This window comes from Bifidobacterium sp., assembly GCF_022640935.1.
In the GTDB taxonomy this organism is placed as follows: Bacteria; Actinomycetota; Actinomycetes; order Actinomycetales; family Bifidobacteriaceae; genus Bifidobacterium.
The window spans coordinates 1-57,671 of sequence record NZ_JALCCV010000008.1 but is presented as its reverse complement, the minus strand read 5'-3'; the positions used below and the strand labels follow the sequence as shown (position 1 = coordinate 57,671).

The following is a 57,671-nucleotide window of genomic DNA, read 5'->3' as shown; positions in this document are numbered from 1 at the left end:
GGCTCGCAGACAGCTATATATCGGCGCTATATCGTCGGCGCAAGCAGCCGAATGCAGATCGAAAACCCTGAAGGATCGTGACCGTGACAGTGACCGAGGAATTTGAAGCAGCTCCGGCAGCAGCCGGAGGGGCAGCTTCACCGGCTGAAACTTTGCGCGGTGCAGCCTCCCAGGGCGGCAATGCCCGTCTGAGCTTCGAGGAATGGGGCTATCGCCATGCTTCTCGCCGTCATTTCGCCGTGCGCGGCCTGAATCTGGATATCCCGCCCGGTCAGCGGGTGCTGCTGCTCGGAGCCTCAGGCATCGGCAAATCCACGATTCTGGCCGGTGCAGCCGGGTTGCTCGGCGCCGACGAATATGCAGACGGCGAATACGATGCCGAAGCTGGGGGCGGCGCCAACGAGAAAGCCGGCGCCGCCAATGCCGGGAATGCGTCCTTGCCTGTGCGCGTTCAGGCACCGGCCCGCGTCGATGCCGACGGCGGCATGAGCGAAGGGCGCATTCTGGTAGACGGCGTCCCCACCCAGCAGGCGCGGGGGCGCGTCGGCCTGGTGCTGCAGGATCCCGATGCACAGACGATCTTCGAGCGGCTCGGTGACAATGTCGCCTTCGGCCCGGAAAACATGAACGTCGCGCGCGGCGAGATCTGGCGGCGCGTCGAGCGCGCGTTGGCCGCCGTGGGTCTTGAAGGCCTGCAGTTGCACCGGTCCACGTTGCATCTGAGCGGCGGTCAGATGCAACGGCTCGCACTGGCCGGCGCCTTGGCAATGCGACCTGGAATTCTGCTGCTCGACGAGCCTACGGCCAATCTCGACCCCGATGGAGTGCAGCAGATCGTAAGGGCTGTCGGCGATGTTCTGGAGGCGCAACGCTGCACGATGGTGCTTGTGGAGCATCGCGCCGAGCCGTGGATCGATCTGATCGACCGCGTGATCGTGCTCGGGCTGGAGGGCGGCACGCCCGATGAAGGGACAGACGAGGATTCCGGCGAAGAAGTCCATGCCAGCACGGTTTCGCAGCCCGGCAGCAGCCCGGTATTCCGCCGAACGATGATCGTGGCCGATGGCACGCCGGATGAGGTGTTCCAGAACGATTCGATCGATTTCGCCGGGCTCGGCATCTGGGTACCGCAGCGATACCGCCGTGCGCAGGATGCGATTTCACGGATTCATAGCGTCGGCGAGCCTGCGTATCCGCCTGAAAAAGGGATCGGAGAACCGCTGCTTTCGACGGCGAGTCTTGCGATCGGGCGCGGGGGCAAGGCTATCGCCAGCGATATTGATCTTGTTTTCCGCCCTGGCCAGATCACCGCCCTTGTCGGTGCCAACGGTGCCGGCAAATCAACATTGTCCCTGACCTTGGCGGGGCTGCTCGCTCCTGTCGGCGGTCGGGTCGTGGCGTCGCCAGCCTTGCAGGGCGATGCCGGCGATGACGCGCCGAAGGATTGGCATTCGACTGAGCTCGCCTCACGGATCTCATATGTGTTCCAGAATCCCGAGCATCAGTTTGCTCGGGGGAGCGTGCTCGACGAAGTCATGCTCGGCCCGCTGCGTACCGGCGCGGACGAAACGGCGGCGAAGGCGATCGCGATCAGTCTGCTGGAGCGCTTCGGGCTGCGCCAATACGCTGGCGTGAACCCCTATACGCTTTCCGGCGGCGAGAAACGCCGTCTCACCGTCGCCGCGTCGCTTGCGGCGGCTCCACGCGTGCTGATTCTCGATGAGCCGACCTTCGGGCAGGACCGGCGCACGTGGATGCAGATCGTCACCCTGATCCACGGCCTGCGCGGCGACGGCGTCAGCATCATCGTGGTGACGCACGACCGCGAGCTGGTGACGGCCCTCGGGGCGCGCATCGTGGAATTGACGCCGCAAGGAGCCTACGGCGAGTGGGATCATGCGGCAGAGACGACGCCGTCTGATGCGCAATCGTCTGGTGGGCGTGAGCTCGCGTCGGCCAATCCGCCATCCACCGGCCCGCTGCCGAACGACTTTTTGGCCGCACAGGGCTTGGATGCGCATGCTTCCGATTGCGATGCCGCCCGCATCGCCGTCAGTCCGGTGAATACGCGTGACGAGGCGCCGCGACCATCCAGCAGTTCCCGGTTCTTGGCCTCACTGAATCCCTCATTCCGCCTGTTCGGGGGCTTCTTGGCATCCTTGCCGATGATGCTCTCGCTCGATTGGGTCTCGGCCACGACCGCGTTGGGTCTCGAACTGGTCGCGCTGATGGCCATCGGCTTCACCCCATGGAGAATCGTGCGTTCGACCTGGCCAATCTTTATCGGCGCGCCAGGATCGGCCTTGGCCGTGCTGCTGTATGGCAAAAGCGGCGGCGCAGTGTGGTGGCAGTGGGGCATGATCAGCGTGACTGATCGTTCGGCCGACCTAGCGCTCGCCACCGGCATCCGCATCCTCGCCGTGGGCATCCCGGCGATCATCGCGGTGCTGGGCATCGACGCGACGGATCTGGCCGATTCCTTCAGCGAGAACCTGCATCTGCCCGATCGTTTCGTCTACGGGGGATTGGCAGGCATGCGCCTCTTCTCGGTGCTGCGCGACGATTGGGAAGCGCTCAGCGCGTCACGCCGATCCCGGGGATTGGGCGATGAAAACAGGCTCAAGGCCTTCTTCCCCCAAGCTTTCGCACTGCTGGTACTTTCGATCCGCCGCTCCACGATGCTCGCCACGGCCATGCAGGCCCGTGGCTTCGGCGGCGCCGGGCCGCGCAGCCACGCCCGCGTCGCCGTGGTGCACATACGCGACTACGCGTTCCTTGCCGCATGCTTGGCAGTGCCGGTCATTGCTTTGGTGACTGCCGGTTTCGCCGGCTCGTTCGCGTTCTTTGGCGGCTGAACCGTTAAGCGCAGAACCCAGCGGGCTCTGCGTAGGCGAAGTGAAGCCCCGCTGAGGGGCCGAAGCGGACGGTTGGGAATTGGAATGTGGGTTTTCAATCGGATGTGGGAGTTTCTGCGCAGGTGCGTCGTGCTTTTGGGGCCACTTGGGTTTTTGAGCTGCCGCGATGGCGTTGCGAAGGCGATCTGACTGGCGCTGCATCGATATGGAGCAATCCCGGTCAGTGCTGTGCGGGCTGGCGGCGTGCTGATTGACGTTGTGCCGATCTATGCTGTGACGACCTGCGGCGCAATGGTGCCAGGGCGAAAACTTCATCGCAATCCCGTGCCACATCGGGGCTGTGGGTGACGATGATGACGCAACGGCCCTCGTCATGGGCCAGCGAGCGGAAGATATCCATGATGTCCGCCTGTGTGGCCATGTCGAGATTGCCGGTGGGTTCGTCCGCGACGAGGATCCGTGGGTCGTAGCTGAACGCCCGTGCGATGGCGACGCGCTGCTGCTCGCCGCCGGACAGATGCAGCACCCGCTCGTTCGCATACTCCTCGGGAAGATGGACTTGATCGAGCAACTCAAGCGCACGCTCGCGTTTGGGCATGTCGAAGCGTTTCCCCGAGGCGTCGATCGACAGCATGATATTCTCCGCGGCGCTCAGCGCGGGCAGCAGGTTGAAACTCTGGAAGACCACGCCGATATCATGGCTGCGATATCGATAGCGGTCCAGCTTCGCCAGATTCTTGGCCTTATACAGCACTTCGCCATGCGTAGGGTTGGCCAGACCGGAGATAAGCGAGAGCATGGTGGTTTTGCCGGCGCCCGAAGGTCCGGTGATCGCGTAGACATTTCCTGCCGTGAAGCGATGGCTGATATGTTCGAGCACGCGTTTGCCTCCTTTGGAGTAGGCATAGCTCACATCTTTCAGCTCGAGGACCGGATCGTTTGATGTCTCGCCGGGCTGCTTGGGATTGTCGTATTCATGAGTCTCGGCAGGGCCTGCAGCTTCGGCTGACTCGTTGATGTCATTGTTGTTCGTGGTCATGATGCTCCTTGCATTGCACATGAGAATTGCGTTTGAAATGGTTTGATGAATAAGGTAGGAATCGGTATGGGTGTGTGAAGCTGATTGCAGCCTCGCGATGCGCCTACGATCGATCCGCCAGTATTTGCAACGGCTCGTATCGCATGATGGCCACAATCGCGGCCAGCGACGAGACCAAGGTCAGCGCCAGACCGATCAGCATGAGCTTGCCGACGACCGGCAGACTGACTGTGGAGTTGATCGTGGAGATATAGCTGGTGGCCTTGGCGAAGGCCGAGCCGCTCCTCGACCCGAATCCAGCCGGTCCTTGCGCATTCGCAGCGCCCGCGGCTCCAGTGGCTGAACCGGAATCCGAGTTTCCTTGCGCATTCGCTGTGCCTCCGGGCTGCTCCTGCGAGCCGGACTGGCCTTCGCCGCCCTGCATGCCGCGGCCGAACTGCGCCAGTTGGCTGCTCTGCTGGCTTTGCTGCGATGCCACCTGACTGGCGAGCAGATGGTTGGAGACCGGCACGGACGCCGCCGAGCCTGCAAGGGCACCGATGGCCAGGCCGACCATGGTCACGATGAGCAGCTCGAACACGAACTGCGCGGCGACCTTCGCCTTGCGCACGCCGATGGCGGTGAGCACGCCCACCTCATATTTGCGCTCGCGGATGTTGAACACATTGAGCGCGATCAGCACCGCGCCGCCGACGCCGAGCACGACCAGCAACAAGGTCAATGCGAATTTCGCGAGATTGTCGAGCGGCACCAGGCTGGCCTCGTAATTCTCCACATCCGCGGACGATACCGTGTAGTCGGAAGACAGTCCCGCCTGTTTCGCATCCTTGGAGAACGCGTCGTATCCTGCTTTGTTCGCCACGACATAGGTGAAGCTCAGCTGCGTATCGCTGCCGCTGCCCAAGTCCAGCGACGCAAGCGTCGCACTTGACGTGTAGATCGCGTTGTCAGGATCGGAGGCATTGTCCCTGCCGCCGAATGCGCTGCCCTCGGAGCTCGTGTTCGCATAGATGCCGACGATTTTCAGCGTGTAGGTTTTCGTGGAATCCGAGGCATTCGCCACGCTCACCGTACTACCGACCTTGAGATCGTTGAAGTTTGCCAGTGCCTTCGAGATGATGATCTGGCCTGTGGAGGCCTTGCCATAGCCGAACACCTTGCCTGAGCTCATGGTGAATTTGCCGTTCTCCGCATTCGCCACGGCGGCATCGGAGGAGAATCCGGTGAGTTTGAAATCGCCTGACTGCATGTTTTCGTCCATCGGTTCGCCCGAGCCGAATCCTTGTGAATTTTGCGCGCCTTGCGAGTCGGATTGCCCTGAGCCGTTGGATCCCGACGCGGAATTCGAAGTGTCGGAATCCGAAGTGCTGGACACCGGCTGGAAACCAGTGGTGGCGGACAATGTAGCGATCTGCGAATAATACGTAGACTTCACCGCTGAAGATGCCTTCGCATACTTTTGATAATCCGCCAAGCTCAGTTCTTTGCCTGCCAGGCTTTTGCGCAGCGCTTGGAAGTCAGGCCGCGAACCGGTGCTACCGCTGGTGCTGCTGTTCTGCTTCTGGGCGGCTGCCAGCAGCGCGGTGCGATTGAGCGAGATCTGCGCACTCACGGTCGTATTCGCCAGTCCTGCCGAGCGGGCGTTCTGCGCGGATTGCCTGATGGAGAGCCCGATGGTGGCTGCTGCGGCGATCAAGGCGACGATGAGCAGCACAAGCAGATTGCGCCCTTTGTTTCTGATCACGTTTTTCCACGCGTTGGCGATAACGAACATATGCACCCTCTGTTTTTGAAATGCCTGTTTTTGAAATGCTTGCTTGTTGGAATGACGCGGCTGCCGCAAGCGCTGCAGCTCGCACCATTCATACAAGGACGGCTTGTTGGCAAAACGCTCGGCTTTATCTGAAATGTCTCGGCACTCATTCTGAGAAGATGCTGTGAACTCGGATGCGACGTCGATCGCGAGCGTAGGAGTGACCTGTAGCGCTTGCCGCGTAAGCTGAGGCCCATGCCCATGAATCCCGAACTGCTCGGCAATCCCAAGGCCGAGCGCATCCGCCGCGTCGCGGAGCTGGCCAACGCGAAGGCGCGCAGACGCGCAGGACGTTTTCTCGTGGAAGGCCCGCAGGCGGTGCGCGAGCTTGTGACTTGTCATCCTGACGCGGTGCGCGATCTGTATGTGCAGGTCGATGATGATGACCATGGCGATGACGCAGCAGCGACACGGCATCATGCGAATGCAGCCGCGACCGTGCGCTCGCAAATCGTCGAGTCGGCGGTGCATGCAGGAATCTATGTGCATCGTGCGACGTCTGACGTGATGCGGCATATCAGCTCCAATGCGCAAGGCATCGCCGCTGTGGCCGAGCTCGCGGTGCTGCAGGGCGATCCGAATGCCATCGAATGGCTTTCCGCGCCTACTGTCGCCGCATTCTGGCAGGTGCGCGATCCGGGCAACGCCGGAGCCGTAATTCGCGCTGCCGATGCCGCCGGCTGTGCCGCGGTCGTGCTCGTGGACGAATGCGTGGATGCGGCCAACCCCAAGGTCGTGCGTTCCACTGCAGGATCGCTGTTTCATGTGCCGGTGCTGACCATGGGCACCGGGGAGTTCTTCGCATGGTGCGCTTCCCACGGCTGCTCGGTGATTGCCGCTGATGTATACGGCACTCCTGGCCGGCCGCCGCAAAGCCTGCCTGATGCGCTGCATGCAGGAACATTGAATTGTTCTGCCAAGGCCGTGCTCTTCGGCAACGAGGCTCGCGGGCTGCCGGAATCGATTCTGGTGCAGTCCCAGCGGGTCGTTTCGATACCGATCTATGGCAGGGCAGAGTCGCTCAACCTGGCGACAAGCGCTGCAGTGATGCTCTTCAGCATGGCTATGTCGAGTCGTATGGGGACAATGTGAAGTCGGAAAAACGCTGATCGACGCGTGCTTGGAGCCGTGGTTCGGGCGTTTGGGCGAACATTTTCGAGCGAGAGAAAACAGAAAGGGCACTCGTGGCACAGAGTATGGCATTCGACGCTCAAGCGGTGAGCGACGCGGCCGCCGAAGGCATTTCGCGGATCGGCAAGGCCTCCACGCTGGAGGACCTCAGGGCGATCAGGACGCAGTTCGTCGGTTCGGGGTCGGTGATGACCCAAGCCAGCAAGGCCATTGGCTCGTTGCCTGCGGATCAGAAAAAGAACGCGGGCAAGCTCATGGGCAGGCTGCGCGCCGATTTCGGCCGTGCATTCGGGGCTAGGGAAGCGGATATCCGCGCCAGAGAAGAAGCCGAGACACTGGCCGCCCAGCGGGTCGACATGACCCTGCCGGTGAACCGCAAGCCGCTGGGGGCCCGCCATCCCATCGCCAAAATCATGGAGGACTTCGAGGACTTGTTCATCTCGATGGGATGGCAGGTGTCCCAAGGCCCCGAAGTGGAAACCGAGTGGTATGACTTCGACGCGTTGAACTTCGGGCCGGACCACCCAGCCCGCCAGATGCAGGACACATTCTACGTCAAGGGCAACCAGGCCAAGGATGCCGCCGGATTCGTCGGCTCCAACATGGTGCTGCGCACACAGACTTCGTCCGATCAGGTCCGGGCGCTGATTTCGCGCGGCGTGCCGCTGTACATCGTTTCGCCCGGCCGCGTGTTCCGCACCGACGAGCTCGACGCGACGCATACGCCCGTATTCCACCAGTGCGAGGCCCTGGCGGTCGACAGGCATCTGACCATGGCCGATCTCAAAGGCGTGCTCGACAAGGTCGCCGTCGCCATGTTCGGCCCGGAGGCCAAGAGCCGTCTGCGCCCGAGCTATTTCCCCTTTACCGAGCCCAGCGCCGAACTCGATCTGTGGTTCCCCGACAAGAAGGGCGGCCCGGGCTGGATCGAATGGGGCGGCTGCGGCATGGTGAACCCTAATGTGCTGCGCTCCGCGGGCATCGATCCGGATGTATACACCGGCTTCGCCTTCGGCGTGGGCATCGAGCGCACGCTGCTGCTGCGCCATGACATCAACGATATGCACGATCTGGTCGAAGGCGACGTGCGATTCAGCGAACAGTTTGTGATGGGGGAGTGAACCACCATGCCAATGGTAGATATTGACTGGCTTAAGGACCACGTCGAAGTTCCCGACGGCCTGACCTATGGGCAGCTCGCCAAGGATCTTGTGCGCGTCGGGCTCGAGGAAGAGGAGATCCACGCCTCGCAGGTGACCGGCCCGATCGTCGTGGGCTACGTGGTCGACGCGACCCCGGAGCCGCAGAGCAATGGCAAGACCATCAACTGGTGCCATGTGGACGTCGGCGAACAGTACAATGCGACCGACGAGCAAGGCAAGAAGGTGCCGCGCGGCATCGTGTGCGGTGCGCCGAACATGGCCGCCGGCGAGAAAGTCGTCGTCACGCTTCCTGGCGCCGTGCTGCCGGGCGATTTCCATATCGAACCACGCAAGACCTACGGCCATATCTCCGACGGCATGTGCGCCTCGGAGCGCGAGCTGGGCTTGGGCGACGATCACAACGGCATCATCCTGCTGCGACAGTATGGCTTCAGCACCAAGGAATACGAGGCTTTGCGGCCCGGGGACGACGCGATGCACCTGCTGCATCTCGACCAGCCGCTGCTCGAGATCAACATCACGCCTGACCGCGGTTATGCGTTCTCGTATCGCGGCATCGCGCGCGAATATCATCATTCCACCGGTGCACGCTACGTCGACCCGATCAAGAAGCTCAATGCTGCGGCGCCGGCGACAGCGGGGATCGACCTGGAGAACGTGGCCATTGATTTCGAAGTGAGCATCGAAGACGACAACCCGATCCATGGCGTTCCCGGCTGCGATCGGTACTATGCCCGGGCCGTCACCGGGTTCGATCCGCAGGCGCATACGCCCAACACGATGCGGCGGAGGCTGATCCGCGCCGGCATGCGGCCGATCTCGCTCGCCGTAGACATTACCAACTACGTCATGCTCGATCTCGGCCAGCCGATGCATGCCTACGATCTGGACAAGCTCGAGGCGCCGATCGTCGTGCGGCGTGCTCGGCAGGGCGAGCACTTGGTCACCTTGGACGGCAACGACCATAAGCTTGACCCCGAGGACCTGCTCATCACCGATTCGCCCGACGGCCAGCGTGGCTCGCGCATCCTTGGTCTGGCTGGCGTGATGGGCGGCCTGTACGGCGAGGTGACGGCGGACACGAAGAACGTGCTGTTGGAATCCGCGCATTTCGACCCGATCTCCATCGCCCGCAGCGCGCGGCGCCACAAAATCCCGTCCGAGGCTTCACGGCGTTTCGAACGCGGCGTGGACTGCAAGCTGCAGCCTGCCGCCGCTCAGATGGCCGCCGAGATGCTGGAACGCTTCGGCGATGGCGAGGCTTCGCAGCATCCCGTCGATGTAAACCATACTGGACGCAGCAAGGACATTGCCTTTAAGGCGAGCGAGGTGTCTCGTGTGGCTGGGCTGGACACCGCGACGAACGCGATCAGCGATATTCTGACCGATATCGGCTGCAGCGTGGCGGGCGGCGGCAACGGCGTCTTTTCGGTCACTCCGCCGACTTGGCGGCCGGACCTCACGGAGCCCTGCGATTTGGTAGAGGAAGTGGCGCGGCTGGTGGGCTACGACGAGATTCCCGTCATCGTGCCGCCTGCGCCGGTCGAAGGTGCCGTCGGGTTGTCGCTCGACCAGCGCCGTAAGCGCCGCGTCGCCGACGAACTGGCTGAATACGGTCTCGTAGAGACGCTGAGCTACCCATTCGTGGGTGACGAGGACTTCAAGAACTTCGCTTATGACCGCGACGAGATCGCGAAGGTCAGCGTGGAAGTCGCCAATCCGCTCGCCGGCGACCGGCCTTACCTGCGCCGCACCTTGCTGCCGACCTTGGCGCAGACTGTGCAGCGCAACCGCCGTCGCGGCATCGACGACGTGTCGCTCTACGAGATCGGCCACGTCTATCTGTGGGATCCCAACGCTCCTGCCATACCGGCCCTGCCCGGAGGCAGGCGCCCCAGCGAAGACGAACTCGCCGCGCTGGACGCCGGACTGCCCGAGCAGCCGCTGCACGCCGCTGGATTGCTCACCGGCATGGCGCAACAGGCCAGCTGGATGGGCTCCGGCCGCGCGGTGGACTGGAGCGATGCCGTGGAAGCGGTGCATCGCATCGCGGATCGCCTTGGCGCTACAATCGAGTTCAGGCAATTCTCGGCGCAAGACGCGCCTGCGCAATGGCATCCGGGGCGCGTGACGAATGTGGTTTCCGCCGGTGTGAACGTCGGCATCGCGGGCGAGCTGCATCCGCGTGTCATAGAGAATCTCGCGCTGCCGGGACAGAGCGCGGCTTTCGAGCTGGATCTGGACGCATTGTTCGCCACGCTGGATTCCAAACCGGTGCAGGCCAAGCCGATTTCGACCTTCCCGCCGGTGAAGCAGGATCTGGCTTTTACCGTGCCTGAACGGTTGGGCGCCGCGCAGTTGCGGGATGCCATCGTCCAAGCCGCTGGAGACGATCTTGAATCCATCGCGCTGTTCGATGTATTCACCGGGGATCAGCTCGGCGAAGGCAAGAAATCGCTGGCGTTCTCCGTGGTATTCCGCTCGCCGAATAAGACTTTGGATTCCGCTGACAGTGAGGCGCTGCGCAAGGCTATCATCGAGAGCACCACACCGTTGGGGGCGCAGCTGCGCGCCTAGCGGCATACGCTATCAATCAAGGAAGCCGTTGCAGGAAAGCTTGCTTAGGAAGCCGTTGGGTGAAGCCATTGCAGGAAGATCTATGAGCGAATCGGAACACCGGCCGCAGCTCGGCGGCGACGCCTCGCATCAGCGGCAGAGCACGCCAAACGAGCCCCGGTACGGGCAACGTGCGCAGCCCGAATACGGCGCCCTCGCCAGCCAGTTGCCCGAGGGTTATGACCCCTATATCTTCGGCCGTCCCGATCCTGCCGCCGGCGCTGCTGCTTCCGCCGCTTCTGCGCAAGGCGACGGCCGGCAAAACGGCGGGTATGGGCGGCGGCCCGTGCAGCCCAACGCCCAGGCGACGCTTGGCTCATCCGGGTCTTCGGCCCCGTATGGTGATAACTCTGGCGGACATGGGCCAAGGCAACCGGCCGACTGGTCCGGCAAACCACGCAATCAGTCTGGTCGCAGACCGCAGATGCTCAATGGCGTCAACCTTGACGATCCGGGCCAAAACCCGCTGTACGGTCACTGGGATTCCTATGCGGTCGTCGCTTTCGTGCTTTCGCTGTTCAACGTGCCCGTTCTTCCAGCGCTTATGGGTGGCGTGGCGATGTGGCGCACCAGGACCTTCCGCATGAAGGGTTTCGGGCTGGCGTTGGCCGCTGTGCTCATCAACGTGCTCATGACGCTGCTTGATATCTGGATGCTGTCCAAAGGCGTCTCCACCGAGGAACTCTATCAATGGATGATGCAACAGCTTTCCGGCGGCTCCGGGCAGGGCGGCAGCGGCTCCGTATCCGTCTAGCCGGCGCAAATACCGCATCAATGGAGATCGTTCCGGCAATCCGCTGCCAGTGCAAAACACGGCTCGGCATGCATAGTTATGCAAAGTAGCGCATAACGTGTATAGTGGCCCCTGTTGTTCGTGAAACGGCGCACATGGGCAAAAAGCCAAGGAAGAAGGGGCGGATATGGCCAAATATTCGGTGGTTGTGGCAGGTGCGACCGGGTATGCCGGTGGGGAGGCGGTGCGCATCCTCGCAGAACATCCTGATTTCGATGTCGCCGCGGTAGCTGGCCGCTCCTCGGTTTCCGAGCCGTTCGCCCGCCATATGCCGCATATTCCGCAGCTTGCTGACCTGACCATCGAGGCGACCACGCCCGAGACGCTCAACGGCCATGACGTAGCGATCCTGGCATTGCCGCATGGCGCTTCGGGGGCGCTGGCAGCCAAGCTCGATCCGGATATGATCGTCGTCGATCTCGGCGCCGACCACCGGCTGGAGGAGCGTGCGGCCTGGGACAAGTTCTATGGCGGTGATTTTTACGCGCATTGGACCTATGGCATGCCTGAGCTCATCATCGGCACGGAAGTAGGTGCCGATGCAGATGGCGGCTACCGTCGCCAGCGCAGCCAGCTGCCCGGGGTCAAACGGATAGCAGGGCCGGGCTGCAATGTCACTGCCGTCACCATGGCCATGCAGCCAGGCGTGGCGCAAGGGCTGATCGAGCCCCAAGGCATTGTGGCGGACTTGGCTGTGGGCTATTCGGGCGCCGGCAAGAACCTCAGGCGCACCGATCTGTTGGCCGCTGAAGCCTTCGGTTCCGCGCGTGCGTACGGCGTCGGCGGCGGTCATCGGCATATCCCCGAGATCCTGCAGAATCTCGCGCACGCCGCCGGGCTGGAGGCACGCAATGCCGAGGACTTCGCCATCGGGTTCACGCCGATGCTTGTGCCCATGGCCCGCGGGATCTTGGCTTGCGTTTCGGCGCCGTTGAGCGCGAAGGGCCATGATCTGAACGACGACGAGATCCGCGCTGTGTGGACAGGGGCGTATCAAGGACAGGAGTTCGTCACCGTGCTGCCGGCCGGCGAGCTTCCGGCGACCCAGAACGTGCTCGGCTCCAACGCCGTGCAGCTTCAGGTCGTCGTCGACCATGCGGCAGGTCGTCTGCTCGCCATCGCGGCGATCGACAATCTGAATCGTGGGACGGCGGGGCAGGCGGTGCAATCCCTCAATATCGCCCTGGGGTTGCCCGAAGATGCAGGGCTGAGGAAGATCGGAGTGGCGCCATGAGCGTGACCTATGCACAAGGATTCAGCGCGGCCGGGGTAAATGCGGGCATATCCGCGAAACCGGACAAGAAAGACCTGGCCCTCGTGGTCAACGACGGGCCGCTCGATGCGGTGGCCGGCGTGTTCACTCCGAACCGATTCCGCGCCGCGCCTGTGCGTTGGACCAGTGCGAGCGTGGCCGACGGCCACGCCAAGGCGGTCGTGCTCAACTCCGGCGGCGCGAACGCCTGCACCGGCCAGGCCGGGTACGAGCAGTCAAGCGCCACGGCAAAGGCTGCTGCGCAGCTGCTTGGCGCGGACGCGAATGATATCGCGGTATGCTCCACCGGCTTGATCGGCGAGCTGCTTCCGCTGAAGCAGATCCTCGCCGGAGTGCAGGCGGCCTACGGTACGCTTGCCGCAGAAGATCAGGCTGGTGTTGACGCCTCGTTGGCTATTATGACCACTGATACGACGCCGAAGACCTTCACCGCGCAGGGAACCGGATACCGCATCGGCGGCATGGTCAAAGGCTCGGGGATGATCGCTCCGCAGCTGGCGACGATGTTGTGCGTCATCACCACGGACGCAGTCGTCTCGCCCGGGCAGCTGCAGGCGGCGCTTGGCGTTGCGGCGGACCGCTCTTTCAATCGCATCGACGTCGACGGCTGCATGTCCACCAACGACACCGTGCTGCTCATGGCTTCTGGCGCCTCGCAGGTCGAGCCCGATCCGAAAGAGTTCAACGATCTGGTCGCCCAAGCCTGCGCAAGTTTGGCCCGGCAGATCATCGGCGACGCCGAGGGCGCGAGCCATGATGTGAGGATCACCGTGTTCGGCGCGAAAAGCGAAGACGAGGCGCTGACGTGCGCACGGGCGATCGCCGCGTCGAACCTGCTCAAATGCGCGATCTACGGCAACGACCCGAATTGGGGCCGCGTCGTCAGCTCGCTGGGCACTGTGCCGCCAGAACGTGCGGTCTACGATGCCGATGAAGTCGATGTCGCGATCAACGGAATCAAGGTATGCGATGGCGGCAAACCAGGTCGGGACCGTTCCGAAGTCGACATGACGCCACGGGAAGTGCATATCGACGTCGACCTGCATGCCGGTGGCGAGCAGGCCACGGTATGGACCGACGACCTGACGAACGACTACGTGCATATCAACGCCGACTATGAATCCTGAAGATGGAATTGGGAAACGGCAGGCTGCGGCGCAATGACTGAGGGGAAAGGCGCGATGGACAAGGTGCTCAAAGGTCCGGGCTTTCATTTTGACGTGCATACGGATCTGCGCGCGGATCAGAAAGCCGAAGTGCTCATCGAAGCGTTGCCGTGGCTGGAGGAATTCGCCGGGCAGCGCATCGTGATCAAATACGGCGGCAACGCGATGGTCGACGAGCATCTCAAAGAATGCTTCGCCCAGGATATGGTGTTTCTGCGCCAAGTGGGCATGCATCCCGTGGTCGTGCACGGGGGCGGCCCGCAGATCTCGCAGATGCTCAAGGCGCTTGGCATCCATTCCGAATTCAAAGGCGGTTTGCGCGTCACTTCGCCCGAAGCCATGGATGTGGTGCGCATGGTGCTCACCGGCAAAGTGTCTCGCGAACTCGTCGGCCTGATCAACGCCCACGGGCCTTTCGCTGTGGGACTGTCCGGCGAGGATGGCGCCTTGTTCTCCGCCATGCAGCGCAAGCCCGTCATCGACGGCACGCCGACCGATATCGGCTTGGTGGGCGATGTGGTGAGCGTCGATGCCTCGGCGGTCGAGGACCTCATCACCGCAGGGCGCATCCCGGTGGTGTCCTCGGTGGCGCCGAACGAGGACGACGCGACCGAAGTGCTCAACGTGAACGCTGATTCGGCCGCGGCCGCGTTGGCCACCGCGCTGGGAGCTCGCAAGCTGGTCATTCTTACCGACATCGAAGGGCTGTACGCCCGTTGGCCGGATCGCAGCACATTGATTGGCCGGATCGGCGTAGAGGAGCTGCGTGACATGATCGGCGGGCTGCAGACCGGCATGCGCCCCAAAATGGAGGCGTGCATGCGCGCCATCGACGGCGGCGTGAATCAGGCCCATATCATCGACGGACGCAAGCCGCATTCGATCCTGAACGAGATTTTCACATCCGCAGGCATAGGAACCATGGTCGTTCCGCAGGACGGCATAGAAATGAGGGACGCATATGACCGTTGATATCAGTCGCGCCAAATCCGGCAGGGCTGCGTCGATCGATGCCCGGACGGCGCTGGAGCATTTGGACGTCGAAGGCGCGCAGGACAAAGCCTGGCTCGGGCGTTACGAGCATGTGCACGTGGGCGTCTTCGGCCCGCCGCTGCGGGTAATGGATCACGGCATGGGCACACGCATCTGGGACGTCGACGGCAACGAATACCTCGATTTTCTCGCGGGCATCGCCGTCAATTCGCTGGGCTACGCACACCCCGACTGGGTGCGGACCATCAGCGAACAGGCGGGCCGGGTCGCCCACACCAGCAACTATTTCGCCACGAAGCCGCAGATCGAGCTCGCCGCCAAGCTCATCGAGCTGGCCGGAGCTCCAGCCGGCTCCCACGTATACTTCGGCAATTCCGGCGCGGAGGGCAATGAGGCGGCGCTTAAGCTCGCCAAGCTCTACGGCCGGACGCTGCCCGGCGCCATTCCGGCCGCAGGCGGCAAGCCTGTGCGGATCCTGGCATTGACGAACGGGTTCCACGGGCGCACCATGGGCGCGCTGAGCGCGACATGGAAGCCCGCGATTCGCAAGCCCTTTGAACCGCTCGTGCCCTCGATGCAGTTCATCGAAGCGGGTGACCGCGTCTCGCTGCTTGAGGCTTTCGCGCGCACCGGCAAAGGAAAATACGGCGAGGGTCCGGTCGCCGCAGTCATCTTGGAGCTCATTCAGGGCGAGGCGGGCGTGCGCCCGCTCGATCCTGAATATGTGGCAGACGTCCGGAGCATCTGCGATGCGAACGGCGCGCTGATGATCATCGACGAGGTACAGACCGGCATCGGCCGCACCGGCCAGTGGTTCGCCTTCCAGCGTGACGATCTCTCTGGCGGCGCGGTTCCTGATATCGTCACGTTCGCCAAGGGCGTGGCCGGCGGTTTCCCGATGGGCGGCATGATCGCTTTCGGACAGCAGTTGAGCGACTTGTTCACCCCGGGCATCCACGGTTCTACATTCGCAGGCAATCCGCTCGGCGCCAGCGCGGCGCTGACCACGCTTGGCGTGATCGAGCGCGACGGGCTGCTCGCCAATGCTCGCGAACGCGGCGAACAGCTGCGCGAGGGCATCATGGCGAGCGGCAATGCGCTTTTCGAATACGTGCGCGGGCGGGGTCTGCTCCTGGGCGTGCAGCTCACGCACCCATGCGCGCATGCCGCGATGAACTGGGCGCTGGAACATGGCCTGATCGTCAATGCCGTGGCGCCGGACGCGCTCAGGATCGCGCCGGCGCTGATCGTGAGCGAAGCGGATGTGCGCGAAGGCGTTTCGATCCTCGGACGAATACCGAAGGATCTGGCGAACGATTGAAACCATCATTTGATACGAATGCACAACAACTGCAGGACAACAACCAAGGAGGACGCCCATGACCGGCCAATTACGCCACATGCTGCGCGATGACGATATCACGCATGACGAGCAGCTGCAGATTCTCAGGCTTGCGATGCATTTCCGCGAGGACCGTTTCTACCACCGGCCTTTTGAAGGGCCGCAGGCCGTGGCTGTGCTCTTCGACAAGCCGAGCACGCGTACGCGCTCGAGCTTCTCGGTCGGCGTGGCCGAATTGGGCGGCTATCCGCTGGTCATTGACAAGTCGGGTTCGCAGCTGGGGCGCGGCGAGCCGGTCGCCGACACCGCGCGGGTGCTCACCCGCATGACCTCGGCCATCGTCTGGCGCACGTTCGGCCAGGAACGGGTCGAGGAAATGGCGCAATACGCCACGGTCCCGGTCGTCAACGCGCTGACCGACCAATTCCATCCCTGCCAGGTACTGGCCGATTTCCTCACCATCGCGCAATTGCGCGGCGGCGTCGACGCCCTTGCCGGCAAAAGCATCGCCTATCTTGGCGATGCGGCCAACAACATGGCCAACTCCTACCTCTTGGCCGGCGCGACGGCAGGCATGGATGTGCGCGTGAGCGGGCCCAACGGGTACCTGCCCGATGAACGGATCGTCAAAGACGCCCAAGCCATCGCCGAAACCACCGGCGGCTCGATACTCGTGACGACTGATCCGGCTGAAGCCGTCCGTGGCGTGGACTGCGTGTTCACGGACACGTGGGTGTCGATGGGCGAAGAGGGCGAATATGCGATTCGTTCCAAGCCGTTCTGGAAGTACCAAGTCAATGACGGGCTTATGGCGCTGGCCAAGCCCGACGCACTGTTCCAGCATTGCCTGCCCGCATACCGCGGCAAGGAGGTCACCGCTGGCGTGATCGACGGACCGCAATCAGTGGTCTGGGAGGAGGCGGAGAACCGTTTGCACGCCCAGAAGGCGCTGCTTACGTGGCTCATCGGCATCCAACGCGACGACGAAAGCATGTTGTCGTGAGCCGTATGGAGGCGCATGCGCGCGCCGAGTTGCACCGCCCGGCTACGAGGGCGGCCCGTCTGAGCGCCATAGAGCATGCTGTGCTGACCCACATCATCACCTCGCAATCCCAGCTCTGCACCATTCTGGCCGATGAAGGCATCGACGTGACCCAAGCCACGCTGAGCCGCGATCTCGACGAGCTGAACGCCACGAAGACGCGTCTCAAAGATGGCACGGTGGCGTATTCGCTCGGCGCTCAGCCGGTCGGTGAAAACTCGGCGAAGGCGATGAAACGCATCGAACAGCAGCTGGAGCGGGTGCTCTACGGGCTTGTGGTTTCAGTGGCGGATGCCAGAAACCTGGTGGTGGTCCACACGCCGTCCGGCGCGGCGCAATACGTGGCGAGCGTGATCGACAAGCAGCCTCTCGAGGGTATTCTCGGCACTATCGCCGGAGACGATACGGTGCTGCTGATCTGCGCCACCGACAGGCTGGCGCGCGAGTATGGATCTTGGCTGTTGGATGTCGCCTCTAGAACGGCATGACACCGATGCTCGCTCGCTGTGGCCCAGCCGCGGCTGAAATCGCCTGCGGCAACATGGCGACTCACCGACTGCATAAATATGCAATACTTCGTATATACTGATGAACGACGTTAGAGAAAGGGTTGCAATGAGCGATAACAATCATGGCGACAAGAACCGAATCGTATTGGCCTATTCCGGCGGCTTGGACACGTCCGTGGCCATCGCCTTCCTCAAGGAACGCACCGGCAAGGATGTGGTGGCCGTGTCCCTCGATGTCGGGCAGGGCGGCGAGAGCTTGGACGCAGTCAGGCAGCGCGCGCTGGACTGTGGGGCCGTAGAGGCCTATGTAGTGGACGCCCGTGAGGAGTTCGCCGAGGAGTACTGCATGAAGGCCCTCAAGGCCAATGCCAAGTACGAGGGCGTCTATCCGCTGGTTTCCGCGATTTCGAGGCCGCTGATCAGCAAGCATCTGGTCCAGGCGGCGCATCAGTTCGGCGCCGACACCATTTCGCACGGCTGCACTGGCAAAGGGAACGACCAAGTACGCTTCGAGGTCTCGATCCAGTCCATTGACCCGACGCTGAAGGCCATCAGCCCGATCCGTGACCTCTCGCTCACCCGCGACGTCGAGATCCGCTTCGCCAAAGAGCATGAGCTGCCGATCACGCAGACCGAGAAAAGCCCGTACTCCATCGATCAGAACGTATGGGGCAGGGCCATTGAAACCGGTTTCCTCGAGGATCCATGGAACGGGCCTACCAAGGACTGCTATAGCTATACGGACGACCCCGCGTTCCCGCCGGTCGAGGATGAGGTCGTCATCGAGTTCAGGCAGGGCGTCCCCGTGGCGATTGACGGGCGCAAGGTCACGCCGCTGCAGGCCATCGAGGAGATGAACCGTCGCGCCGGCGCGCAAGGCATCGGCCGTATCGACATCATCGAAGACCGGCTCGTGGGCATCAAATCCCGCGAGCTGTACGAGGCGCCGGGCGCTGTGGCTCTGATCGCCGCACACGAGGAGCTGGAGAACTGCTGCCTGGAGCGCGAGCAGCACCGCATCAAGCGCGACATCGACAAGCGCTGGGCCGAACTGGTCTACGACGCGCAGTGGTTCTCGCCGGCTGTGCACTCGCTGAACGCCTTCATCGAAGACACCCAGCAGTATGTCAGCGGCGAGATCCGCATGGTGCTGCATGGCGGGCGGGCCGTCGTGACCGGCCGCCGCTCCGAGTCCTCGCTGTATGACTACAATCTGGCCACCTACGATTCGGGCGACAGCTTCGATCAAGGCGCTTCGAACGGCTTCATCGAGATCTACGGCCTGCCGAGCAAGGTCGCCGCCGCGCGTGACGTCAAATTCGGCAACGGCATCGCCGTGCCGAAGGAAGCGGTCGAATAGCGCGGAGAGCACGGACAATACGTTGGAAATGCCCGGATCGCGCTTGGACCGCGCGAATTCCGACATAGGCAAGGAGCAGTCGATGGCGGACACCACGCAACCGCAGCACAACAGCGAGCATCTGGCGTTATGGGGAGGCCGTTTCTCATCCGGGCCGTCACCGGAGCTGGCTCGGCTCTCGAGATCGACCCAGTTCGATTGGCGTCTCGCCGACGACGACATCGCAGGCTCCCGAGCACACGCCCGGGCGCTGGGACGTGCCGGGCTGTTGAACAATGACGAGCTGGGACGCATGGAGACGGCGCTCGACGAGCTCCAGCGCCGTGTGGATTCGGGGGCGTTCGCCCCGATTGAAGACGACGAGGACGAGGCGACGGCTCTGGAACGCGGGCTGATCGACATCGCCGGGGACGAGCTCGGCGGCAAGCTGCGCGCCGGCCGTTCGCGCAACGACCAGATCGCCGCGCTCATCCGCATGTGGCTGCGCCGGCACGCCCGTGTCGTGGCGCGCAACGTGCTCGGCGTCGTCAACGCGATTATCCTTCAGGCGACGGCTGCGGGCGATGCCGTGATGCCGGGCCGCACCCATATGCAGCATGCGCAGCCGGTGCTGCTGGCGCATCAGCTGCTGGCCCACGCTTGGCCGCTGCTGCGCGATGTGCAGCGGCTGGCCGACTGGGACGCCCGCATCGACGCCAGCCCCTACGGCTCGGGCGCATTGGCGGGCAATACGCTGGGCCTTGACCCGGTGATGGTCGCCCGGGAACTGGGATTTTCGAAGGTCACCAGCAATTCGATCGACGGGACCGCCAGCCGTGATTCAGTCGCCGAATTTTCCTTCATCGCCGCCATGATCGGCGTGGATGTGAGCCGGCTAAGCGAGGAAATCATCATTTGGAACTCGCAGGAGTTCGGCTTCGTCAGGCTCGATGACTCCTATTCGACCGGCTCCTCAATCATGCCGCAGAAAAAGAACCCGGATATCGCGGAGCTGGCGCGCGGCAAGGCCGGCCGTCTCATAGGCGATCTTACGGGTCTTTTGGCCACGCTCAAAGGCCTGCCGACCGCATATGCCCGTGATCTGCAGGAGGACAAAGAGGCGGTATTCGACCAGGTCGACACCCTCGAAGTGCTGCTGCCGGCATTCGGCGGCATGGTTGCGACGATGTGTTTCGACCATGACCGGCTGCGCGAGCAGGCGCCTACAGGTTTTGCGCTGGCCACCGACATCGCGGAATGGCTGGTAAAGCACGGCGTGCCCTTCCGCCATGCGCACGAGCTGTCCGGCGCCTGCGTCAAACGCGCCGAGCAGCAGGGCATCGAACTGTGGGATCTGACCGACAGCGATTTTTCCGAGATCTTCGCGGGTTTCCTGCCTGCCGAGCAGGCATCGGCGGTACGCGAGGTGCTTTCCGTCGAAGGCTCGGTCGCCGCGCGCAACGGCAAGGGAGGCACGGCGCCAGCCCGCGTGCGCGAGCAGCTGGACGAGGCGAAGGCGGCGCTCGATGCGCTTGCGGTCTTCGTGAGCTCCAGCAGTGACGGCACCGCGTACAAGGCGCCCGAATCCCTGCAATAGCGAGAAACGCCTCAACGTGCAGCGCGAGGAGGCGGCTGCGCACCTAGGGCGATCGCGTTTGCGCGGTAGCGCCCGTTGCGCTGCCAGTGATAGAGCTGTCGCCGCTTCCTGCGAAACTGGACAGGTTTGCATGGCCTGGGGCCGTGTGCGTTGTTGTCCACAATTTGACAGGGGAGAGGCACTAGATATGGCTCACGTCACCAATTTCAGGGAGGCGGGATTTAACTCGCTCTTCGAGGAGTTGAATTGGCGTGGATTGATCACTCAGTCCACGGATCGCGACCAACTCGCGCAGGCGTTGAACGGCGGCCCCATCACCTATTACTGCGGATTCGATCCGACGGCGGCGTCCCTGCATGCCGGCAACCTCGTGCAGCTCATCATCATGCGTCATCTGCAGGCGGCGGGGCATCATCCCATCGCATTGGTCGGCGGCGCGACCGGGTTGATCGGCGACCCAAGGCAGAGCGGCGAGCGCACGCTCAACCCCAAAGAGGTCGTGGCGGGCTGGTCCGAACGCCTCAAATCGCAAATCTCCGGCATTCTGGAGGTTGATGGCAGCAATCCCGTGCGGTTCGTGAGCAACTACGACTGGACTGCAAGCATGTCGGTCATCGATTTCCTGCGCGACATCGGCAAGAATTTCCGCCTTGGCACCATGCTGTCCAAGGACACCGTCGCCCGCAGGCTCGAATCGGAAGAAGGCATTTCGTTTACTGAATTCAGCTACCAGGTGCTGCAGGGCAATGACTTCCTGCATCTGTACGACGAGTACGGCTGCACGGTGCAGCTTGGCGGCTCGGACCAATGGGGCAATCTCACCTCGGGCCTTGAGCTGATTCACAAGGTGCGCGAGGCGAACGTCAACGTGTTCACCAGCCCGATCATCTCCGACAGTCAGGGCAAGAAATTCGGCAAATCCGAAGGCAATGCGGTCTGGCTTGATCCGGGAATGCTCAGCCCTTACAAGTTCTACCAGTTCTGGCTCAATCAGCCTGACACCGAAGCCGCCAAACTGCTCAAGGTCTTTACCTTCCTTCCCAAGGAGGAGATCGGACGGCTCGAACGCTGCGTCACAACGAATCCGGGTGCGCGTGAGGCGCAGCGTGCTCTGGCATGGGAGGTCACGAGCCTCGTGCACGGCGAAGCGGCGACGCAACAGGCTATCGACGCTTCTTCGGCGCTGTTCGGGCGCGGCGGCGACCTGCGCGCGATTGATGCGCAGACCCTTGAAGCGGCGTTGGACGGGCTCAAGACACAGGTCGGCGACGCAGGCGCAGCGCAGTTCGCACAGGCGCAGCCTGGCGAGCGGGTGTCCGAAGCGGGGGCTGCCGCCGGGCTGTTCAGATCGATTTCCGAAGCACGCAAGACCATCGCGTCAGGAGGCGTCTACGTCAACAACGCCAGGGTTGCCGACGCTGAACAGACACTTGGTGACGAGGACTTCCTGCATGGCCGTTTCGCTTTGATCCGACGCGGGAAAAAAGCTCTAGGCGTGGTCGAGCAATCGGCGAACAGCAATCAGTGAAGTGGCGCGAGTAGCGTCTCGCAATGCGGACGGCCGCATCGCGAAGCGTTGTGGCACACTAGGTACGGTACGGAAACTAAGGAAACACTATGGTAGAAGATCAGCGCGGATCGCGCGACGGCAAATCATTCGGATCACGCAAGTCAGGCTCGCGCTCGGGCGGCGGGTTCCATCATGGATCGGGCGAAGGGCATTCGGGGCGTTCGTACAACTCGCACGGTGGCCATTCGGGCCATTCCTACGGCGGGGATCGCAACGGCGGCTTCCACCGTTCGAATGGCGAGCGGCCGGATCGTGGATATCATGACCACGCCCGCGACCACGAAGATGCGCACGGCGAACACGAAGCGCAGGAACGGCGTTTCTCGAACCAGGGCCATGGCGGCGATCGGCGATACGACAAACCCCGCCGCGACGGCGAACACGGCGGTTATCGCGGGCGGCGCGATGGGGAGAACCCGCGCTATGGGCATGGTGGCGACCATCATGATTTCCATCGTGACGGCGAGCATGGCGACGGCGAAAGGCAGCGTCGCGACTTCCATCGTGATGGCCGCAGCGCTGATCGTCGCGACTTCCACAGCCGCGATTTCCATGGCAAGGGATATCGCAAGGATTTCCACCGCGACGAGAACTCGGAGGAACGCCGGGAAGGGTACCGCCAGGACGGCGAGCGTCGCGACTTCCATAAGAATGATCGTCGTGACGATCGTCGCGATTTCCACCGCGATGGCGAGCAGCGTGGGAATTCGCGCGGCGGATATCGTCATGACAATGATCGCCGCGATTTTCATCGTGACGGCGACCATCGCGACTTCCGGCGTGATGACCACAGAGGCGGCTACCAAGGACGCAGCGACCGTGGTGAGCGCGATGGACGGGATTTCCGCCGTGACGATCGGCGTGATGACCGCAGAGGCGGCGATCGCCGCGACTTCCATCGTGATTTTCACCGCGATGGCGAGCGTGGCGGCGAACGCAGCGGCGAGCATCGTCCGTATGCGCCGCGTCGTGATGGCCAGGGCGGCGGTTACCGCAGAAATGATCAGGGCGGCGGTTACCGTCACGATGATCGACGCGACGGCTCAGACCGCAAATTCGACCGCAACGAGCGCGATGGATACCGTTCGCAGCGTCGGGAGGACTATCTCAGTGCCCCGCGCCGCAATTCGGACGGCACGATATCCTTCCCTTCGCAGAATCCGTATACGCATCGTAGGCCCGATGAGCCGCGTATGCCGCGAGGCATGGAATGGTCGATGCTCTCCAAGGACGAGAAGGAGCGTTTGCGCGGGCTCGCCAAGGAGCATGCGGAAAATATCGGCTTGCATATCCTAGCCGCGTACACACTTGAGGAAAGCGACCCGCAGTCGGCGTTGGAGCATGCCAAATGGGCGGCACGGCAGGCTTCCCGCATCGACTTCAGCCGCGAGACGCTCGCATTCGTCTCGTACCGCCAAGGCGATTACAAGCTGGCGTTGCGCGAATTCCAGACTGCGCATCGCATGAATGGCTTCGCTGATTACCTGCCGTTCATGGCGGACTGCGAACGCGGTCTAGGCAATCCGAAGAAGGCCATCGAGCTGGCGCTGTCAGACGAGGGCAAGAGCCTGCAGGGCGAGTCGAAGGTCGAGATGTTCCTCGTGTACGCGGGCGCTCTGGGTGATTTGCAGTTGTGGGATCAGGCCATCGAGATCGTGCACAAGCTCGGCGCATCCAAAGGGCTTCCGGGCGCGTACCGCATGCGTGCGCTGCAGGCCGAGCAGAACTTCCTCGAGGAATCCGGCCATAGCGACCAGGCAACGGATCTTGACCCGGTGATCGAGTGGCTCGAATTGCAGTATGCCGACGAGGATGAGGACGAGGAATCGGACGATATCGTCATCGACTACGATCTCGAGGATCTTCCCGGCGAGCTGATGGACCAGCTTGGCATCTCCTGGGACGACGCCCAGTATGCGCCTGATGACGGTGCTGACGGCTCCGATGGCGCCAGTGCGGCTGGTGATGCTGAGCATTCCGAGGACGCGGAGGAGGCCATCGGGAACTCCTCCGAAGGAGCTGCCCAAGAGATCGCCCACGAAGAGGAAGAAGCCGATGCGTCGGAAGATGCTGACGTGATTGAGGCTGCCCGCACGGTCGAAGAATCCAGCATGGCTGACGTTGTCGAGGATGCCGATGCCGCTGCGCACGTCGATGCGGCGGTGGATGTCGATACTGTGCCAGTGGGCACTGCGGCGGATGCGACGGAAGAGAACGTGCGCGCCAAGGCCGCTGCAGGGACTGTGGACGGCGAGGCTGGCAATGCCGAAGGCGACGACGAGCAGGAACTGCCCGCGCAGGAAGCTGGCGCAGGCGTGGATGCGGCCGTTGACCCGGCGGCTCTCCAGAGCGGACTCGCGCCGGAGACGGCCGACGGCGGGTCCGAAGAATAAGGCGGTCAGGAAACTGGCGGTAGGGGGGAAGGAAGAGGACGAGGTCATGACGCGTTTTCTACAAGGGTCAGAGCAGGCGTTGAGCAGGGCGTATCAGCTGGCATTGCTTGATCTGGACGGCGTGGTGTATCGGGGCAAGAACCCTATCGAGCACGCCGCCGATTCGATCCGTGCAGCTGAGCGCATCGGGATGACGGTGGAATATACGACCAACAATTCCTCGCGTTTTCAGCATGTCGTCGCCGAACAGCTGCGCGGCTTCGCGCTCGACGTCGAACCGTGGCAGATCATCACCTCCGCCGTCGTGGCCGCTCGCATGGTCGCCCGCCATGTGGATGAGGGCTCAGATGTTCTGGTGCTGGGTGCCGAGCATTTGCGCGAAGAAGTCCGCAAAGCTGGCCTGCACATAGTCGAAGGAGCGCAGGACGATCCGCAGGCGGTGATCCAAGGCTGGTACCCCGATCTGGCGTGGCATGAGCTGGCCGAGGCGTCGTTTGCCGTCGAACGCGGGGCGACGTATTTCGTCACGAATCGTGACCTGACGATACCGCGCGAATTGGGCATAGCCCCAGGCTGCGGGTCACTCATCCAGGCCGTTATCGCCGCTACCGGCGTCGAGCCGGTCGCTTCGGCGGGCAAGCCAGAATCGGCGATGTATGACGAGGCGAGGCTGCTGGCTGCCCGGGACGGCAGCGACCCTGTGGCGAAGCGGGCCTGCCTGGCCATCGGCGACCGTCTTGATACCGATATCGAAGCGGGAAACCGCGGCGGCTACGATTCGCTGGCCGTGCTCACCGGGGTCACCAACCCGCATGAGCTGATGAGCGCCCCGGCGCATTTGCGGCCGACGTATATCGTCCCGGACCTGCGTGGCCTGAATGAGGCCCAGCCCGAGCCGCTCAGAAACGACGACGGCTCATGGAGCTGTGGTGCTACCGATCGTGGTGCGGCCGAGGCGACGGTCGGCGCGGCGCGGGCATGGATCGAAGACGGTGCGTTGCACGTCAGCGACAGCAGCGATATCAACGCGTTGCGCGCCGCCTGCTGCCTGGCATGGGAATACGCCGACTGCGGCGAAGATATCGCAGACATCACGCTTCCTGATTGTGCCGTCGGGGGAGCCGACCCACAATGAGTGACGCCACATGCGATGCGAACAGCAACAGTTCCCGCGAGCCGCATGATCCTCGATCTGAATCCGGCGATGACATCCTGCGACGCTATCCGAAACTAGCCGAACAGGACGGGGCTGCAGACGAGGACCGCATAGCCACATACTCCGGCATTCTCGCCCAGCTGCAACGTGAGTTGGACAGCAGCCGTGGCTAGCCGCAGTCCGCAGCAGGCCAGCAGCATCGAGATACATCCGGATGGCCATTCCGATATGAGCACGGGCAGCCGATTCGTCCTGCATCCCGACGGTCATCACGGTGCGACAGGCAGCGCAGGCAATGCGGCCGCGCAGCCGCTTCGGCTGGATCTCGCGCTCGTGGCACGCGGGCTGATCAGAACCCGCACCAAAGCGCAGGCTTTGATCCGTGAGGGCCATGTGCTCGTCAACGGCGTGATGGCGCACAAAGCATCCGCTCCAGTGGGGGCCGGCGATGCATTGCGCGTCGATAAGGGTGAGGACTATGTCTCGCGTGGCGCTTACAAGCTGGTCGGTGCCTTCCATGCCTTCGCCTCGTCCGGTCTGCCGTCCCCACGCGGCTTGCACTGCCTCGATATCGGCGCGTCGACAGGCGGCTTCTGCGATGTGCTGTTGCGCCGGGGTGCAGACAAAGTCATCGCCCTTGACGTGGGCCACGGCCAGCTCGATGCACGCATCGCCGCCGATCCGCGCATCATCGAGATGAGCGGCGTCAATATACGCGATGTCTTGCCCGATGATCTGCCGGTCGCGCCACAGCTGATCGTCGCCGACGTGTCGTTCGTCTCTTTGACGTATGTCATACCGGTTATCGCCCAGCTGGCCGCGCCAGGCGCCCATGTGGTGCTGCTGGTCAAGCCGCAGTTCGAAGTCGGCAAAGGACGGTTGGGAAAGAACGGCGTCGTCGAAGATCCGGTGTTGCGCGAACGGGCTCTGCACACAGTGATGGATTGCGCGCGGATGCAGGGTTTTGATATCCGGTCACACTGCGTCAGCCCGATCGAAGGGTCGGCCGGCAATATCGAGTACCTGCTCTATGCCTGCCTCAGCCGGAACGCACCGTCACGGCTGACGACCTGAACGGGTTTGCCGAGCATCATCACGGATGAGGATTGGTCGACGGCGAGCTCATCGATGAATTCGGCGTGTTCCACTGCGCATCCGTCGCGCAACGTGGCCGAGTCGACGTTCAGCGTCGCGCAATTGAGCCGCCGCGCGGTCAGCGTTCCGGCATGGATGGTTTTCACGTGGCTTCTTGCGCGATAATCGGTCATGCCCAAGCGGGTTGCCAGCTTGGTTTCGAACGGCTCGATAAGCGCTTCGCGCGCATGCAGTTCCAAAGCCTCCAACACGCCGTACATGGTGAACGATTGCGCCGTGATCTGGCTGGTGCTGGTCAACGAGCCATATACGCTGAGCTGTCCTGTGCATATCAAAGGCCGGGAGATTTCGAGTTCGCCGATGAACTCCATCGCCGCGCACTCCAGCCGTCCGCGCAGCTGCATACGACCATGTCCGGAAATGCGCTGCACCGTCATATCGCCATCGCTTACGAGATGGCCCGAGGAGACGACGACATGCCTGCCGCGGTATCCGGATGCACGCACGCGGCCGTTGATTGTCAGTTGTTCGAAGCGTACGCCGCGTTCCAAGGTATGAGGACCATTGAGCGCGAGATGGCCGTAGTTCCCGGCGCGGATGAACCCGCCGAATGAAGTGAGATTCATCGCTTTCATCAGCGCCTCCTTCCCCGTGCGCCAGCGTCGCATCAGCCCGGCAGGCTACTATGTTCCATGCATAGCGGTTTTTCGCGCTCCGCACGATGCTATATGCAGGAAACTGCAAGAACATGTGCGGGTATTCAATTCGCGCATCTCTCGTTATTACCTGTCAGCTTGGGCAAATGACGTTTTCGTGTGCTGAGATTCATTGTTGATTTCCTCGCAGAGCTACGGGCGCTGGTTCGGTTAGGATAGGGAGACGGTGGACGTTGTCGAATGAGAAATGAGGCTCAGCCATGGTCGAAGGCCGGCATGCGGTAATCGTCACCCATCCTGCCCTGCGAAGGCGCGGGGTGGTATCCGCCGCGATCGGGCAGCTCAATCATGCGGGTTTCACTGTCACCGTCGTGGACAATGCCGAGGCGCCGGTGTTCGGCACGCCGACCAAGGCTGTGGATCCGGACACGGAGATCGTCCTGGTGCTGGGGGGCGATGGCACTATTCTGCGCGCCGCCGAACTGATCTACTGCACCGATGTGCCGATTCTCGGCGTGAATCTGGGACATGTCGGTTTTCTGGCCGAATTCGAGAGCTTCCAGATGAGTGAAGCCATCCAGCGGGTCGCCGATCATGATTATTCCATCGACGAACGCATGGTCGCCCACGCCGACGTGTGGCTGCCGGGGGCAAAGGAGCCGATCCACGACTGGGCGCTCAACGACATCACGCTGGGCACGGCGGACCGTGGCAAGATGATCGGCTTGGCCATCCAAGTGGACGGCGTGGCGATGAACTCCTTCAGCTGTGATGGCATCATCGTCTCGACGCCTACCGGTTCGACGGCCTACGCATTCTCGGCCGGAGGCCCGGTGATATGGCCGAACGTCAAAGCGCTGCAGCTGGTGCCGATCGCCGCGCATGCCCTCTTCGCACGGCCGCTCATCATCGGCTCGGGATCCACATTCACCGTGGACATCATGGAGGATTCCTCGTCGGCAGGCTGGATCTGCTGCGATGGGCGCCGCCAGCGCGAGCTGCCGCGCGGCACTCGCATCGAGGTGCGCGAGTCGCGCGACACATTGCACTTGGCGCGATTGTCAGGTGTTCCATTCACCAATCGGCTTGTTTCGAAATTCGATCTTCCGGTGGTCGGCTGGCGCGAGCGAGACCACAGCGAAACGCTTGGGTACGCTTCGGGCGAACGTCATGAGGGGGATGCGTCGTAATGCTCAGCGAGCTGGAGATTAATAATCTCGGTCCCATTCGTCATGCGTGTCTTTCCCTTTCCGCCGGCATGACTGCGATTACCGGCGAGACCGGTGCGGGCAAATCCATGCTGCTCAATGCCATACGGCTGATATCGGGCGGCAAGGCCGATGCCGCGCAGGTCTCGGGCGGGGCAGGCGGCGTGTGGGTCCAAGGCGTGTTCGCAGTGCTGCCACCCGGCGCGGCTGCGCGTGTCGCCCAAGATGCAGGCATCACGCCGTCGCAGGACGACAACGAACTGTTCCTCTCTCGCGCCGTGCCCAGCTCGGGCAGGTCGCGCGCCGTGCTGTCGGGCCATAGCGTGCCGCGTTCCGTGCTCGTCGAGCTCGCCGCCCAACTGGTCACCATTCACGGCCAGGCCGACCAGCTTCGGCTGGCTTCCGTCTCCCGCCAGCGTGAATTCCTTGACATGGTCGCCGCTGATGATGCGGCGTTCGGCATGTATCGCAAGGCATGGGAGTCGTTGCAGAGCATGGATGAACGTTTGCGTACGCTGGGCAATCAGGAGGCTTCGATGCGCCAGCACGCCGACTATCTACGCGAATCGGTCGACCGCATCAACGAAGTGGATCCGCATCCCGGCGAGGACGACGAGCTCAAGGAACGGCGTTCGCGCATCGAGCACGCCGCCGATATCGCGCGCGGCGTGAGCCAGGCCTTAGCGGCCTTGGATGCCTCGCAAATCGATGTGGATGCTGACGGGACGGGCGCGGCCGCCCTGATTTCGCAGTCGGCTCAGGCGCTGCGTTCGATCCATGTGCCGGGACTGTTCACGCAGATTGCGGATCGGCTCGAGGCGTTGAACGCCGATCTGGCCGATATCGTCTTCTCGCTGTCCAGCCAGCTTGGCCCGGAAGAGAACGTGGACAGCCTTGATTCGCTCAACGCAAGGATTCACGAGCTCGGCGAGCTGACGCGGCGCTGGGGGCCGAGCTTGCAGGACGTCATCGCATGGCGCGATCAGGCGATGCGCGATATGGAGGATCTCGACGATTCGCCGCAGAAGCTCGAAGAGCTCCGTGCCCAGCGCCGTGAGGCGTACAGTCAGGCGTTGCAGGCGGCCGGTGTACTCAGCCGGTCGCGGATCGCCGCGGCCAAGGAGCTTTCGAAGGCGGTGAATGGCGAACTCTCATCACTGGCGATGTCGGGCGCGAAACTCGACATTCGCGTCACGCAGCGTGCGAAAACCGTAGCCACAAAAGGCGGTGCGAACGGCAATAACGGTTCGACAGTGCGGAACGGTTCGGCTGGCAACGCTTCGAATGACCGTGGTTTCGACGAGGCCTGCCCAGGCGATACCGGGGCGCTGGACGCCCATGGCTTCGACGACATCGAATTCCTGTTCACCCCGTTCCCTGGTTCCCCGCAGCTGCCGATGGGCACTAGCGCGTCGGGCGGTGAATTGAGCCGGCTCATGCTGGCGCTTGAGTTGTCCGCAGCAGACAGGCATAGTGGTAAAAGCGGGGGCGTCGAGGATGGAATTGACGGAGCCGGAGACGATGAGAGCGGTGCCGACGCCAATGCTGATATGACCTTCATCTTCGATGAAGTGGACGCGGGCGTCGGCGGTAAGGCCGCGGTCGAACTGGGCCGTCGACTGGCGCTCTTGGCCAGGCATGCGCAGGTCATTGTCGTCACCCATCTGGCGCAAGTCGCCTCATGGGCCGACGCGCAATTCGTCGTAAGCAAGTCGTCCGACAGGGACGGCAGGAACGGCGAGATTGGCGGAACCGACGCTGCTAACAAATCCAGCACAATTGATGAGGCAGACAAAGGCGCAGCCATTAATTCCGCTGAAAAGACAGCCGATTCAACACCCACTATTTCGACCGGCGTGCGTGAGGTGCGTGGCGAGGAACGCATCCGCGAGATCGCCCGCATGCTCTCTGGCAGCGAATCGCACACCTCCCTCGACCACGCCCGCGAACTCCTCGCCGCAAGCGCAGTGTGACGCGTAATGCGCACAACACGGCTGCGGCGGCGGGTGCCCTTGGTGTGGCGAAAACGAGGCCGCTGCGCATTGACGAGGTGCTGCTAATGAGGGGGATGAGGGAGAGAACATGTCCAAGCTTGCCCAATCCGATGTGAAGATCAAGATCAATGCCGGCAAAGGCGCTATCTTCGATCTTGACGGCACGCTGCTTGATTCAATGGGCGTGTGGGATCAGATCGACACTGATTTCCTCAACCGGCGTGGGTTCGCGGTTCCAGCCGATTATGCGGGCAAAGTGGCCGCGATGCAGATCACGCAGATCGCCGAATACACGATCGCCCGGTTCGGCCTGCATGAGAGCCCGCAGGCGCTCATGGACGAATGGAATATAATGGCGCAGAGCGCCTATTCCAGCGTCGTGGAGGCCAAGCCATGCGCGGCGCAGTATCTGCGTGCGCTCAAGGAATCCGGGGCCAAGCTCGCCGTGGCGACCTCGTTGAACGCGCAGCTGCGCGAACCGGCGATGGCGCATGTGGGCATAGCGCAATACTTCGACGTGGTCTGCAGCACCGACGAGGCGGGAAGCGCGGGCAAAGACAGCCCGGACGTGTATCTGCTCGCCGCCCGCAAACTCGGCGTCGAGCCGGCCGATTGCACGGTGTTCGAAGATCTGCTGGCCGGCGTGCGTTCGGCCAAATCCGCAGGCATGAAGGCATGGGCGATGCATGACGACTCATCGAATGTAGATTGGGACGCGATCTGTGAGGAGGCCGACGGCGTGCTCTTCGACTTCGCCAACGCGCCGGCGGCGCTGTAGGCGTACGCGCGCATTGTGCTGCCGCAATTCGCGTAGTGCGCGCAACGAGGCGCGGCATATTGAGGCCAATCGCATTCAAACGGCGCAAACGCAGGGATCGCAGGGAGGCCGACGCCAGTGGACGCGGGTATCGGCGCGCACGACGCAATAGTCCGGAAGGCATGGTGCGCATGGAGCGCGCCGGCGATGCATATGCGTGGCTATGGTCGCGCTCCAGCCTTCAGCAACTGTTATATTATTAACTTGCACAGTTGTGATAACTGTTATATTGTTATACAAAGCAGCATAACAGTAATGCAGAGTTGTTGCATCCAGCAGAACGACAGAAAAGGCATGATGAAACTGATCATCTCATCCGTGTCCGGCAAACCGATTTACGAGCAGATCAAACAGCAGATACGGGCCGCCGTTCTCTCGGGCGAACTGGCGCCGGGGGAGACTTTGCCTTCCCTGCGCAAGCTCGCCAAGGAGCTGCGCATCTCCGTGCTCACCGTCACCCGGGCATACAACGAGCTGGCGGACGAGGGCGTGGTGCGCAATGTCCAAGGCAAAGGCACATTCGTTCTGCAGCGAGGCAACGAGGTGATGCGCGAGCAGCTGTCGCAGCGCATTGCCGACAGCCTGCTGCAGGTCAGCATGGCCGCCAAGGCCGCGGACGTGCCGCTGCTTGGCTTGCTCGACATGCTTGAAGCGGCCTACCGCGACGAACCAACGCCATATGGCGGCGGGGCGTCATCGGCTGACACCCAGGCAAGCGAAGAAAAAAGGAACGCGCGTGACGGTCGATAAGCTGCAGGGTTCGGTTCCGCTCGCTCTGAGCGTCGACGGCGCCACGAAACGCTACGGCTCGGACTTCACACTGGAAGGATGTGACCTTCGACCTGCCCGCCGGATACATTATGGGGCTGATAGGGCCGAACGGCGCAGGCAAATCGACGCTTATCAAACTCATTCTCAACATGATTCACCGCGACGCGAAATCGCTCATCCTCGACGAGCCGACGAGCGGTTTGGATGTGCTCGGATGGGACGGGCTGATGGATAGTACATCGAGGACGAGGCGTGCAGCGTGCTCTTCAGCACGCATATTACCGACGACCTCGAACACGCCGCCGATTTCATCACCTATATCGCCGGCGGGCGGCTGCACTACAGCGGCCTCAAGGATGAGTTCGAAGACTCCTTCCGCCTGGTCAAAGGCGGCCCGGAGCAACTCGATGCCATCGCGGGCCGGGCATTGGGTATCCACCGTTATACGACGGGCTTCGATGCGCTGATGCACACGTCTGCCGCGAAGAAACTGCAGTCCGATGACACGAATCCGGCGCTCGAACCGGTGTCGATCGATGACATCGTCAGGCTCACCAACACGAAGGAGGAAGAGCGATGAACGCTATTGCCAAAGCCGTGCGGCTGGATGGATTGCGAATGACTGCAGGCGGCATGCTCTCCATGCTGCTCATGGCTGTGCTGATTCCGGCCTTCGGGCTGCCGCTGGTGGTGTTCGTCCTGTGTGCGCTTGCGCTGCTCTTCAAAAAGCAGGTCACGGCGATCGCGGCATGGCTGGGCGCGCATATATTTGTTTCGACGCCGTTGACTGTGCTCATCGCCGTGGCGTTCGTTGCGATCGTGGTCGCGGCGTCGCTCTTGATCTCGCCTCGCAGCTATCGGCGCAAAGAGCCGTGAGACCGTCCGGACGCATGGAGCAGATGATGATGCCATGGCGCTGCAGATCATAAGCCGCGCAGCGCCATCGATCAATTGTGAATACCGCTACTGCGGCGTATCTCCGCTATTTGTGGCAGATGCTGACCTTTGCAGAGATACATCTCGCCTACTTTGCGGCATCGTTTCGGGCAGCCGTTGAGTATAAAAGCTCAGCAATCGCCATATAGGGCGACCCGACCATCGAGTCAGGAGAATGTGATGACGCAAATAAGCGGGATATACCTCCGCGACCTTCAACAGGTGCCACAGATAAGTCGATACACTACCAGATTGCCGTAGTAGCACCATGGCAGCCATGTCACAGTCTGGCGGCGGCATCCTTGACGGCGTCGCGCATGGCGTCGATGCCGATGACACCGTCGAAGCGGGGCCGGGCGTGCTCCAGCTCGCGCAGGGATTTCGGCGCAACGGTGCCGGTGGACGCTGCAAGCGTGCCCATGCAATCGAAGTCGCTGCCGGAGGCATCAAGCCCAAGCGATTCGTCGACCACGCGGGGGAACTTGTACGGGCTGGCGGTGCTCAGCAGCACGCGAGGAACGGCTGGGTCACGCGGTATGCGCTGCATGACGAAGTAGCCGCAGGCGGTGTGCGGGTCGATAACATAGCGGTTGCGCTCCCAGCAGTCGCGGATCGCATCGCGCACCTGGTCCTCGTCGGCCCAGCCAGTGCCGAAGAGCATGCGGATCTTGGCCAGCAGCGTCTCCGGCACCTCGAACGCACCCCAGTCCCTGAGATCGGTCATCAGCATCTGGATCAGCCGCGGGTCCTTGCCGGACATGTAGTAGAGCATACGTTCGAGATTCGAGGAGACGAGGATATCCATCGAGGGAGAGATGGTCTGATAGAAACTGCGCCTGCGGTTGTAGGTCCCGGATGTCAGGAAGTCGAAGAGAACGTTGTTTTTGTCGCTGGCGACGATGAGGTGCCTCACCGGCAGCCCCAGCAGCTTCGCATAATACCCGGCGAGCACATCGCCGAAGTTGCCGGTCGGCACGCAGAATTCCACTTCGTCGCCAAGTGCGATCGCGCCACGTTCGACCAGCTGCACGTAGGCCGAGAAATAGTACACGACCTGCGGTACGAGCCGGCCGACGTTGATGGAATTCGCCGAGGAGAGCACGACGTGGTACTGCTGGGCAAGTTCCCGCGCCAGATCCGTATCGGAGAACAGCTCCTTGACTGCGCTCTGCGCGTCGTCGAAATTGCCGCGCACCGCGCAGACATTGACGTTGGAGCCAGCCTGCGTGGTCATCTGCAGCCGCTGGACCTCGCTGACCTTGCCTTCGGGATAGAACACGGTGATGCCGGTTCCCGGGGCGTCGGCGAATCCGGCGAGCGCCGCCTTGCCTGTGTCGCCCGAAGTGGCGGTCAGGATCATGATCTTCTCCTGGGCGTCGCCGCCGGCCGGAAGGGTCCGCGCCATGAAGCGCGGCAGAATCTGCAAGGCCACGTCCTTGAAGGCGCAGGTGGGGCCGTTGAACAGCTCCAGCACGTAGTCGTCGCCCAGCGGCTTCAACGGCGTAATCGCCGGATCGGACCACTGCGGGCCGTAAGCCTCGGCAATGCACCGCGCGAGTTCGTCTTCGGCGAAGTCGTCGAGCAACGCGCCGAGCACTGCAGCGGCGATCTCCTGATAGGACTTGCCGACCAGCGCTGCAACATCAACCGTCCGCTCGCCCAGCGCATCGGTGACGAACAGGCCTCCGTCCTCGGCCAAGCCGCGCCGGATGGCCTGTTTTGCGCTCGTCCCATGTCCACTGGGGGCGTCATCGGCTCTGCGGGTGCTGTGAAAAGTGTTCACGTCTCATCCTTGCAACTGGGGATCGGTTTTCGCCCACTAGTCTAGCGAAGCCGCTGGTCCGGGTGATCGACTCGCCGCCCTGCGACTTCCTTGTGTGGGTCGTTGTGTGCCGTTTTCGGTCATTGAGTGACGTGTTTTTCGTCGTATCGGTTGTCAAGAAACCCGGGATGGCGGATTTCTGGGGTTCTGCATGTTGCTAATACGCCGCATAACAGTCAAAATGTCATGCGTCGACAATATCCAATCGGGTGGTGGTGCGGTACGCTGTGGGGTATGACAAGCGAGATTTCACGATCTGCCCCGGAATCTGACGGGCATGTCTTCGGACAGGTCTGTGCGATGGCGGATGCTGCGGCGCGAGCTCAGGCGGAGCTCGGCCGCGCGAACGGGGAAACGAGGAACGAGCTGCTCCTCGCGCTCGCGGACGCGTTGGACGAGCATGCGGATCAGATCGCGGCCGCGAATGAGCTCGATATGCAGGCCGCATTCGATTCGGGCATGGATAAGGGCAGACTTGACCGGCTGCGTTTCGATGCGAGTCGCATTCGCGCTGCGGCGTTGGGTGTGCGTCATGTGGCGACGCTGCCCGACCCGTTGGGCCAGACGGTACGGGGCTATACGCTTCCCAATGGCTTGCGGCTCGATCAGATCCGCGTGCCGATGGGCGTGATGGGCATGATCTACGAAGCCCGTCCGAATGTCACGGTCGACGTGGCGTCGCTCTGTCTCAAATCAGGCAATGCGGTGCTGCTGCACGGCGGTCATGCCGCCCGAAACACGAATGCCGCAACGCTGCACCTGATCAGCGAAGTGCTGCAATCGCAAGGTTTTGATCCGGCGCTTATCGCTTCGGTCGACGAGTTCGGCAGAATGGGCGTCACGGCGATGATGCAGGCGCGCGGGCATATCGATGTGCTGGTGCCGCGCGGGGGGGCCGGTCTCATTCGTGCGGTGGTGGAGCAATCCAAGGTCCCGGTCATCGAAACCGGCGCTGGCAACGTGCATATCTACGTCGATCGCGCGGCCGACCTGGACAAGGCCGTGCCCATCATCATCAACGCGAAAACGCAGCGCGTCGGCGTGTGCAATTCAGCGGAGAAGCTGCTGGTGCACCGCGATGTCGCCGAGGCGTTCCTGCCGGTTGCCGCTCAGGCGTTCGCCCGGGCCGGAGTAACGCTGCGTGCCGATGAGCGGTCCTACGGGATTCTCTCGCGCAGCGGTGTACAGGAGCTGCATGTGGAACATGCGAGCGCCGAGGATTGGGACACGGAATACCTGGCGCTTATCATGGGCGTCAAGGTCGTGGACTCCTTGGATGAGGCGATCTCTCACATCAACGCGCATTCGACCGGGCACACGGAATCCATCCTCACCGAGGATTACGGCGCGGTCGAGGAGTTCACGGCGCGCATTGATTCGGCGGTGGTCATGGTCAACGCCTCCACGAGGTTCACCGACGGCGGCGTGTTCGGCTTCGGCGCCGAGCTGGGCATCTCCACGCAGAAAATGCACGCGCGCGGGCCCATGGGCTTACAGGAGATGACGACCACCAAATGGATCGGATACGGCAATGGGCAGGTGCGGCCATGAGCGAGATGACGAACGATAAGCCCGAGAAGCCCAAGGAGGCGGCCAAAACGGATATGACGGATGCAACTGATGTGGCAAACGCAGCCAACGCGGCGAATATGACCGGTTCCGAACGGCTTGCCGTCGGGCGCGGCATCGACCTGAACGACCAGCGGCTGTGGCTGAAAATCGCTTCGGAGCGTCTGAGCATCGTACGGTACGTGTTCCTCGTGCAAGTGGAGGACGGCATCGCCTCGGCGGCGCAGCGGGCCGCGCTCGAGTATGCGGACGCCGTGCTCATCGGTTGGCCCGACAACGATTCTCCCGAAGTCCGTGATCTGGAAGGGCACGAGTTCGGTGTGGTCAGGAACCTCATGGCGATCATGGAGCGGCATATCGCCGAATTCACCGCTCGGGAACGCGAGGGCGAGGTCGATGCCATGGGCGGCACGCTGGTGCACATCACTGATTGCGTCGCGCAGGTGCGCCGCATGTTCCAGCCCGACTTCCCGTTGCCGACCTTCGATGAGATCAGCAAGGTCGTGCAGGAGGAATGGGACGAGGACATGGGCAGGATTGATTCGCAGGACGGCGAGCCCAGTTTGGAAACGATCGAAAAGCAGACCGAACATGCCGATGAGCATCGCGGGGAGATGCTCGGCGGCGATGGCGCTCGCGCAGGGATGATTGCCAATGCCTCCGCGACGCCAGCCGATCCGGCAGACGGGCATACGGCATGAGCGCCGGCGCACAGGCCGAGGCGCAGCCCGCTGAACGCAAGATGGCGGAGCTTTCGCTGCCGGGAGACATGCCGGGCGACAGCGGCGACAACGCATGTCGCACCCGACGCTCGTTACGGGGCAACCGGCACGCACGGCCTCGTATCGGCATCATGGGCGGCACTTTCGACCCTATCCACAACGGCCATTTGGTCGCGGCTTCCGAGGTGGCCTGGGTCTACGACTTGGACGAGGTCATCTTCGTGCCCACCGGCCGGCCGGTCTTCAAGATCGACAAGCATGTCACCAACGCGGAGGACCGCTACCTGATGACCGTGATCGCTACCGCCGCCAACCCGCGCTTCACCGTGTCCCGCGTCGATATCGACCGGCCTGGCATCACATACACCATCGATACGCTGCGTGACATCCAGCACGAACACCCTGACGCCGAGCTTTTCTTCATCACCGGGGCGGACGCCGTCGCCGAGATCCTGCAATGGAAGGATGCGAACAACATGTGGGACTTGGCCCGCTTCGTCGCGGTCACTAGGCCCGGATATTCCAATCCCAAGGCCATTTTGGTCCCCTCGGCAGGCAAAGTCGATGCGCTGGAGATCCCCGCGCTGGCCATCTCATCGACCGATGTGCGCCGGCGTGCCCGGCGCGGCGAGCCTGTGTGGTACCTCGTGCCTGACGGCGTGGTGCAATATATCGGCAAGCATGGCTTGTATCAGTCGTAGAAGCGAACAGGGCAGGCGTCGTGCGCGGGCGGGGCAAGGCGCCGAGCAGGATGCATAAGCAGCCGACCGACGGCACGCCGCAAGCCCTGCGGATTGCGGCGTTCAGGTCGCCGGACGCGGTTAGTATGGGTCGAGTCCACTTCAGCGAACAACGTTTGGAGATACGGTGAGCGCCATCCTCTCAGGTAAGCCCGATAAGAATCTCATACTCGTCACCGGAAGGGCGCATCCCAAGCTTGCCGCCGATGTGGCCGGGCAGCTGGGCATCGATGTGCTGGAGACCACAGCCTACGACTTCGCCAACGGGGAGATGTACGTGCGCTACACCGAATCGGTTCGCGGAGCCGACGTGTTCGTGCTGCAGAGCCATGCCAACCCGGTGAACAAGGCGATCATGGAGCAGCTCATCATGATCGACGCGCTCAAGCGCGCCTCCGCCCGCTCCATCACCGCCGTGTGCCCGCTGCTGGGCTATTCGCGCCAGGACAAGAAGCATCTGGGCCGTGAGCCGATCTCCTGCCGGCTGATCTTCGATCTGCTCAAAACGGCCGGCGCCGACCGCATCATGAGCGTGGACCTGCATGCCGCGCAGTCCCAAGGGTTCTTCGACGGGCCGGTCGACCACTTGGTCGCTATGCCGGTGCTGGTCGATTATATCCGCGACCGTTTCGCCGACCGCCTGGGCAATGTGGCCGTGGTCTCGCCCGATGCCGGGCGCATCCGCGTCGCCGAGCAATGGGCGGCCCGCTTGGGCGGCGGCCCGCTCGCCTTCGTGCACAAGACCCGCGACGTCACGCGGCCCAACCGGGCCGTGGCCAACCGCATCGTGGGCGATGTGGACGGCAGGGACTGTGTGCTGGTCGATGATCTGATCGACACTGCCGGCACTATCGCCGGTGCCTGCAAGGTGCTCAAGGAGGCCGGCGCGAACTCGGTCACGGTCGTCGCCACGCACGGGGTATTCTCCGGGCCGGCCATCCAGCGGCTTAAGGATTGCGGCGCACGCGAGGTCGTTGTCACCGACACCGTGCCGATCGAGGCGGCCAAGCGCTGGGATGGGCTAACGGTGCTCTCCATCGCGCCGCTGCTGGCCAGCGCGATCCGCGCCGTATTCGAGGACGGCTCGGTCGCCGAGCTCTTCGATACGTATCCCGAGCATCACGGCCAAGGCTTCCTGTTCGCGTGAGGGCGATGCGGGCGGCCGGGCGGCCGGCGGCGCAACCGCTGAAACGGTGCGCGCCACGCCCTAGGTCGCGGGGTATGGCATAATAATCACTTGGCAAGGTTCGCTTTGCCGATCCCCCATGGTGTAATGGCAGCACACGGGTCTTTGGAACCCTTAGTCTTGGTTCGAATCCAGGTGGGGGAACAGGTAGCAACAGCGCCCGGTTCGGCCGGGCCGCATCTCTGTGCGGCGGCCCGGCACCCGGGCGAAAATCTGTCCGTCGCAGGCGCACACTGACAAACCGAAGAATTGGAGAGCTGAGCATATGGCGTTGTCCGCCGCAATCATTCTCGCCGCTGGCGAAGGGGTGCGCATGCATTCGCGCAGGCCCAAGGTGCTTCATGAGTTCGCCGGGCGCACATTCCTTGAGCGTGTCATGGGCGCCGTGGCAGGCCTTGAACCGGACACCATGGCGCTCGTCGTGCGCCACCAGGCCGAACGCGTGGCCCAGGCGGCACGCGGCTACAATGAGCATGTCGAGATTGTGGTGCAGGACGAGGTTCCCGGCACCGGCCGCGCGGTGCAGTGCGCGATGTCCCAGCTCGAATCCCACGGCCCGTTGCGTGGACCGGTGCTCGTCACCGCGTGCGATATGCCGCTGCTTGACGAGGGCACGCTGGGTCAACTGCTCGACTATCACATATCTGCTGGCGATGACGCCACGGTACTCACCACCACGCTCGAAGATCCGACCGGCTACGGCCGCGTCATCCGGGGCAGCGACGGCGGCGTGCTGCGCATCGTCGAGCAAAGGGACGCGAACCGCAGCGAACTGGCCGTGCATGAGGTGAATACTTCCGTTTACGTCTTCGAAGCCGAAACGCTGCGGCAGTCCATCGCCGGGCTTGACGACAGCAACGCGCAAGGGGAGTTCTACCTGACGGATGCTTTGGAAGGCGCGCGCGGACACGGCCGGGTCGGGGCCTACGCGGCGGCCGACCCATTGAGCGTCGAAGGCGTCAACGACCGCGTGCAGCTGGCGCGGCTGGCTAAGCAGCACAACATCCGCGTATGCGAAGACTGGATGCGCCGCGGCGTCACGATCCTCGACCCGGAGACGACATGGATCGAAGACGAGGTGAAGTTGGAGCATGATACGACCATTCTGCCCGGCTGCTTCCTGCAGGGACACAGCACGGTTCGGGCTGACGCCGTCATCGGCCCGTATACGACGCTGATCGACGCGAGCGTGGACGAAGGCGCCATCGTGGAACGTGCGCGCGTGCAGGAATCGCATATCGGCGCGCACGCGAACATCGGCCCGTGGACGTATCTGCGTCCGGGCAACGACTTGGGTGAGGGAACGAAGGCCGGCGCCTATGTCGAGATGAAGAAGGCGCACATTGGCAAAGGCACCAAGGTGCCGCATCTGAGCTATGTCGGCGACGCCGATCTGGGCGAGCATACGAACATCGGCGGCGGCACGATCACCGCCAACTATGACGGGGTGCACAAGAACCACACGCATATTGGCTCGCATGTGCACGTAGGCGCAGGAAATCTCTTCGTCGCGCCGGTCGAGGTGGGTGACGACGTGACCACGGGCGCGGGCTCGGTCGTGCGCCACGAGACGCCGGACGGCGCGATGGTCTACTCGGAGAACACGCAGCATATCGTCGAGGACTGGAAGCCGCGCTGGGAGCGCACGCAGCAGTGAGCAAGGCGGCGGCGAACATGACACGTACAGCGAACGTAACGAATGCCGCAAACACGGCGAACGAACCAACCGTAATGGGCGGAACAACCAAGAACAGAGGATTATGAGCGCGCAAGCCAATACCATCGACGCGGTGCGCATCGCCGCAGCCGCCGCAGACCGCGTCAAGGCCACGGATATCGTCGCCTTCGACGTGAGCGACCTGCTGGGCATCACCGAAATCATGCTCATCGCCACTGCTTCGAACGAACGACAGGTGCTGGGGGTGGGTCAGGAGATCGAGAAGGATCTGTATCTGCACGCGAACCACATGCAGCCGCGCGAGCGCGAAGGGCTGACCGAGGCGCAATGGGTGCTGCTCGATTACGGCGATTTCATCGTGCATATCATGCATGAGGACGCTCGCCGGTACTACGGCCTCGAGCGGCTGTGGAAGGACTGCCGGCAGATCGATCTCAAACTGCCGCGGCGCACGCCGGACGAAGGATGAAATGATGCCGACCGCACCGCATGCCCGCTCGATCACGCTGGTACGCCATGGCCGCACCGCATACAACGCGGCAAGCCGCATCCAAGGGTGGATCGACATCGCGCTTGACGACGTCGGCGAGTGGCAGGTGCGCCAGACCGCTCAGGCATTGCAAAACCTCTATGCAGCGCGGCGCCCGGGCGCCGCGCGCCAGCTCGTCGTGAGCTCGGACCTGGGGCGGGCGCGCCAGACCGCGCATGCCTTTGCCGATTCGCTCGGACTTGACGTGCATACCGACGATCGCATGCGCGAACGCAACTTCGGCGAATGGGAGGGCATGTCGGCGCAGGAGCTGCAGCAGGATTTTCCCGAGGACTACCATTCCTGGGCGCAGATGACGGGCGGCGAGCTCAAGCATGGCGCGGAAAGCAAGCAGCATGTTGGCGCGCGCGGCGCTGCGGCGTTGCGCGATTGGTCAGGCAGAGCGGGCGACGGCACCGACCTATTCGTTTTCTCGCACGGCGCGTGGATCGCGCAGACGCTGCAGACCATGCTCGGCCTGGACAGGATCGATGCGAATTTCATTGGCATGGTTTCGATGCGCAACGCCCACTGGGCGCGGCTGGTGCCATTCGAGCAGCCTGAAGGCGGCCTGCGCTGGCGATTGATCGATTACAATCATGGCCCGGCGCTCGCCGATACGGGCCAATGGGAGCATCCCGACCTTGCGCGGCGCTGACGAAACCGTCCGGCGGAACCGGGGAAACGTGCGCAACAGGCTGATTATTCCCGTTTGCACAAGGTCTTCACCACTGTACGCTTGGAGCGCATAAGCGTTGCTGCATGCGATGCGAGCGCTGGGAAGCCTCTATTGTGGACTATGTCGCGAAGCCGGATAGTGTGGCTTGGCGCCGGTGTCGTGACCAATGAGACGGTGAGCGGCGCGGGCGCGCGGGCGATTGACAGATATCGTTCTGACCTAAGGAGGAATCATGGGAGTATTTGATAACGCAAAGGATTTCGTGAAGGATGCGGGCGACAAGGTTGCCGACTCTGCCAAGGATCTCAAGGACAAGGCATCGGACATATTCGATGACGTGAAGGACAGGGTTTCGGACACCTCGGATGAGGTGAAGGCGAATGCGGAAGTTCTCGGCGCCGAGACCAAGAAAAATGCGACGGAAGCGAAGAACGACGTCAAGGACGCCGCGCGCAAAGTCGACAAGTAAGGGTCATACAGTTCAGTAACAACAATGGCTATCCGGGTGCTGCCCGGCAGTCATGCAGCTGAGGCGCCCCGGGACATCCCGGGGCGCCTCAGCTATGCCCGTATGCCGGTCGCATGGCCGTAGGCAGGCGTGCCTGCGCACCCGCGCATCGATTTGCAATCGACTGGATGCAGTCGCGATGACGACGTGGACGAGACTTGGAACATGTCCTATGTCGTGCAGGGCGGGGACAATCGTGCGATATAACGTTTTTCAGCCTCGTCGCGACATGCCTTCAGCATGCCGCCGACGCAGGGTTGCATGGAAAGGGTACGACAGCCGGATGGATGATGTCATGGACCTAGGATCTGCTCGGGAACACGGCGGAGATGAGGGTTTCACTGCAAACACAGGTCTTGATCAGGCGTCGGCGGACGCAGGCGATGAACGCACAGGCGACGGCGGCGCAGATGACGGCGGTTCCCAGCCGAGGCATATGCGCATAGCGGGCGACGATACAAAAAATGCGGAACGTGGCAAGGCGGATGATCGTGCAGGCAGTCCCGGCGGCAATGGCGGGACGCATGCGGCGCCAGCCGGGGCGTCCCGGTTCTCGCTGGGGGCGTATGGCGTGCTGTTCCTGCTTTTCGATATCGCAGGCGTGGGCATGATGCAGTGGGGCGTGACCGTCTCTTCCTCCGGGTCCACGCTGCCGGGGCCGCTGATCGGCCTCTGGAACTTCGCCGAGACGATATGGAAGCAGCAGCGCAACGTCTTCTATTTGAATCTTGTATTGCTCGGGCTGATATACCTGACGCTGCTGTTCCTGATCAACCATTTCTGGATAACCACTCCCGTCATCATGGGCGTATGCATGGTTTTCGCGTTGATCGAACGGTTCAAGGTGCAGTCGCGTTATGAGACCGTGCTGCCTTCCGACTTCGATTTTCTGAATGCCGATGCTGGCAATATCGCTTCGTTCCTGCCCGCCGGTGCTCAGCGCAAGATCATCGGTGGTCTGCTCGGCCTGCTTGCGCTGATCGTGCTGTGCGTGGTGGCCAATCATTTCGATTTGCGCCACGGCAGGATCATTCTCAGCCGCAGCAAGGCGATCGGGGCTTCGGTCCGCATCGTGGGCGCCCTCGTTCCCGGAATCGCCGTGTCGCTGTTCATCTCGGCGGTTGGCACGGTCGACAGCTGGGCGAACAACCTGGCCTTGAACATGGGTGATATCCCCTCGATGTGGGATTCGGTCTATGACGCCCAACGCAACGGCACGCTGCTCGCCTTCTCCCGCCAGCTCAATCCCAAAGTCATGGACGAGCCCGCGAATTACAGCGAGGCCACTATGAAGGCCGTGCTCAAACGCTACGAAAAGGCCGCAAACACCATCAACACCACACGAACCGCGAATCTCAACGATGGCAGCGTGATCTTCGTCCTGTCCGAATCGTTCTCCGATCCCACCCGTGTGCCGGGCGTGAATCTGAACAAGGATCCGATGCCGTACATCCGTTCGGTCAAAGACTCGACCACCAGCGGGCTCATGCTCTCTTCGGGATATGGCGGCGGCACTGCGAATCTTGAGTTCCAAGCGCTCACTGGCCTGAGCATGGCCAATTTCGATCCTTCGCTCACCAGCCCGTACCAGCAGCTCGTGCCGGCGCTGCAATGGACGCCGAGCATCAATCAGCTCTGGAACGGCGGCAAGAATTCCGTGGCCTTCCACCCCTTCGTGTCGTCGATGTATTCGCGCTCTTCGGACTATAAGAAATTCAAGTTCCCGCATTTCTACACGCTTGACAAGCCCGACGTCATCAAGTATTCCGAGCCGATCGACCGCAGCCCATACGCCAGTGACGAGCAGGCCTACAAGAACGTCACCGAATGGCTGCAGGGCACGCCGGGCAATCGCTTCGTGCAGCTGGTCACCATGCAAAACCACATGCCGTTCAACAACTGGTACGACGACAACGAGTTCGCCGCCACTGCTCCGCAAGGTTCTGCCGCTTTGGGCAGTGACGAAACCATGGCGATCCAGACCTATGCCAAGGGCGTGAGCCACACTGATAATGCCACCCGTGATTTCCTCGCGTCGCTCGACAAAGAGAACAGGCCGATCACGGTCATGTTCTACGGCGACCATCTGCCCGGCATCTACTCGACCGCCGGGGCGGACAACGCCAATTCCATCGCGTTGCACGAGACCGATTATTTCATCTGGTCGAACAAGGCCTCCGCATCCGCCGGCGCCAAACTTGACGATAGCGCGTATTCCTCGCCGAACTTCTTCATGGCCCAGACCGCCGAACATATGAATGCCAAGGTCTCGCCGTACCTTGCCTTCCTGACGCAGCTGCATGGCAAGATCAGCGCCATGGAGCCTCCGGTGATCAATCAGATCCAAGGGTGGACGCGTATTCCGGCCGGGCAAACGATATATTTGGACAACAAGGGCAATCCGATGAGTGCGGTCGATTTCGACGCCGCCACCAGGCAGCTGGTCAACGACTACAAACTCATCCAATATGACATCACTGCGGGCAAGCACTATCTCGAAACCACCGATTTCATGACAATGCCAGGCGGCGGCGCCATGACAGGCGCGGCCGCAGACGCATCGGCGTCTTCGACGTCGTCGTCCGCCAACTTGTCCGCGGCGGTTTCCACGCTTGCTTCGACGAATCCGGCGAACGGCGTCGCAGCCGGCTCGACGTCCCAGCGCGAGGGCCAGGTCAATCGCTCCAGGCGCTAGTTTACCGTTTCAAGCCTTGAGCCGGAAGGTGTGCGACGCCACGGCGTAGACGGGCGCGCAGGCCAGCACCGAATACGCCGCGCAGAAACTGATGACGAGGCCAGAGAACAACAGCAGCGACGAATTCTGATGGTCCTTGGCGAACAACCAGCAGGCCATGTAGGTCAGCCCGATGGCAGCCTGATACGGCAGGCTTTTCACCTCAGCTTCCAGGGTGTACGGCTGGAGCACGTAATACAGCGCCAGGTTGCACCGAGAAGAGCATGCCCATCATCATGATGGAGGCGAAGGCCGGCGCATAGTCGCCCAGTGCGCGTTGCGGATCGTACACTGCCATCAGCGCCAGCGTTCCCAGGCCCGGCACGCTCGAGGGCAGGAGATTGATTTTGGCGATCTCCCACAACCGCAGCCGAAACATCTCAAGGATCCTGCCGGGTCGCTTGTAGAGCGGATAGGTGAGCATGCTGTGATCGCGGTTGATGTACAGCGCCTTGGTGAATTCGCGGCCGAGGTTGACGAAATACAGGATGAGGAGCGTCCGGGCCAGGAAAGCCACCGGATCGGGAGCCTTGCCACGGAAGATGAGAAGTGCAGCGACGGCGATGGCGTTGAGGATGCCGATCTTGCATAGTTCAGGGTGCCGGTTGGGCCGCAGCAGCGCCGGCAGCGAACAGGGCGAATCCCGCAGGCGTCAGCTATGGCCGCCGGCCGCATCGTGAAACCAAAGGGTTTGTTCGCCGCGAATTGCCCGGTTCGCTCGTATCGGCGCATCGTCGGCGCGATTCATGGCCGTCTTGCCGTCTGCCGGGGCCAGGGCCATCGCAGCCGCCAGCCACCAAGGCACCGCGATGAAACCGTGCAGCGCCAGTGGGCGCCGTCGTGAGCCTCGCCACCGATTTGAACGGTGCATAGATGAATCCGCTGGGCCCACGTTCCAGGGCATTCATGCGCATGAGGGTCACCGCATAATAATCCTGCCGGGTGAAGCTGAACATCCATGTGTCCGTTCCCATGCCCGCCAAAGCGAACAGCAGATAGAACGCGGGGAGGAGGCGGGCCACAGGGTCTGCGCTGAGCTCGCCTGATTTCAAAAAAGATAAGGAACGCTGGCCCAACCAAAATGCCTGTGGCTCCCACTTGCGACGCCGCCTATTGAGGAATCATCTTGCACTGTGTGTGGCGAGGTGTGGTATGCCCGCGTGCTGCTGCATGGTTGCCTGCAAGGCATGATAGAGCATATGAAACCCGTCGGATCGATGTTGTGTGACGTATTTGTCGTGGTGTGACGTTTGTGGAAAATGAGAGACGTCGGAATTCTGCAGTTTTGTACATTCTTAATTGACGGTGTCTACGATATTGTCTTTCGGCGCCTTAGCGGAACCTCACTTCGCCTACGTCAAGCCCCGCGGGGCTGTACGCTAACGGCTCAGCGTGACGCTACAAAACGTCACACGGTGAGGTGAAACCGCATACAGGGCGTCGACGTGCCTGGCGATTTTGCGCCCGCTGCCGAGGCATGTCAGCGATAGAAGTAGCCGTTGGGGGATTCGTCTTTGGTTTGGATGGACTTCGCCTGGAGAATCAGGCCATTGTAGCCGTGCGAGGCGGTGCCGACGCGGCCTTTGGCGAGCGTGCCGGTCACGCGCACCCACGTATTGTCTTTTGGCATTGTCGTGGGCGACGAAGTGCTATTCGACGACGTGTCCACGACGAATCCGAAAGGCGTCATATCGAGCACGCAGCAGGTCATGAGCATGCGTGAAACGCTGAATTGCGAAGCATTCAACGATGAATCGTGAGACACGGAGCCTTCGACGATGATCGTGTAGCCGACGTACTGGTCGGCGTTGCGGTCGATGCGGTCGAACCATGAGCCGAAATCGTCGTCGCGTATCGTGATGGTTTTCGCTGCGACGTTCAGCCCCGGCAGCTTGGCGGAGGCGGACGAGTTGATGGCGATGGCGCGATTCGTGCCGGTCAATGCCGCGCCGCCCGAATCGAAGGGCAGCGACAGCAGCAGCGTTGGCAACAGCCCCACGACCAGAACATTGGCCAACGAGGCTCCGGTGCATCGGAACACGCCCAGCCAGGCCGTCACTGCGAAAATCAGCAGCACGGCCGCGGCAAACCACAGATACGGCACAGTGCGCGGCGTCACGAAAGCGATGAAGCGCCCGGTCATCACGAATGCCGCGATGGAAACGGCGAAGGCGAAGAGAACGAAGCCTTCGACCCGATCGATGGCATTGGGTTTCGTATGCTGGCCCGCAGCCGTGCCAGTTGCAGAAGACGCCATCATCGAACAACCCCAGCGATCAGCGCGGTGACGGCGAAAACGATTATGGCCGAGGTCACCGCGAGACGCACGACGAAGCGCCGGGAGAACATCGAGGAAAGCATGAGCACGTTCTTGACATCCATGATCGGGCCGAACACGAGGAAGCCGAGCAACGCAGGAGTCGGGAACATAGTGGCGAAGCCGCGCGCGATCACCGCGTCCGACGACGAGCACAGCGAGCTGAGGAATGCCAACGCCATCATGAGCGCAATGGAGATGACCACGCTGTGATGGGTGAGCCACGCAGGCGATTTCGAACCCCACAGCACGCGCAGCGACGAGGCGAGGAAGATGCCGACGAGCATATAGGGCACGACACGGAAGAGATCATCGTGCGCGTGGCGCATCATGGCGACGACCCGGTCCATGACGCCGACGCCGACGCCGGGTGTTTCTGCGGGATCGGGAGCGCCGCTGCCCATTGCGTCTTCGCAAGCGCGGGAGTCACAAGCGGCATCATGCAAACGGACTTCGGCGGTATCAGCGCCATCGCCAAATCCGTCAGCCTCATCGTTAATTCCCGTGCGCAACACGTTGCTACGCACGGGAATTAAGGCGAAACTCGCCCCGATCGCCAGCGAGACGAGAATGCCCAATCCGACGCGCGATATGGTCAGCAGCGGACGATCGGGGAATGCGAACCAAGTGGACCAGATCACCACCGGATTAATGATCGGGGCTGCGCACAGAAACACCACGGCGCTGGGCAGCGGTATGCCCTTGCGCACCATACGGGCGAAGACCGGCACCGTCGCGCAATCGCACACCGGCATGGCGAATCCCGCGGTTAGCGATACGGCCATGCCCGCGCCAAAGGATTTCGGGAAGCGGCGTTCGATGAAATCACGGGTCAGGAATGCGGCTATCGCGCCGGAGACGAGCACGCCGATCAGCAGAAACGGGAAGGCCTGTGCCAGCAGTCCGATGGCGCCTTTGAGAATGGCGGTCAATGGGAAGCCCGCTGAATCGATGAGCGGCGCCGAGATGATGACAGCACCCGTCACCATGGCTATGACCATGAAGCCTTGGAAGGTGAGCTGATGCCGTGCGCGAATCACAGGGACATTGTAGGGCATGGAGCGGAAAGGGCTTTGTCGTTACGCTGCATGCGCAGCTGTGCAGTTCTCGCTAAGCCGAACTGTGGCATTGCCGGCGTATCGGCGACACAATGGAGGAAGCGATGCGCAGGATCGCTGTAGTGCGCGGAGCTCCCGCACTGTACAGGACCTCTTCGCGTCGGATTGCAAAGCGTCAGGCATGACGATGAGGCGGTATGCATGAGCTAGCCGAGCTGCGGGTGCGGGCGAAGGCGAAATACAAGGAAAGGGCTGTGATATGGGCACGCAACGAGTGAAAGTAGGCAACAGCGATCTGGAGGTCTTTCCGCTGGTTCTGGGCGGCAATACCTTCGGCTGGACCAGCGACGAGGCCACGAGCCGATCGGTGTTGGACGAGTACGCTGCTGCGGGCGGCAACTTCATCGATACCGCCGATGTGTATTCGGCATGGGTGCCGGGCAATGCCGGCGGCGAATCGGAGACGATCCTGGGCCGGTGGCTGGCTGTGCGCGGCAACCGCGACGGCATGGTGATCGCGACCAAAGTCAGCCAGCACCCGCAGTACCCCGGGCTTTCTGCTGCGAACGTGGCTGCGGCTGCCGACGAATCGCTGCTGCGATTGGGCACGGACCACATTGACCTGTACTATGCGCATTTCGACGACAGGGACACGCCGCTTGAAGAGACCGCCGAGGCCTTCGACGCACTGGTCAAGGCCGGTAAGGTGCGTGCGATCGGATTGTCGAACTATTCGGCCGAGCGCATCGAGGAATGGTTCGGCATCGCCCGCGAGAACGGCTTCGCATTGCCGGTCGCATTGGAGCCGCATTACAACCTCGTCCACCGCGCCGATTATGAGCGCACGCTGCAGCCGGTGGCCGAGCTCGAGGACATGTCCGTCTTCCCATACTATTCACTGGCCTCCGGCTTCCTGACCGGCAAATATCGTTCGGCGGCCGATGCGCAGGGCAAGGAACGGCAAGGCGGCGTTAGCGACTACCTGAACGAGAACGGCTTCGCGCTGATCGACGCCCTCGCCAAAGTCGCCAAGGCGCATGACGTCGCGATCGCATCCGTGTCGCTGGCTTGGCTGCTCAGGCGCCCGCAGGTCACCGCGCCGATCGCTTCGGCCCGTACCCCCGAGCAACTGCCGGCGCTGATCGCCGCGACCAGGCTGAGCCTAGGCGACGAAGACGTGGCTGCACTCGACGAGGCTTCGGCTCCACTGATGCGGTAGGGCTGTCGTGCGATGCAGCCTGGTGTTGTGTCGATATGTGCTGTGGCCGGATAAACGTCGGTTATAGGTGGTGCAGGGCAGGCTTGGCCCGAAAACCTAAGCCGCCATACGCTGCACTATGGGCAGCGGATTCATCAGATTCGGCAGCGCATAGGCCGTACGGATGCCCGGCAACGGCCGCGGGCCATCTCGGTTAATCCAGATCGAGCGCCATCCTATGCGTTGCAGAAAACAATTGCCTCACAATTCGCGTCGTGCGAGATCTGTCGCCCTGCCTTATGCGGACTGATGGAATCAATCCCTCATGGGGCGTTGCCGACCTATCGCTGGCCTGCTTCATCGTTGGACGCCGTTGTCCGCTGCCGTTTTCCGGATATGCCCGCGAATTCCACCTTAATGCAATGTAATGAAATCTATTAAGCACATTGTGCGAAATATGCGCTCGAATGCGTTAGGACGACTGTGCATAGGGCTATAGAAACGTTGATATTCTGCGAAAATTCTTTATGCCGGATTTGCTGTCTATTTTGGCAAGTGCTCAATAGGCGAAAAAAGTGCTGAATAGATGATTTGCGGAAGCAAATTGCGCAAGACGCAATAACTTGAGCGGCACTGGCGTGGCATTTGCTTGGTTGTCGCTGCGGCATCGTTTATTCAGCACTTTCTTCGTCTATTAGGCACTCAATGAAAGTATGTGGGCATCATGTCCTTCGGAAGATTGTTGCAATTCCGCTAATCCTAGCGGTGTGGCAATGTTTTCGAAGAGTTCATGTGGATGGCCATGCGGGGGAAAGTGCTTCATAGATTTCGCTAAGAGACAGACACGGCGCGTGGCAGCGAATAAACAGTGCGAATAAGCGGCTCGGCGCCAGTACTGAAACGGTGAATCTCAAACCCAGAGCTTGCCGTGGCAGCGGCAGCCGCGGCTGCATGGGTGCGTCGACTGGGGTTCAGCTCGCAGCGGGACGAGGCGCCTGAGTCCATCAGCGACTCGATGAGCGAACCCTGATCGTCGAAGTACCGGTCCGAGCGGCGCAAACAGATCACCCGCTCCTGCCGTGCATGTCTATGAGCCGGTGGTCGTAGATGCCTGCATGCCCTGCGCGTCCTGTGTGTCGCGCAGGGCGGACTACCGGTGCGCGGTGATGATGCCGACCCCGCAGCCCTGCCCCCTATATGCTTTGGCTAGCGATACCGTGCGCTGCAAAAGCTTGCTGTGCAGGTTCATGTCGATTTTGATGCGAGAGAAGATGCCGCGCTCCTTCTGCTTGCTCGGCCCGAAGTTGGCAGCAACCGAGCAGGCGGTCATCGTGGAAAAGATCATCTGTTTGCCTGTGATCTCGCTGCAACTCTGCAGAACCAGACAGAAGGAGAACAGAATGCCGTCGATGTCGAACCCATGGCGCGGTATATGCGACGGACTCATGCATAAGCATCCTCCCGCGCAAGTGCAGCGTTCTATCGCGTGACGCGAGCGGCTTTCGCATTAGTTGCCCGGCTCTGGATTATAAAAGGAATGGATCAAGAAGTCTGATCGGGTAGTCGTGGAGCAGCGTTTCGACACGTGTCACTTCGCGATGCGAACAACCGAATCGAATATCTGTCCGCACAATCGTTCTCATCAGGCGAACAGGCCAGAACCTTGATGCCAGCGAGGTACCGGTTCGACGAGCTGTGGGCCATCGTCATGCAGCGGAGCGATCTCGTGGAAGACGAGTCGTTGGGAGAGTTTGCCGCCGGCGTCGTTCGCCTCGGCGAGCAGCGACGCGATAGCGGCATTCGCCGTGGCAGGCAACGAGGCCGCGTTGGCGTTGGCGCCGGCGTTGCCGCCGTTGGCAAGCGGCGCGAACCAATCGTCAATCATATCGTCAGGAAGCAGAACGGGCATGCGGCTGTGGACGCTGGCCGGCGCCCCTATTGCCTCGCGGGTGAGGATTGTGGCAGTCAGACGCCATGGAACGTGAGCGCTCGTGCGCCACCAGGAGTACAGACCTGCCATGAAGAGTGGGACGTCATCGGACGCATGGAAATAGTATGGATGTTCGCCTTTGAACTCGTAATAGCCGCTGGCCGGTATGATCGCGCGCATCGAGGCGGCTGAGGGAGCATATGTCGGTCTGCTCGCTGCGGTCTCGATGCGCGCGTTGTAGGTGGGGTAGCTCAAATCGATGGTCTTCGATGACTTCGGAATCAGTGACCAGTAGGCTGCACGCAGGTGCCGGCGACCTTGCGAATCACCGGCCACGATGGCGATATCGGTTTTGGGAGCTGTGTGGAATGTGGGCGAGGGGAGTGCCGCTGCGCAATGATGAACGGTGTTGCCGGTATCGGCATCATCAGCGTCAATGGCGCAGACCCCGAAATGCTCGGCAACGTCGTCCCAGTCGAGGTCGGCGGCAAATGCCCTACACATGCCCTTGCTCCTTTTGTCTTGTTCTCCCGCTTGCGCCACGTCATCATTCAGCTCGGGGCGTGCCATATCACACTACGCCCATGCTGCATGTCTGAGTATGTCGCTTAGAGCCGGCCCATGGTTGAATCAGGTTGTCCAGAATTCCAGCATTCTCAAAAGTTGCGTTCACGCATCAACGTATGGCAAGAGGTCCTGCGGCGCATGCGCCGCAGGACCTCTTGCCATATGCATTCGTCCGGTTCCGGGCAAATGGCATCGATCGGAACTGATCAATCAGTCTTTCGAGATCGTGGTGCCGGCCTTGGCGCCAGCGGAGAGGTCCTGAATCTCGGTGATCTCGAGCACCGGCACGGCAGCGGGCTTCTTGGTGCCTTCCTCTTCGGCGACCTTGACGCGTGCCTTGTAAATGTCATCGTCGGTGTGCAGGGTCACGGTGCCACGGAAGCGGTAGCCTTTCTTTTCTCCGAAGTTCACCGAGGCGATGACCAGCTGGCTGCCGTCCTTGAGATTCTGGAAATGCTGGCCGGCGGTGCGCTCATGGTAGGCGAGATGGTTGTCGTCGAGCACGAACATCGACATCTTCGGACCGAGATCGGGCTGTCCGTCCTTGCTGACGGTGGCAATCCAGCACAGGTTGTTGGCGAGGAATTCCTTGATCTCGGGGGTTAGCGTAGCCATAATAAGCTTCCTTTCGGCTTAGTGTTTTATCGGCACCCAGCATACCGCCGCTGCTTTCAGACCGGCAAGGATATTTGCCGCAAAAGTAAGGAGAATAACACTTGCGCATAGCTCATGCAGACATGCAAGCGCGGCGGCAAATCAATCTGATACAGGCACAGTCGCATCGCTCATACGCTGGGCGCAAGGATCTGGCACAATGGCTTACGAAATAGCATGTCGCGGGAACCGAGTCATCCGGCAATTGGTTGGCGATTGGTTGGTGGTTGGTTGGTGGTCAGTCGAGGGCCGTCAGCCGACGGTTGCGATGGATGCTTATCGTTGCAGATGCTACATGCATTCGATGTAGTACCTATCTGCGTTATGTGTAGTATGACTCACCCCTTGCAGATAGACTTCCAGATCTGTCAATGGCTCCTCACATAGGTGAATCACACGCTTCTGCAAACGTTGCTGTCCGCTGGATGCTGTGAGGCTTGCCTTGCGCGAATTCTCTATGAAGCATGGGCGTGTTTTGCCCTGTTGCTGGGATATCGTGAGGTGTTTTGAGTTTTTCTTACGACACGAAGAAGAGCAGGGCCATGGGCATTCGCACCGATCCGGCGGATCCGCATCGCCACGGTTCGCAAGACACGTTGAGTGGTGCAACGCAGGGCTTCTCGTCCACGTCGATGCCGACGCCCGTTTCGCAGTCAGTAGTAGAGGAGCTAGTGATAGAAACCTCTGCGACAGGTGATCTGGTGGTAGAAAGTCCAGCGGCAGAGGAATCTGCGGCACAGGAGATCGTAGGGCCACGGGATCCGGGTGAATTGGGGGAGAGCGGGAGACTGTCGGATCCCGGAACAGCGCGGAGGCGCGCCAAAGTGAATAGGTCCCAGGACTCAGGCAAGCTCAAGGCAGCGCATCCACGCTCAGCGTCCGCGTCTGGCGCGTTGAATGTCCCCTGGAGGCGCAACCTGCCTCACTTGACTAGCGGCTGGCGCGGTTGGCGAAGCCGCATGTCACGCACCTTCCCGCCTAATCTCGCCCGGCTCATGCTGCTGTGCTGTGCCGCGCTGTGGGGCGGCAGCTACTTGGTCGCCAAAATTGCCATGACGACCATGCCGCCGCAATGGCTGATGGCCATGCGCATGCTCGCCGCCGGAGTGCTTATGCTGGCGCTGTTCCATCGCAGCATCCTGCCGGCCCTGCGCCGGGAGATCGTCGTCCCAGGCCTCATCGTGGGCGTGACCTACTACGGCACGATGATTCTGCAGACGACCGGCCTGCGCACGATCGACCCGGGGCGCAGCGCATTCCTGACGGCCGCATATTGCGTGCTCACGCCTTTCGCGATGTGGCTGGTCTACCGCAGCAAGCCACAGATGGTCAATGTTCTCGCCGGTATCATCTGTCTGATCGGTGTGGGATTCATCGCGCTCAAGCCGGGTGCCAACACGCTGGCCTTGTCTCAGGGCGACGTGCTGACATTGCTGTGCTCGCTCGTATTCACGTTCAATCTCATCGCCCTAGGGCAGTATTCCAGGCAGTTCAACCCGATAGCCGTGACATTTGTCCAGTTCGGAGTCGCCGGTGTGCTGTTTCTTATCGGCGCGTTGATCACCGAGCCGGCTCCTGATGCATCGTGGACCCAGCCCGCCGTCGTGCTCAGTTTTTTCTATTTGGCTATTGGTTCGACAACGATCGCGCAGATCATGCAGAATATTGGCTTGGCGCATGTCCCGGCCACGTCAGCCTCGATCATCATGTGCACGGAAAGCCTGTTTTCCGTGGGATTTTCAGCGCTGTTTTGGGGAGATCGCATCGGGTGGAACTCGATAGCCGGTTTCGCGATGATCTTTGCGGCCATGCTGATGTCCGTAATGAAATTCAGAAACGCCAAGGCTTGAGCACGCCAGACGGGACGCGTGAGACGTCGAATCGGCAGTGCGCGGTGACCGCCATGCGGCTGCGGAAGGCAAGATAGTCGTTCTCTTGGTTGGCGTCGACCATGTCCTTCAGGTCGTAACCGGCGTTTTTGAACGCCCGCCAGACCACGTCGATGCAGGCGCCGCGGTTGGCAGGCGGATAGCCGCCGCGATAGCAGCCCGCGTCGTAAGCTGGGTGGACCTTGGCATCCAGTTTTGCGCCTTGCAGAATATCCGTGCAGTCGTCGATACCATCGTGATCGGAGTCGGCCGGGCTGGTCAGTTTCGCGATCGCCGGGCCGGTATAGGTCTGCGCTGCGCCTGCTGGCGCACCAGTTGCGTCGATTGCGCCCATACGTGCGTCCCCGTGACGGAACAGTCGATTCCACGCAATGAATCCGGCGGCAATCAGCGCACGACCAGAGCCAGCGCCGCGAGCCGCACGGCCAGTCCGCCGCGTTTGGCGCGCACGCCCTTACCGTCTTGGTCAGGGCGCGGCCCTTGCATGTCCTGATTGCCTTGACCTGCATTGCTGTGCATAAGGCATCAGCTTATTCCTGTGACAAGGCGCAGCGCGACGGAATGATCCTCCGGCCGCTATGTTGCCTTGTTTCTTCGCAAAGTCAGTGGAAGGCGTGCGGGAGATGATCCCATGGCCATTGTCGAGCACCCTTGAAAAGGGCCGTGCGGCTGGCAATTGGAATTGAATTCGAGTGGACGTCCTGTGGCCGGAAGCGTAACGATTTCGACGTTGTTCACCAAACGCTGAGCGCATTCGCAGCCGTTTCCGTTACCCTCATGAGTCGTGAGGAATTTTTTCAAGGGCATTTCATGGTCGCAGATCGGCGCGGGGGCGCTCGCTGCGGTGACCTCGTTCCTGCTGTCGGCCAAAATCGGCATCGCCGGCTCGGTCATCGGCGTGGCGATCGGTTCGATGGTGTCGGCGGTGGCTTCGCAGATCTACCAGAACGTGTTGAAAGCATCCTCGAAGAAGATCCAGGACGTCACGCCATTCATCGGATCGGGTAACGGTTCTGGGCGCGAGTCTGCAAACCAAGGCGCCGACGCGGTTACCTCCGGCGCACAAACCACCAATACCGCCGTGATCGCAAACGACGCCGACATCACCCGCGTCTTGTCTTCCGAAGACGATCAGCATGGCCAGGGTCTGGAATCTGCTGAAACGCCTGCGCCCAGGGTCGTAACCTCAAACAGGGCATCGACGGCTAGCGCTGATGCCGCAGCCGCTACGACAGCGAACTCCGGGAAACAGCATCCGGGCCGCGAGGCGAAAGCTGTTTCCGCACTACGCAATGCGCGTGAACACGCTGCGCAAACGGGGACGGACGCGCGGCATCGTCGCAAAGTGGCCGCTATCGTCGCCGTGGTCAGCGCGTTGCTCGCTGTGGCGCTGACTGCAGCCATCATCATGCTGGTGACCGAGGGGAAGGGCACCGACAGCGTCGTACGCGATTTAGTAAATAAGTCCCAGAATCAGCAGACGCCAGAACCTGTGCCAAGCGTCACTGCCGATCAAGGCGGAAGCTGGGACGGTTCGAGTTCGCCAACGCCCAGCGAATCTTCGAGCGAGGCGCCCAGCCAATCCTCTAGCCCTACGGCATCCGCTACGCCATCCCCAACCGGAAGCGATAACGGCACTGGCACTTCGACGGGCAGCGGCAGTCCCTCGCCCAGCAGCTCGCCGGCCACCAGTGGCTCGGATGGCTCCGGCAGCACAGGAACACCCAGTTCCGGCAGCGGATCCTCGGGGTCCGGGGCCAGCGGTTCCGGCAAGGGTTCGCAGGGTAGCTCGGGATCTGGTTCCGGCTCCGGCAGCGGTTCAAGTGACGGCACCGCGAACGCCGGCGGCGCCGGCTCGGGATCGGGCAGCAGCTCCGGCGGCAGCGGATCCGGCTCCGTCAAAAAATAGCGGCGGTTTTTCCGGTTTCGACATTTCTGCCTTGACGGTTTGGCCGTGACAACATGACTTCGCGAGACAGGATTGGCAGTCAGTCTGACTGGTTGGGCTTGGGCGGGGCCACGCCTCGGTTTCGCTGTCATCGAAGTACACCGACAGGTGATTGAGGCTGAAGTCGGCCAAACCGGCTGCGGTTTGGCGCTTGGGGGAGTCGATCTCGGACATCTCGAGATCCGGCCCGGTACCGATGACTATCATGCGATGGCGGCGGATGATCGTCATCGTGAGGCAACTCGATGACGCCCGGATTTTTGCGCAGTTTTGAAGTGGTGGGAACACAGCCCGTCCCATGTGTACGATTTTCAATCGCTGAAAGAGAAAACCGATTGGAAAGCAGGTACGGGCTATGCCCAAGCATATTTTACAGGTGAACCAACCCATGTTCGAGACCCAATTGGATCGCATGGTCACCCAGAAGGTCACCGAGATCCGTGGGCCGGATGCCGGACGCTTCAGGCCGACGAGATCACGGGTGCCGCCCGATATGAGCGTTCCGGTGGCGGGAAGGCGTATCGGGCCGGTCATTACGGGCGAGATCTGACCGTCAAGGCCGGGAAAATGACGGTGAGGGCACCCAAGCTCAAGGGGGCGGTTTTCGAGTCGGCGGTCATCGAACGCTACCGGAGGCGGGAGGAGTCGGTCGAGGAAGCCCTGATTGACATGTATC

The 57,671-nt window shown here is 62.0% G+C and carries 47 protein-coding genes, 1 tRNA gene and 3 pseudogenes; 38 read left to right on the top strand and 13 right to left on the bottom strand.

Going from position 1 to position 57,671, the window contains the following annotated elements; genetic code table 11:
- Positions 1–152 precede the first annotated feature (152 nt).
- Positions 153–2,855, top strand: coding sequence for an ATP-binding cassette domain-containing protein (locus tag LKG04_RS03685; protein ID WP_291760572.1), 2,703 nt, complete (start codon positions 153–155; stop codon positions 2,853–2,855).
- Positions 2,856–3,075: 220 nt separating this feature from the next.
- Here LKG04_RS03685 and LKG04_RS03680 read toward each other — a convergent pair whose 3' ends face one another.
- Both LKG04_RS03680 and LKG04_RS03675 read right to left on the bottom strand, forming a co-directional pair.
- The gene (locus LKG04_RS03680) at positions 3,076–3,894 is read right to left on the bottom strand and encodes an ABC transporter ATP-binding protein (protein WP_291760459.1); all 819 of its coding nucleotides are present in this window, start codon (positions 3,892–3,894) and stop codon (positions 3,076–3,078) included.
- 103 nt (positions 3,895–3,997) lie between these two features.
- The gene (locus LKG04_RS03675; protein ID WP_291760462.1) at positions 3,998–5,668 is read right to left on the bottom strand and encodes an ABC transporter permease; all 1,671 of its coding nucleotides are present in this window, start codon (positions 5,666–5,668) and stop codon (positions 3,998–4,000) included.
- 234 nt (positions 5,669–5,902) lie between these two features.
- Here LKG04_RS03675 and LKG04_RS03670 point away from each other — a divergent pair, with 234 nt between their 5' ends.
- The 17 genes and pseudogenes from LKG04_RS03670 to LKG04_RS03590 all read left to right on the top strand — a co-directional run bounded on the left by LKG04_RS03670 (position 5,903) and on the right by LKG04_RS03590 (position 26,864).
- Complete coding sequence (locus LKG04_RS03670; protein WP_291760465.1) at positions 5,903–6,799, top strand: TrmH family RNA methyltransferase; 897 nt, start codon at positions 5,903–5,905, stop codon at positions 6,797–6,799.
- A gap of 104 nt (positions 6,800–6,903) precedes the next feature.
- Positions 6,904–7,959 carry a phenylalanine--tRNA ligase subunit alpha gene (gene pheS / locus LKG04_RS03665; RefSeq protein WP_291760468.1) on the top strand — a complete coding sequence of 352 codons (1,056 nt, stop codon included), beginning with the start codon at positions 6,904–6,906 and terminating at the stop codon, positions 7,957–7,959.
- A 6-nt stretch (positions 7,960–7,965) separates the two neighbouring features.
- The gene (gene pheT, locus LKG04_RS03660; protein ID WP_291760470.1) at positions 7,966–10,578 is read left to right on the top strand and encodes a phenylalanine--tRNA ligase subunit beta; all 2,613 of its coding nucleotides are present in this window, start codon (positions 7,966–7,968) and stop codon (positions 10,576–10,578) included.
- Between the two features lie 82 nt (positions 10,579–10,660).
- Positions 10,661–11,371, top strand: a complete 711-nt coding sequence (locus LKG04_RS03655; RefSeq protein ID WP_291760473.1) for a hypothetical protein — start codon at positions 10,661–10,663, stop codon at positions 11,369–11,371.
- Between the two features lie 166 nt (positions 11,372–11,537).
- On the top strand, positions 11,538–12,644 hold the full coding sequence (gene argC, locus LKG04_RS03650) for an N-acetyl-gamma-glutamyl-phosphate reductase (protein ID WP_291760477.1): 1,107 nt from the start codon (positions 11,538–11,540) through the stop codon (positions 12,642–12,644).
- Positions 12,641–13,810 (top strand): bifunctional glutamate N-acetyltransferase/amino-acid acetyltransferase ArgJ, encoded by a 1,170-nt coding sequence (gene argJ, locus LKG04_RS03645; protein ID WP_291760480.1) that lies wholly within the window; start codon positions 12,641–12,643, stop codon positions 13,808–13,810. The genes argC and argJ overlap by 4 nt, the downstream gene beginning before the upstream one ends.
- Positions 13,811–13,864: 54 nt before the next feature.
- Entirely contained in the window at positions 13,865–14,821 is a 957-nt protein-coding gene (gene argB, locus LKG04_RS03640; protein ID WP_291760575.1) for an acetylglutamate kinase, read from the top strand.
- Entirely contained in the window at positions 14,811–16,163 is a 1,353-nt protein-coding gene (locus tag LKG04_RS03635) for an acetylornithine transaminase (RefSeq protein ID WP_291760483.1), read from the top strand. The genes argB and LKG04_RS03635 overlap by 11 nt, the downstream gene beginning before the upstream one ends.
- 58 nt (positions 16,164–16,221) lie before the next feature.
- Positions 16,222–17,187, top strand: coding sequence for an ornithine carbamoyltransferase (gene argF / locus LKG04_RS03630; protein ID WP_291760486.1), 966 nt, complete (start codon positions 16,222–16,224; stop codon positions 17,185–17,187).
- Positions 17,188–17,192: 5 nt separating this feature from the next.
- Positions 17,193–17,714 (top strand): arginine repressor, encoded by a 522-nt coding sequence (gene argR, locus LKG04_RS03625; protein ID WP_291760578.1) that lies wholly within the window; start codon positions 17,193–17,195, stop codon positions 17,712–17,714.
- A 127-nt stretch (positions 17,715–17,841) separates the two neighbouring features.
- Positions 17,842–19,095, top strand: a complete 1,254-nt coding sequence (locus LKG04_RS03620; protein WP_291763265.1) for an argininosuccinate synthase — start codon at positions 17,842–17,844, stop codon at positions 19,093–19,095.
- 82 nt (positions 19,096–19,177) lie between these two features.
- On the top strand, positions 19,178–20,671 hold the full coding sequence (argH, locus tag LKG04_RS03615) for an argininosuccinate lyase (RefSeq protein ID WP_291760491.1): 1,494 nt from the start codon (positions 19,178–19,180) through the stop codon (positions 20,669–20,671).
- Between the two features lie 187 nt (positions 20,672–20,858).
- The gene (tyrS, locus tag LKG04_RS03610; protein WP_291760493.1) at positions 20,859–22,199 is read left to right on the top strand and encodes a tyrosine--tRNA ligase; all 1,341 of its coding nucleotides are present in this window, start codon (positions 20,859–20,861) and stop codon (positions 22,197–22,199) included.
- A 728-nt stretch (positions 22,200–22,927) separates the two neighbouring features.
- A pseudogene (locus LKG04_RS03605) lies at positions 22,928–24,307 on the top strand (helicase); the annotation flags it as partial.
- A gap of 373 nt (positions 24,308–24,680) precedes the next feature.
- Positions 24,681–25,769 (top strand): HAD-IIA family hydrolase, encoded by a 1,089-nt coding sequence (locus LKG04_RS03600; RefSeq protein ID WP_291760496.1) that lies wholly within the window; start codon positions 24,681–24,683, stop codon positions 25,767–25,769.
- Positions 25,766–25,963, top strand: coding sequence for a hypothetical protein (locus LKG04_RS03595; RefSeq protein WP_291760498.1), 198 nt, complete (start codon positions 25,766–25,768; stop codon positions 25,961–25,963). Before LKG04_RS03600 ends, LKG04_RS03595 begins: the two co-directional genes overlap by 4 nt.
- A gap of 55 nt (positions 25,964–26,018) precedes the next feature.
- Positions 26,019–26,864: a TlyA family RNA methyltransferase gene (locus LKG04_RS03590; RefSeq protein ID WP_291760500.1), complete on the top strand. Its 846-nt coding sequence runs from the start codon at positions 26,019–26,021 to the stop codon at positions 26,862–26,864.
- On the opposite strand, the gene LKG04_RS03585 is transcribed toward LKG04_RS03590, so the two are convergent.
- On the bottom strand, positions 26,819–27,520 hold the full coding sequence (locus LKG04_RS03585) for a hypothetical protein (RefSeq protein ID WP_291760503.1): 702 nt from the start codon (positions 27,518–27,520) through the stop codon (positions 26,819–26,821). The genes LKG04_RS03590 and LKG04_RS03585 overlap by 46 nt on opposite strands.
- A 281-nt stretch (positions 27,521–27,801) precedes the next feature.
- Here LKG04_RS03585 and LKG04_RS03580 point away from each other — a divergent pair, with 281 nt between their 5' ends.
- The 6 genes and pseudogenes from LKG04_RS03580 to LKG04_RS03555 all read left to right on the top strand — a co-directional run bounded on the left by LKG04_RS03580 (position 27,802) and on the right by LKG04_RS03555 (position 33,207).
- Positions 27,802–28,731: an NAD kinase gene (locus tag LKG04_RS03580; protein WP_291760506.1), complete on the top strand. Its 930-nt coding sequence runs from the start codon at positions 27,802–27,804 to the stop codon at positions 28,729–28,731.
- Positions 28,731–30,722, top strand: a complete 1,992-nt coding sequence (locus LKG04_RS03575) for a DNA repair protein RecN (RefSeq protein WP_291760510.1) — start codon at positions 28,731–28,733, stop codon at positions 30,720–30,722. The genes LKG04_RS03580 and LKG04_RS03575 overlap by 1 nt, the downstream gene beginning before the upstream one ends.
- Positions 30,723–30,831: 109 nt before the next feature.
- Positions 30,832–31,521, top strand: a complete 690-nt coding sequence (locus LKG04_RS03570; protein WP_291760512.1) for an HAD family hydrolase — start codon at positions 30,832–30,834, stop codon at positions 31,519–31,521.
- A gap of 336 nt (positions 31,522–31,857) precedes the next feature.
- The gene (locus tag LKG04_RS03565) at positions 31,858–32,310 is read left to right on the top strand and encodes a GntR family transcriptional regulator (RefSeq protein ID WP_291760580.1); all 453 of its coding nucleotides are present in this window, start codon (positions 31,858–31,860) and stop codon (positions 32,308–32,310) included.
- Positions 32,297–32,911, top strand: a pseudogene (locus tag LKG04_RS03560) (ATP-binding cassette domain-containing protein). The gene LKG04_RS03565 and the pseudogene LKG04_RS03560 overlap by 14 nt, the downstream one beginning before the upstream one ends.
- Positions 32,908–33,207 (top strand): hypothetical protein, encoded by a 300-nt coding sequence (locus tag LKG04_RS03555; protein WP_291760514.1) that lies wholly within the window; start codon positions 32,908–32,910, stop codon positions 33,205–33,207. The pseudogene LKG04_RS03560 and the gene LKG04_RS03555 overlap by 4 nt, the downstream one beginning before the upstream one ends.
- 340 nt (positions 33,208–33,547) lie before the next feature.
- Here LKG04_RS03555 and thrC read toward each other — a convergent pair whose 3' ends face one another.
- Entirely contained in the window at positions 33,548–35,050 is a 1,503-nt protein-coding gene (gene thrC, locus LKG04_RS03550) for a threonine synthase (protein ID WP_291760515.1), read from the bottom strand.
- A gap of 273 nt (positions 35,051–35,323) precedes the next feature.
- On the opposite strand from thrC, the gene LKG04_RS03545 reads away from it, so the two are divergent.
- The 10 genes from LKG04_RS03545 to LKG04_RS03500 all read left to right on the top strand — a co-directional run bounded on the left by LKG04_RS03545 (position 35,324) and on the right by LKG04_RS03500 (position 45,395).
- On the top strand, positions 35,324–36,640 hold the full coding sequence (locus LKG04_RS03545) for a glutamate-5-semialdehyde dehydrogenase (protein WP_291760518.1): 1,317 nt from the start codon (positions 35,324–35,326) through the stop codon (positions 36,638–36,640).
- 98 nt (positions 36,641–36,738) lie between these two features.
- On the top strand, positions 36,739–37,359 hold the full coding sequence (locus tag LKG04_RS03540) for a phosphoribosylglycinamide synthetase (protein ID WP_291760582.1): 621 nt from the start codon (positions 36,739–36,741) through the stop codon (positions 37,357–37,359).
- Positions 37,356–38,081: a nicotinate-nucleotide adenylyltransferase gene (gene nadD, locus LKG04_RS03535; RefSeq protein WP_291760521.1), complete on the top strand. Its 726-nt coding sequence runs from the start codon at positions 37,356–37,358 to the stop codon at positions 38,079–38,081. The genes LKG04_RS03540 and nadD overlap by 4 nt, the downstream gene beginning before the upstream one ends.
- A 166-nt stretch (positions 38,082–38,247) precedes the next feature.
- Positions 38,248–39,267 (top strand): ribose-phosphate diphosphokinase, encoded by a 1,020-nt coding sequence (locus LKG04_RS03530; RefSeq protein ID WP_291760523.1) that lies wholly within the window; start codon positions 38,248–38,250, stop codon positions 39,265–39,267.
- Between the two features lie 112 nt (positions 39,268–39,379).
- Positions 39,380–39,450, top strand: a tRNA-Gln gene (locus LKG04_RS03525).
- Positions 39,451–39,571: 121 nt separating this feature from the next.
- The gene (gene glmU / locus LKG04_RS03520; RefSeq protein ID WP_291760526.1) at positions 39,572–40,963 is read left to right on the top strand and encodes a bifunctional UDP-N-acetylglucosamine diphosphorylase/glucosamine-1-phosphate N-acetyltransferase GlmU; all 1,392 of its coding nucleotides are present in this window, start codon (positions 39,572–39,574) and stop codon (positions 40,961–40,963) included.
- Positions 40,964–41,066: 103 nt separating this feature from the next.
- Positions 41,067–41,453: a ribosome silencing factor gene (rsfS, locus tag LKG04_RS03515; protein WP_291760528.1), complete on the top strand. Its 387-nt coding sequence runs from the start codon at positions 41,067–41,069 to the stop codon at positions 41,451–41,453.
- Between the two features lies 1 nt (position 41,454).
- On the top strand, positions 41,455–42,171 hold the full coding sequence (locus LKG04_RS03510) for a histidine phosphatase family protein (protein WP_434734844.1): 717 nt from the start codon (positions 41,455–41,457) through the stop codon (positions 42,169–42,171).
- A 253-nt stretch (positions 42,172–42,424) separates the two neighbouring features.
- Positions 42,425–42,661, top strand: a complete 237-nt coding sequence (locus LKG04_RS03505; RefSeq protein WP_291760531.1) for a hypothetical protein — start codon at positions 42,425–42,427, stop codon at positions 42,659–42,661.
- A gap of 334 nt (positions 42,662–42,995) precedes the next feature.
- Positions 42,996–45,395: an LTA synthase family protein gene (locus LKG04_RS03500; RefSeq protein WP_291760533.1), complete on the top strand. Its 2,400-nt coding sequence runs from the start codon at positions 42,996–42,998 to the stop codon at positions 45,393–45,395.
- Positions 45,396–45,404: 9 nt separating this feature from the next.
- On the opposite strand, the gene LKG04_RS03495 is transcribed toward LKG04_RS03500, so the two are convergent.
- The 4 genes from LKG04_RS03495 to LKG04_RS03480 all read right to left on the bottom strand — a co-directional run bounded on the left by LKG04_RS03495 (position 45,405) and on the right by LKG04_RS03480 (position 48,809).
- The gene (locus tag LKG04_RS03495) at positions 45,405–45,596 is read right to left on the bottom strand and encodes a hypothetical protein (protein WP_291763261.1); all 192 of its coding nucleotides are present in this window, start codon (positions 45,594–45,596) and stop codon (positions 45,405–45,407) included.
- 1 nt (position 45,597) lies between these two features.
- Positions 45,598–45,951, bottom strand: a complete 354-nt coding sequence (locus tag LKG04_RS03490; protein WP_291760537.1) for a hypothetical protein — start codon at positions 45,949–45,951, stop codon at positions 45,598–45,600.
- 963 nt (positions 45,952–46,914) lie between these two features.
- Complete coding sequence (locus LKG04_RS03485) at positions 46,915–47,694, bottom strand: TIGR03943 family putative permease subunit (protein WP_291760539.1); 780 nt, start codon at positions 47,692–47,694, stop codon at positions 46,915–46,917.
- Positions 47,691–48,809, bottom strand: coding sequence for a permease (locus LKG04_RS03480; protein WP_291763259.1), 1,119 nt, complete (start codon positions 48,807–48,809; stop codon positions 47,691–47,693). The genes LKG04_RS03485 and LKG04_RS03480 overlap by 4 nt, the downstream gene beginning before the upstream one ends.
- 259 nt (positions 48,810–49,068) lie before the next feature.
- Between LKG04_RS03480 and LKG04_RS03475 the strand changes: the two genes are divergently transcribed.
- Positions 49,069–50,028 carry an aldo/keto reductase gene (locus LKG04_RS03475; RefSeq protein ID WP_291760544.1) on the top strand — a complete coding sequence of 320 codons (960 nt, stop codon included), beginning with the start codon at positions 49,069–49,071 and terminating at the stop codon, positions 50,026–50,028.
- A gap of 1,129 nt (positions 50,029–51,157) precedes the next feature.
- On the opposite strand, the gene LKG04_RS03470 is transcribed toward LKG04_RS03475, so the two are convergent.
- The 3 genes from LKG04_RS03470 to LKG04_RS03460 all read right to left on the bottom strand — a co-directional run bounded on the left by LKG04_RS03470 (position 51,158) and on the right by LKG04_RS03460 (position 53,119).
- A complete protein-coding gene (locus tag LKG04_RS03470) occupies positions 51,158–51,454 on the bottom strand; it encodes a hypothetical protein (RefSeq protein WP_291760547.1) in 297 nt (98 codons plus the stop codon).
- Positions 51,455–51,649: 195 nt separating this feature from the next.
- Positions 51,650–52,441, bottom strand: a complete 792-nt coding sequence (locus tag LKG04_RS03465; RefSeq protein ID WP_291760550.1) for an SOS response-associated peptidase — start codon at positions 52,439–52,441, stop codon at positions 51,650–51,652.
- Positions 52,442–52,714: 273 nt separating this feature from the next.
- Complete coding sequence (locus tag LKG04_RS03460) at positions 52,715–53,119, bottom strand: pyridoxamine 5'-phosphate oxidase family protein (protein ID WP_291760554.1); 405 nt, start codon at positions 53,117–53,119, stop codon at positions 52,715–52,717.
- 998 nt (positions 53,120–54,117) lie between these two features.
- Here LKG04_RS03460 and LKG04_RS03455 point away from each other — a divergent pair.
- Positions 54,118–55,008, top strand: a complete 891-nt coding sequence (locus LKG04_RS03455) for a DMT family transporter (RefSeq protein ID WP_291760555.1) — start codon at positions 54,118–54,120, stop codon at positions 55,006–55,008.
- Here the strand turns inward: LKG04_RS03455 and LKG04_RS03450 are convergent.
- Positions 54,989–55,381, bottom strand: coding sequence for a DUF1287 domain-containing protein (locus LKG04_RS03450; protein WP_291760557.1), 393 nt, complete (start codon positions 55,379–55,381; stop codon positions 54,989–54,991). The two genes, LKG04_RS03455 and LKG04_RS03450, sit on opposite strands and share 20 nt — an antisense overlap.
- A gap of 53 nt (positions 55,382–55,434) precedes the next feature.
- Entirely contained in the window at positions 55,435–55,566 is a 132-nt protein-coding gene (locus LKG04_RS03445; RefSeq protein ID WP_291760559.1) for a hypothetical protein, read from the bottom strand.
- A 265-nt stretch (positions 55,567–55,831) separates the two neighbouring features.
- Here LKG04_RS03445 and LKG04_RS03440 point away from each other — a divergent pair, with 265 nt between their 5' ends.
- Both LKG04_RS03440 and LKG04_RS03435 read left to right on the top strand, forming a co-directional pair.
- Positions 55,832–56,956, top strand: coding sequence for a hypothetical protein (locus LKG04_RS03440; RefSeq protein ID WP_291760561.1), 1,125 nt, complete (start codon positions 55,832–55,834; stop codon positions 56,954–56,956).
- 394 nt (positions 56,957–57,350) lie between these two features.
- Positions 57,351–57,671, top strand: a pseudogene (locus tag LKG04_RS03435) (transposase); the annotation flags it as partial.

Coding starts and splice junctions, on each gene's coding strand:
- LKG04_RS03680 (WP_291760459.1), bottom strand. CDS start 3,894: ATGACCACGAACAACAATGACATCAACGAGTCAGCCGAAGCTGCAGGC.
- LKG04_RS03675 (WP_291760462.1), bottom strand. CDS start 5,668: ATGTTCGTTATCGCCAACGCGTGGAAAAACGTGATCAGAAACAAAGGG.
- LKG04_RS03670 (WP_291760465.1), top strand. CDS start 5,903: ATGCCCATGAATCCCGAACTGCTCGGCAATCCCAAGGCCGAGCGCATC.
- pheS (WP_291760468.1), top strand. CDS start 6,904: ATGGCATTCGACGCTCAAGCGGTGAGCGACGCGGCCGCCGAAGGCATT.
- pheT (WP_291760470.1), top strand. CDS start 7,966: ATGCCAATGGTAGATATTGACTGGCTTAAGGACCACGTCGAAGTTCCC.
- LKG04_RS03655 (WP_291760473.1), top strand. CDS start 10,661: ATGAGCGAATCGGAACACCGGCCGCAGCTCGGCGGCGACGCCTCGCAT.
- argC (WP_291760477.1), top strand. CDS start 11,538: ATGGCCAAATATTCGGTGGTTGTGGCAGGTGCGACCGGGTATGCCGGT.
- argJ (WP_291760480.1), top strand. CDS start 12,641: ATGAGCGTGACCTATGCACAAGGATTCAGCGCGGCCGGGGTAAATGCG.
- argB (WP_291760575.1), top strand. CDS start 13,865: ATGGACAAGGTGCTCAAAGGTCCGGGCTTTCATTTTGACGTGCATACG.
- LKG04_RS03635 (WP_291760483.1), top strand. CDS start 14,811: ATGACCGTTGATATCAGTCGCGCCAAATCCGGCAGGGCTGCGTCGATC.
- argF (WP_291760486.1), top strand. CDS start 16,222: ATGACCGGCCAATTACGCCACATGCTGCGCGATGACGATATCACGCAT.
- argR (WP_291760578.1), top strand. CDS start 17,193: ATGGAGGCGCATGCGCGCGCCGAGTTGCACCGCCCGGCTACGAGGGCG.
- LKG04_RS03620 (WP_291763265.1), top strand. CDS start 17,842: ATGAGCGATAACAATCATGGCGACAAGAACCGAATCGTATTGGCCTAT.
- argH (WP_291760491.1), top strand. CDS start 19,178: ATGGCGGACACCACGCAACCGCAGCACAACAGCGAGCATCTGGCGTTA.
- tyrS (WP_291760493.1), top strand. CDS start 20,859: ATGGCTCACGTCACCAATTTCAGGGAGGCGGGATTTAACTCGCTCTTC.
- LKG04_RS03600 (WP_291760496.1), top strand. CDS start 24,681: ATGACGCGTTTTCTACAAGGGTCAGAGCAGGCGTTGAGCAGGGCGTAT.
- LKG04_RS03595 (WP_291760498.1), top strand. CDS start 25,766: ATGAGTGACGCCACATGCGATGCGAACAGCAACAGTTCCCGCGAGCCG.
- LKG04_RS03590 (WP_291760500.1), top strand. CDS start 26,019: ATGAGCACGGGCAGCCGATTCGTCCTGCATCCCGACGGTCATCACGGT.
- LKG04_RS03585 (WP_291760503.1), bottom strand. CDS start 27,520: ATGAAAGCGATGAATCTCACTTCATTCGGCGGGTTCATCCGCGCCGGG.
- LKG04_RS03580 (WP_291760506.1), top strand. CDS start 27,802: ATGGTCGAAGGCCGGCATGCGGTAATCGTCACCCATCCTGCCCTGCGA.
- LKG04_RS03575 (WP_291760510.1), top strand. CDS start 28,731: ATGCTCAGCGAGCTGGAGATTAATAATCTCGGTCCCATTCGTCATGCG.
- LKG04_RS03570 (WP_291760512.1), top strand. CDS start 30,832: ATGTCCAAGCTTGCCCAATCCGATGTGAAGATCAAGATCAATGCCGGC.
- LKG04_RS03565 (WP_291760580.1), top strand. CDS start 31,858: ATGAAACTGATCATCTCATCCGTGTCCGGCAAACCGATTTACGAGCAG.
- LKG04_RS03555 (WP_291760514.1), top strand. CDS start 32,908: ATGAACGCTATTGCCAAAGCCGTGCGGCTGGATGGATTGCGAATGACT.
- LKG04_RS03545 (WP_291760518.1), top strand. CDS start 35,324: ATGACAAGCGAGATTTCACGATCTGCCCCGGAATCTGACGGGCATGTC.
- LKG04_RS03540 (WP_291760582.1), top strand. CDS start 36,739: ATGACCGGTTCCGAACGGCTTGCCGTCGGGCGCGGCATCGACCTGAAC.
- nadD (WP_291760521.1), top strand. CDS start 37,356: ATGAGCGCCGGCGCACAGGCCGAGGCGCAGCCCGCTGAACGCAAGATG.
- glmU (WP_291760526.1), top strand. CDS start 39,572: ATGGCGTTGTCCGCCGCAATCATTCTCGCCGCTGGCGAAGGGGTGCGC.
- rsfS (WP_291760528.1), top strand. CDS start 41,067: ATGAGCGCGCAAGCCAATACCATCGACGCGGTGCGCATCGCCGCAGCC.
- LKG04_RS03510 (WP_434734844.1), top strand. CDS start 41,455: ATGATGCCGACCGCACCGCATGCCCGCTCGATCACGCTGGTACGCCAT.
- LKG04_RS03505 (WP_291760531.1), top strand. CDS start 42,425: ATGGGAGTATTTGATAACGCAAAGGATTTCGTGAAGGATGCGGGCGAC.
- LKG04_RS03500 (WP_291760533.1), top strand. CDS start 42,996: ATGGACCTAGGATCTGCTCGGGAACACGGCGGAGATGAGGGTTTCACT.
- LKG04_RS03485 (WP_291760539.1), bottom strand. CDS start 47,694: ATGATGGCGTCTTCTGCAACTGGCACGGCTGCGGGCCAGCATACGAAA.
- LKG04_RS03480 (WP_291763259.1), bottom strand. CDS start 48,809: ATGCCCTACAATGTCCCTGTGATTCGCGCACGGCATCAGCTCACCTTC.
- LKG04_RS03475 (WP_291760544.1), top strand. CDS start 49,069: ATGGGCACGCAACGAGTGAAAGTAGGCAACAGCGATCTGGAGGTCTTT.
- LKG04_RS03470 (WP_291760547.1), bottom strand. CDS start 51,454: ATGAGTCCGTCGCATATACCGCGCCATGGGTTCGACATCGACGGCATT.
- LKG04_RS03465 (WP_291760550.1), bottom strand. CDS start 52,441: ATGTGTAGGGCATTTGCCGCCGACCTCGACTGGGACGACGTTGCCGAG.
- LKG04_RS03460 (WP_291760554.1), bottom strand. CDS start 53,119: ATGGCTACGCTAACCCCCGAGATCAAGGAATTCCTCGCCAACAACCTG.
- LKG04_RS03455 (WP_291760555.1), top strand. CDS start 54,118: ATGTCACGCACCTTCCCGCCTAATCTCGCCCGGCTCATGCTGCTGTGC.
- LKG04_RS03450 (WP_291760557.1), bottom strand. CDS start 55,381: ATGGGCGCAATCGACGCAACTGGTGCGCCAGCAGGCGCAGCGCAGACC.
- LKG04_RS03445 (WP_291760559.1), bottom strand. CDS start 55,566: ATGCACAGCAATGCAGGTCAAGGCAATCAGGACATGCAAGGGCCGCGC.